Origin of the sequence: Streptomyces sp. NPDC032472, from assembly GCF_040636955.1 — a bacterium.
Taxonomy (GTDB): Bacteria; Actinomycetota; Actinomycetes; order Streptomycetales; family Streptomycetaceae; genus Streptomyces.
The window spans coordinates 57,672-113,831 of the sequence record NZ_JBEZVK010000021.1 but is presented as its reverse complement, the minus strand read 5'-3'; the positions used below and the strand labels follow the sequence as shown (position 1 = coordinate 113,831).

Genomic DNA, 56,160 nt, shown 5'->3' with positions numbered 1-56,160 from the left:
TGAGAGTAAACGGGGAGCGGAACATGGGCGACAAGGCGATGACGGTCGGGGCTTCGGAGGAGGTGAAGCCGCGCAGCGTACGCGTCGTCCTGATGGCACTGATGATCGCGATGCTGCTGGCCATGCTCGACAACATGATCATCGGTACGGCGATGCCGACGATCGTGGGCGAGCTCGGCGGGCTGGAGCACCTCAGCTGGGTGGTCACCGCGTACACGCTCGCCACCGCCGCCTCCACCCCGATCTGGGGCAAGCTCGGCGACATGTACGGGCGGAAGGGCTCCTTCCTCACCTCCATCGTGATCTTCCTGATCGGCTCCGCGCTCAGCGGCATGGCCCAGGACATGGGCCAGCTGATCGGCTTCCGCGCGATCCAGGGCCTGGGCGCCGGCGGGCTGATGGTCGGCGTCATGGCGATCATCGGCGACCTGATCCCGCCGCGTGAGCGCGGCAAGTACCAGGGCATGATGGCCGGCGTGATGGCCCTCGCCATGATCGGCGGCCCGCTCGTCGGCGGCACCATCACCGACCACATGGGCTGGCGCTGGTCCTTCTACATCAACCTGCCGCTCGGCGCCGTCGCGCTCGCCATGGTCTCCGCCGTCCTGCACCTGCCGAAGAAGAAGGCCCAGGGCAAGATCGACTACCTGGGTGCGGCCCTGCTGACCCTGGCCATCACCTCGACCGTCCTCGTCACCACCTGGGGCGGTACCGAGTACGCCTGGGGCTCGGCCGAGGTCCTCGGCCTGATCGTCGTCGGCGTGCTCGCCATCGGCGCGTTCCTCTTCGTCGAGACCAAGGCCGCCGAGCCGGTCATGCCGCTGCACATCTTCCGCAGCCGCAACTTCACGCTCATGTCGGTGATCGGCTTCCTCGTCGGCTTCGCGATGTTCGGCGGCGTGCTGTACCTGCCGCTGTTCCAGCAGTCCGTCCAGGGCGCCTCCGCCACCAACTCCGGGCTGCTGCTCCTGCCGATGCTGCTGTCGATGATGGTCGTCTCGCTGATCGCGGGCCGGATCACCACCAGCACCGGCAAGTACAAGGTCTTCCCGATCGCGGGCGGCGCGCTCATGGTCGTCGGGATGTTCCTGCTCGCGCAGATGGACACCGGCACGACCCGCCTGGTCTCGGGGCTCTACATGGCGATCCTCGGCGCCGGCCTCGGCTTCCTGATGCAGATCACCATGCTGGTCGCGCAGAACAGCGTGGAGATGAAGGACATGGGCGTCGCGTCCTCCTCCGCCACCCTGTTCCGTACGCTCGGCGGCTCCTTCGGCGTCGCGCTGATGGGCTCGCTGTTCACCAGCCGGGTCACCGACACCATGACCGAGCGGCTGGGCCCGCAGGCGGGCGTTGCGGCGGGCTCCGCCCAGCTCGACGCGGCCAGCCTGAAGAAGCTGCCGGAGGCCGTCCGCGAGGCCTACCAGTACGCCGTCGCCGCCGGCACGCACTCCGCGTTCCTGCTCGGCGCGCTCGTCGCCGTCCTGGGCTTCGCGGCCGCCTGGTTCGTCAAGGAGGTCCCGCTGCGGGGCGCGGGCCCGGCCCAGGCCGGCGCCGAGGGCCGACAGTCGGCCCCGTCCGCCCAGGAGTCCCTGGCCCACTAGCGGCTCCGCCCGAGCGGCCTCCCCGGCCCGCGTACGCAGCCCCCGGCCCCGGCGTCTCGACGCCGGGGCCGGCGCTGTCCCGCCCCGCGTTCGCACGCGAGTGGTGGATTCGTGCATACCCGCATGGTCCCGATGCCCACCTGTCCTCAGCCCTCTTGCCAAGCGTGTTGCGGTCAAGGAGCTTTGGCATGAGCCCGGTTCGGAGTCCGGCAGGGAAGCCCAGAGCCGGCGTTGCGAGCCCGTCGGGAAAGAGGACAGCGGATGGCAGACAGTCCCAAGTCGCGCACGATCCGCCGTGCTCTTGCATGGAGCGGTGCGCTTCTCGTCTTCATATGCGGTGTTGCGGCGACACCGTTCGCCTTGAACCTCGTTGCGCCCAAGGCCCTGGACTGGGATCGCCTGAGCGACATAAGCCAGTCGTACGGTGCCGTATCGGTGGTGATCTCCGCTGCAGCTCTGCTCGGAGTCGTCACGTCCATAGCATTCCAGGCGAAGCAGGCTCGGCTGGACGGTGAGCAGACGTTTCGTGCAGCCCATCGCGAGCTGACGATGCTGACCTTGGGGGACTCGGCACTGCTGCGTTGCTGGGAACCGCCGAGGACTCCGATGACCGAGGCGCGGTGGAGGCAGGTCATCGTCACGAACCTGATCGTGAGCATGTGGGCCAGTGACCATCACCTGGGACGCCTGAACGACAGCGCACTGCGCGTGGTGCTGGGAGCTCATTTCCGGGGAGAGGTGGCACGAGCACACTGGGAGAACAGTGGTCCCATGTGGCGTGACCATATGGCTGCGCTGGACGACCCGCGTCGCCTTCGGTTCGTGGAGATAGTGGACGAGCAGTATCACCACGCCAGGGAAGCGGGGCCGCCGGTCTCGGACGGTGAGTTCTTCAGTCCCGGTGACTGAAGTCGGGGTCAGCCGGCGAAGTCCTGCGTGATGTAGACGGTGCCGTCGGCGGCTTGGGCCATGCCGACTCCGACCAGCCTGTAGCTCGCCGTGGGCGGCGGCTTGTAGTTCGCGATGGCGCCGTTGCTGTACGGGTTGGCGGGATCGTCGGGGTCGCAGCCCATGATGTTGTACTTGTGGCCCCACTTCGACCCCTCGTCGTGGTTCATCCAGTCGTCCATCGCCTTGTCGAAGGTGTCCCCCTTGCCCCAGTGGACGTTCTCGCCCTGGGCCCGGTCAGCGGATGAACCCAGATCCCGGTGGATCCGTCCCACGGTCGCGCCGTTGTCCCAGGGCAGCGTGCCGTCGCTGCCCACGTGGCCGCGGTTCGCGATGCCCTCGGCCGTGAGGTCCGGGTTCTTGGCCAGGTCCTCACTGTGGGCGCGAGCGGTTTCGGTGAGTTTCGGGTCGGTCTTCAAGGGGGCGCACCCGTACTTCTGGCGTGCGCTGTTGATCTGGTCGAGGAACCGCTGCTCCTGCGAGGGTGCCGGCGGATTCTGCGGATTCGGCTGGGGCGGGGCGCTTCCGCCGGGCAGGGCGGCGCTGTTGGGCGGGGTGATGTTGAACTGGCCGTGAGTGCCCCAGGCGCCGTTTGCTGCGCTGTCCCACCAGTGGGACCTGATGGTTCCGTCGGGGCCCGCCCAGAAGACGTCCAGGTGGCCGTTCCGCTGGGAGACGGACGTGATGCCCGTGTTCAGGGCGGCGCTGTTGGGTGGGGTGATGTTGAACTGGCCGTGGGTCGACCAGGCGCCGTTCGCGCCGCCGTCCCACCAGTGGGACCTGACCGTTCCGTCGGGTCCGATCCAGAAGACGTCCAGGTGGCCGTTCCGCTGGGAGACCGAAGTGATGCCGGCGTTCGGGGCGGCGCTGTTGGGCGGGGTGATGTTGAACTGGCCGTGAGTGCCCCAGGCGCCGCTTGCTGCGCTGTCCCACCAGTGGGACCTGATGGTTCCGTCGGGTCCGATCCAGAAGACGTCCAGGTGTCCGTCCCGCTGGGAGACGGCGGTGATGGCCGAGTTGGGGGCGGCGCTGTTGGGCGGGGTGATGTTGAACTGGCCGTGGGTGGACCACGCGCCGTTCGCGCCGCCGTCCCACCAGTGGGACCTGATCGTGGCGTCGGGTCCGACCCAGAAGACGTCCAGGTGTCCGTTGCGCTGCGAGACCGCGGAAATGCCCGCGTTCAGCGCCGCGCTGTTGGGCGGGGTGATGCTGAACGGCTGGTGCTTGGCCCAGGCCCCGTTCGGGTCGCTGTCCCACCAGTTCGACCTGATCGAGCCGTCAGGGCCTATCCAGAACACGTCCAGGTGTCCGTCCCGCTGGGAGACGGCGGTGATGGCCGAGTTCGGGGCGGCGCTGTTCGGCGGTGCGATGTTGAACTGGCCGTGAGTGGACCAGGCGCCGTTCGCGCCGCCGTCCCACCAGTGGGACCTGACCGAGCCGTCGGGTCCGATCCAGAAGACGTCCAGGTGTCCGTTGCGCTGCGAGACCGCGGACACGCCCGACCTGAGGGCCGCACTGTTGGGCGGGGTGATGCTGAACGGCTGGTGCTTGGCCCAGGCCCCGTTCGGGTCGCTGTCCCACCAGTTCGACCTGATCGAGCCGTCGGGCCCGACCCAGAAGACGTCCAGGTGGCCGTCCCGCTGGGAGACGGTGCTGATGCCCGTCGCTCCGCCGGTGTCCGGTGCCATCGTCTGCCCGGTGCCCGGCTGGAGGTTCGGTACCGCCCGTGCGGAGGGGCTTCCCGCCAGAAGGAGCAGCCAGACCGCCGCGATCGCGATGACCCAGCGCGTGCTGGGGTGACTCCGGGGCATGGACATATCGCCCCTCCTCACGGTTGGCGAATGAACTGGAGGGGACGTCCCCGCGTCGTTCCCCTCGCCGGGTCCGCGGCATTTCAGAGAGCCGCTGCCCCCACGAACCACGATGCCGCATCCCGGTTGGACGCGCCCCCCAGGCCGGAGGCTGTTGCCGTTCCGTCACGGATCTGCGCGGGTCGGTGCGGGTGTCGGCGGGTACGGAAACAGGGCGGCCGCGGCTCGGGGTTGAGGTGCGGCGGCCCGGGGGCGGCACGGTCATCCGGTTCCACCTGGTTCACATTGTTCTCTCCCGTTTCACTTCGGGACTTATTTCGGGACGATCAAGGGTCAAGACCCCCTTCTCCGGAAATTGCGGGGGAATGGGTGGGAACCCCTTCGCTTGGATGCACGTCCTGAAGCACAGAGCGTCCGGCCACCGCGGATGGGGGAGTGGGAAGTTCATGGATTTCAAGGCGCGCACGCAGAAGCTGGGTACCCGGTCCCGGATCGCCGTCGCCGCATCGGCCGTTGCCGTCGCCGCCACCGTCTGGGGCGCCGTGACGCTCGTGGCACCGGACCACACCCCGCGCCCGGACGTGTCGCAGGAGCTGGGCGCGGGTGCCGGTGCGGCTGCCGGTGCCGGCGGCAGCGGGGGCAGCACCGCAAGCCCCGGCACCGCAAGCCCCGGCACCGGCAGCTCGGGCACCGGCAGCAGCAGTGGTGGCAGCAGCGACGACGGAGCCAAGGGCGGCGGGGCCAAAGGCAGTGGAGCCCAGGGCGGTGGAGCCCAGGGCGGTGGCGGCGGTGCGGCGCAGGGGCGGATACCGGACTCCATAGCCCACGCCTCCGAAAGCGGGGGCAACACCGTCAACATCACCATCGACGACGGCCCCGACCCGCAGTGGACCCCGAAGATCCTCGAAGTGCTCGCGCGGCACGACGTCAAGGCGACGTTCTGCATGATCGGCCCGCAGGCCAAGGCCCACCCCGACCTGGTCAGGCGCGTGGTCCAGGGCGGCCACCGGCTCTGCGACCACACCATGAACCACGACACCTCCATGGACAAGAAGCCCGTCGCCTACCAGGAGCACCAGATCCTGGACGCGAAGAGGCTGATAGAGGAGGCGGCGGGCGGCGGCGCCAAGGTGGAGTACTACCGGGCGCCCGGCGGGGCGTTCACCCCCGACAGCCGGCGCATCGCCGCCGCGAACGGCATGCGCCCGCTCGGCTGGAACGTCGACACGAAGGACTTCCAGAAGCCCGGCACAGCCGCCATCGTCGAGGCGGTCAAGCGGGAGATATCCAACGGCCCGACCGTCCTGTTCCACGACGGCGGCGGCGACCGCCGCCAGAGCGTCGAGGCACTCGACCAGGTCCTGGCCTGGCTGAAGGACCAGGGCCGCCCCACCGGCTTCCCGGTCCGGACGGCCCCCGACGCGCCCTAGGCAGGAGCATGCGTGCGCGGATCGTCCCGCCGCCGTCCGCGGCCGCCGTACTCGGGATGCGCCGCACTTGCCCCGGTGGGACTCTGGCGATATGGGGGATGCACGGCGCGCTCTCGCCGAGCCGCGGTGCCATGGCCAGGCGGGGAGAACCACGAGGTGCGAGATGAAGCCGGGATATGCCGCGGGGGCTGCCGTGCTGCTGACCCCCGTTCTCTTCGTGGGCATGACGGAGCCCGCTGCGGCACGCAACACCCACACCTTGCTGATCCAAGGAGTGCTCAACGTGCGGGACGCCGGCGGGGAGGTGACCGGAGGCAGTTTCACCCAAGCGGTCGACCTCACGCACGACGCCACGACAGGTACCTTCCGCTTTTCCCGGTGCGCGGCCGGGGAGTCCACGGGCGTCCTCGTCATCACGTTCTACCTCCACCGCGACGAGACCGTCACTCCCAACGGCACGCTGTCCCTCTACGAAGGGTCGCGCTGCAACGACCCCGACCTCGAGGGATCGATACGGGTCTCTGAAAGACCGATCGCCATGGGCAAGGTCCGCAATGAGAACCTGATCGTGCGCAACAGAGAGTTCCTGTCGAACGATTCGACCTCGGCGGAGTTCTCGATCACCCATCGGGCCGGAGCGGACGTCGGACGGCCGAACGAGCCTTCGAACGTCGTCGCCACGGCGGTCCCGGTCGGCAGCGAAAAGAGCGTCCGGGTCGACTGGGAAGACAACGCGAGCAACGAAACGGGCTACGAGGTCCGCAACACCACCCTCAACCAGAACTTCGGCGTCGGTGCCAACACCAGGACCTTCTCGGTCCCGCACCTCGACCCGAAGGTCCGGTACTGCTTCCAGGTCCGGGCCGTCGGCGCCAAGGGCCCGTCTGACTGGACACCGGTGGGCGAGAAGGTGGAGTGCGCGTGAGGCGGTCGGCGCGCCACCGCCTGACACGCCGACCGGCGGGTGTTCCCTGATCGTGCGCATTGCGCACCCCACCGATCAGGAGGAGGGTCCCCTTGACCATCGCCCACGGCAAGCTGTCCGACCCGGTCGTCAGCCGCCTCGTCGCCGCCGTCAACGCGCACGACAAGGACGCCTTCCTCGGGCTCCTCACCCCGGACGCGACCATGTCCGACGACGGCTCGGACCGCGACCTGCAGGAGTGGATCGACAAGGAGATCTTCGACTCCGGCGGCCACATGGACGTGGTCTCCGAGTCCGACGGCGGCCGCTCCCTCCTCGTCAACTACCGCAACGACACCTGGGGCGAGATGCGCACCGCCTGGCGGTTCACCGTCGACGGCGACCGCATCAGCCGCTTCGAAACCGGCCAGGCGTAGCCGAACCGAGCACCCGTCGGCCGGCCGTCGCCGGGGCTACCGCTCGCGCCGCGCGCTCTGCAGCACCGCCGCCGTCAGGCGCCCGTTCTCCGGGGCCGCACCGCCCGGGAAGCCGAACCGGCGGCGCGTGTACCCGTACGCGACCCCCGTCGCCGGGTCGGCCCAGCCCAGGCCGCCCGCCGCGCCGCTGTGCCCGAAGGCCCGCGGCCCCACCGCGTGCTGCCGCTCGAAGCCCAGCCCGAAGTGGTCCGCCTCCGGCGTGACCCGGTCCGGGCCCGGGGTGTGCGGGCGGGCCACCTCGGCCACCGTCCGCGGGTCCAGCAGCGCCGGCCGGCCGTCCATCTCCCCGATCGCCGCCGCGTACAGTCCGGCGACCCCGCGCGCCGTGCCGATGCCGCCGGCCGAGGCCGGGCCCAGCGCCTTGACCCGCGGGTGGTTCGCGTACGCCACCAGGTCCATCGGCGGCTCCCGGTGCGCGTTGAACGCGACGGGCAGCAGCTCGGGCATCGCCGTGGTGTCCGCGGCCTGCGCCGCCAGCTGCTCCGGCGTGGGCAGCATGTCCAGCACCGGCTTCCAGCGCCCCTCCAGCTGCTCCGGCAGCCCCATGTACAGGTCCAGGCCGTACGGGGCGCGGATCCGCTCCTCGTACACCTCCTGCAGGGACCGGCCCGTGGCGCGGCGCACCACCTCGCCGGTCAGCGCGCCGATGACGAACGCGTGGTAGCCGTACGCCGTCCCCGGCTCCCAGTACGGCTTCTGCCGGGCCAGCCGGGCCGCGACCAGCGCGTCGTCGGCGATCTCGGGGTAGTCGAAGCCCTCGGGGGTGTTGATCAGGCCCGCCTGGTGCGAGACCAGCTGCCGCAGCGTGAGCCGCTCCTTGCCGTCCCCGGTGAACTCCGGCCAGTACGCCGACACCGGGCGCTCCAGGTCCAGTACGCCGTCCTGCACGAGCAGCGCCACCACCAGGTGTGCCGCGCCCTTGGTGACGGAGTAGACCCCGGTGAGGGTGTCGGCGCCGGTGTCCTCGCCGGCCCACAGGTCGACCACGCGGCGCCCGTCATGGCAGACCGCCAGCTGGGCCTCGGGGGAGTGCCGCTCGGCGGCGACGAAGGCCGCGAACTCCTCCCGTACCGGCTCCCAGCCCGCCGCCACCGTCCCGTTCACCGTCACGTCCTGCCGTGCGCCGCCCATGCCCGGGCCCCCTGTCCGCTCCGCGTCGTCGTCTCGGCTCGGGGAACAGAAGATGATCACGTGGTATTCCGCCGGGGGTCTCCCGTACGGGTGAAAGCGCACCCGGCGTCGTTCCGGCCCGCCGAGGGCCCCCGTTGGACCGGGCATGAAGCGCACCCGTACCGCCGCTCTCAGCCTCGCCGCCGCCACGGCGGCCGCCCTGGCGCCCGCCCTCGGCCAGGTCGCCACCGCCGCGGAGGGCTCGTACCTCCAGGACCCGGCCGGCGGCGACAAGGCGATGAAGTCGATGTGGACCAAGGACGAGATGCACAAGGTCGAGGCGCAGGTGCGCTTCCACCCCGGCATCCTCTACAAGACGATCACGCGGCCCGGCCACCCGGCCGCCCCGGACTACGGGCGCCGGGTCGGCGACCCGAAGACGCTGGTCTGGCAGCCTTCGTTCGACTTCGGCTGGGCGGTGTCGGACTCGACGGTGGTGAAGAAGGCCGTGACCGTCAAGGAGGGCCGGCACCCGATCGTGGTGCACGCGGTCCTGCGCTCCGCGGACGGGGCCAAGGCCATCGAGGTGCACAAGGAGCTGACGGACCAGCCGGCGACCGGGCGCGCCAAGGTGCCGGGCAACAAGCGGATCGCCTGCGACACCGGTGAGTACACGGTGGAGTGGTCCGTCACGCGCAAGGGCTACGGGACGCTCAGGGGGTCGATGCCCTGGAACGCGAGCTGCGAGAACCACCGGACGGCCTTCTCGGCGGAGAACGGCAGGGGCCACGGCGGCTGACGGGCAGCGGAAGAGGGAAGAGGGAGGCCTGCCGTCCCGCGCACCTTGTGGGTGCGCCGCGGGCGGCCGGCCGCGGCCTTGGATCAAGGGCCGTAGCAGCCATTCTGTCGCACCGGGTGGGCAGCGACAGGGGCGAAAGTCCCTTCCGCGAAGGGACGTTGGGCGTGGGGGGGCGCCTGTACGGAGGGCGCGGGGGTCAGCTCTTCTTCTTCGCGGCCTCGTTGGCCTTGGAGGCGATGTCCTCCAGGACGGCCTTGGGGTCGCCGTTCGGTTCCACGGCGCGGCCGATGCTGCGCTTGATGGTGTCGCTGACCGTCACCCAGGTCGGGTCGTTGACGGGGTAGAGCTGGGCGCCGCGCAGGGCGGTCAGGAACTGCTGGTCGTTGCCGTCGACGCCGCCGCCCGCAGGGGTGCGGGTGGCCGTGACGGTCGAGGGCAGCAGGTGGTAGCGGCCCGCGAACTCCTTCAGGTTCTTGTCCTGGTAGATGAACTCCAGGAACTTGCCGATCTGCGTCCGCTTGCCGTTCTGCTTGAACGCCATCATCCAGTCGGCCACGCCCACGGTCGGCGGGGTCTCCCCGGAGCCGAGCGTGTCCGAGACCGGCATGGTCACGGCGCCGACGCCGATGCCCTTCGCGCGCGCCTCGTGCAGGAGCGAGGGGTAGCCGTTGACCATGCCGACCTCGCCGCGCAGGAACGCCGCGAAGGCGTCGGCGCGGTTGAGCTGGGACGGCGGGACGGGGCCGGTCAGCCCGGGGGTGACCAGGTTGTTCTTGATCCAGGTGAAGGTCTGGATGTTCTGGTCGGAGGCCAGGTTGTAGTTGCCGCTGCTGTCCGCGTAGCCGCCGCCGTTGCTGAGCTCCCAGATCAGCGCCTCGGCGTGCGCCTCCTCCGGGCCCAGGGGCAGCGCGACCGGCGTCGCGACACCGGTGCCCTTGAGCTTCTTGGCGGCGGCCTGGAGGTCGCTCCAGCTCTTGGGCTGCCAGCCGCCCGCGGCGCCGCGGCTGATGACGCCGGCGTCGGCGAGGAGCTTCTCGTTGTAGAAGAGCAGGCGGCTGCTCGCCACCCACGGCAGGCCGTAGAGGGTGTTGCCGACCGAGCCGGCCTCGACGAGCGGCTGGAGGAAGGTCGCCTCGGTGCTCACCGAGAGGAGCTCGTCCGCCGAATACAGCTTGCCCTGGGCCGCGAAGTCCGAGTACGAACCCATGAGGGCGATGTCGGGCGCGTTTCCGGCCTTCACCATGCGGGAGACCTCGCGGTCGATGTCCGCCCACGGCAGGAGTTGGACCTGGACCTTGATGTCCGGGTTGGCCTTCGTGAAATCGGCCGACACCTTGTCCCAGAAAGCCTTGGAACTGGCGGCCTGGCTGTCACCGTATTCCGCGGCCACCAGACGCAGGGTGCCGCTGTCGCTCGCGCCGCCGTCGGAACCGCATCCGGCCAGCGGGATAAGCAGTCCGAGCACAGCCGCGGCCGCGGTCGTGCCGAAGATTCTTCGTTGCACGGGTGTAGTCCCCTGAATTTCTTTCGATTCCCGTCACTACTTATGAGTCACTCCGGGCCGGGGTGTCCGTCCATGGCCCGTTGGCCGGAATTCTCTCCTGCGCGGGGGCAGTTCGTTCCATTGGGGCGGAACTTGTGGGCATTGCTCCAACCGGTGCTTTTCCGGCTGGTGTTTTCCGATATGTGATCGACAATTCTGACGCGCGTAGACATGCCGAAAAGCCCGTTTCCGGCGGATGCGGGCCGGGAAACGGGCTGAAGGGGTGGTTCAGGTCAGGGAGGGTGCGCCTGTCAGTCGGCGAACTCGCCCGCGTACGGGTCCGGGTCGCCGGTCTCGGGGTTGCGGCCCTCCTGCCAGCGCCGCTGGGCCTTGCGCCAGTGCACGAAGCTGAGCCGGCCGCCGTCCCAGAAGGTGAGGCCGACCGGGCTCACGTCGAACTCGTCCGAGCACAGCCGCAGCAGGAACTCCGCCATGCCGTACGGGTACACGGCGAAGGCGTCGGCGGTGTGCCGGCCGATGACCAGGACCGGCCAGCGGTCCGGGTCGGGGTCGGAGGCCAGCCAGCACAGGATGTCCGCGCCGCCCGTGACGCCCCACGCGATGATCGACTCGGGGTCGGCGTCGAAGGCGGCGCGGCCTCCCTGTGAGGCCCACAGCTGGCGGGCGTTGTCGGTCTCCTCGGCCATCTCGGCCGGATCCCACTGGAGTCCGGGCTTGGGCAGCGGCAGCAGGATGCTGGCCTCGCCGTTGATGGAGCCCGCGCCGAAACGGCCCATGAAGGCGACGTAGTCGGCGGGGAACCGGGTGTTCCAGGCGGCCTCGGCCGCCTGCCAGTCGATGTCCTCGTCGGCGCCGTGCGTCGCGGGCATGAGCTGCTCCAGCTGCTCCAGCGCCGCCACCCGCGTGTTCTCCGTCATGCCGCCGCCCGCTCCCCTGACACCACCCCAGCCCAACCGCACCAACCTATCGCCGGGGGCGCGTGCCGCCTAGCGCGAGGTGAGACGGTTCGGGTCGCCGGGCGGGGGGTCCACGGTGACCGTGAGCAGGGTGCCGGTGCGCAGGCCCCAGGCGGCCATCGCTCCGGCCTCCGCCTCCAGGACGTGGCGGGCGCGGAGGCGGGGCCGACCCAGGCGGTTCGGGGGCATCGTGGTCACGGCGATGACGCGGAGCGTGCGGTCCAGGTGGGCCACGTCGATGGGGAAGCGCATGCCGAAGGTGTGGACGGAGGTGGCCGGGGTGAGGAGCAGGGCTCCGGTGAGGCCGTTGCGGCCGAGGAGGCCGCGGGTGCGGGCGCGGTAGGAGGCGGCCACCTCGAGGGGGACCGCGGCCCCCTCGCCGCCGCCCGCCTGCAGCGTCCCTGTGCCGTCCCGCCACCGTCGTCGCATGCGCGCCACCCTAAGGCTGCGCCGGCGGGGCCGAAGCGGTTCCGGCCACCGCCCCGCCGCTGCCGCTGCCGCTGCGCGGAGCAGTCCCCTCCCCTCCCCGCCCCTTCCCGCTGTGTCCGGTAGCGGCTTCGCCGCGGGCGGGTCCTGCGGCCCCGGACCCGGCGCCTCAATCACCGGCGGGGCTGGAACATCCAGCCCGCGCGGCGTTTGAGCGCACCGGGCGCGGAGCGCCCGGGTTTTCCAGCCTCGCCGGCGTTCGAGGCGAACGGGGTCCGGGGCGGAGCCCCCGGCTTAGGGAAGGGGCGGGGTGGGGGAAGCGGCCCGCAGGGCAGTGGGTGCGCAGCCGGGCCGGCGGGTGGGTTGGGTCCGGGGGCCCGTGACCCGCCGGGGCGGGGTGTTTACCTTCGTGCGATGGGTGTGGTGCTGATCGTTCTTGCCGGGGGGTACGGGGCCGTCGCCGGGATGTCGGTGCCGCGCATCGCCTACCGGCTCTCCGTCGCGGCCGGCGAGCCATGGCGGGGCGGGTGTCCGCGGGGGCATCCCGTGGCGGGGTGGTGGGGCGCCGCCCGGTGTGCGGGGGGTGCAGCCGGGCAGGTGCATTGGTACGGGCCGGACACCCTCCGCACCGCGCCGGCGAGCGCCGCCGTGTGCGCGGCCCTCGCCGCCGCCGTGGGGGCGCGGCCCGAGGCCGCGGTGTTCGTCGGGCTCGCGCCCGTGCTCGTCGTCCTCGCGCTCGTCGACCTGGCCGTGCACCGGCTGCCGGACGTGCTGACCCTCCCCCTGGCCGCCGCCACCGCCCTCGGGCTCGGGGCGGCCGCCCTTGCCCCCGGGGCCGCCGGCTCCTGGCGGCTCGCGCTCCTCGGCGGCGCCGGGCTCGGCGGCGCGTACCTGCTGCTGTTCCTGATCAACCCCGCCGGGCTCGGCTTCGGCGACGTCAAGCTGGCGCTCGCGCTGGGGGTCGCTCTTGGGTGGTACGGGTGGGGGGTATGGGCCCTCGGGGCCTTCGCCGGCTTCCTCTACGGGTCCCTCTACGGCCTCGGCCTGGTGCTTCAGGGCCCGGCAGGGCGGAGGCGGGCGTTCCCCTTCGGCCCCTTCATGGCAACCGGAGCCCTCACCGGAGTGCTGCTGGGCGGTTTCGGAGCGTAATCATTCCGCGCTGATGCACGCATCACGCTTTACGAAGGGTTATGGTGGAACCCCCCCCTCGGGCCGGTCCGTATCCCCCCCACGGACCGGCCCGTTTTCCTTTTCACCCGGTCCCCCCTCGCCCGCGCAGCAAAAACGCAGGTCAGCCGCGCTGCCCGCGCTGCGCCCAGAGGTTGGTGCCCGGGGTGGACACGGCGAAGGAGTCGATCTCCTTCAGCTCCTCCTCCGACAGCGGCGCACCCGCCAGCGCGGCCACGTTCTCCTCCAGCTGCTTCACGCTCGACGCGCCGATCAGCGCCGACGTCATCCGCTCGTCCCGCAGCACCCACGTCAGCGCCAGCTGCGCCAGCGACTGCCCGCGCCGCGCCGCGATCTCGTTCAGGCCGGTCAGGCGGCGCAGCACCTCGTCGGAGAGCAGGTCGGGGTCGAGGGACTTGCCCTGGCTGGCCCGGGAGCCCTCGGGGATGCCCCGGAGGTACTTCCCGGTCAGCAGGCCCTGCGCGAGCGGCGCGAAGGAGATGCAGCCCATGCCGGCCTCCTCCAGGGTGTCGAGCAGCCCGTCCTCCTCCGTCCAGCGGTTGATCATGGAGTACGAGGGCTGGTGGATCAGCGGCCGCACGCCCATCTCGCGCAGGATCCGCGCCGCCTCGGCGGACTGCTCCGCGGTGTACGAGGAGATGCCGACGTAGAGCGCCTTGCCCTGCTGCACCGCGGACGCCAGGGCGCCCATCGTCTCCTCGAGCGGGGTCTCCGGGTCGAAGCGGTGCGAGTAGAAGATGTCGACGTAGTCCAGCCCCATCCGCTTGAGGGAGGCGTCGAGCGAGCTCATCAGGTACTTGCGGCTGCCCCACTCGCCGTACGGGCCGGGGTGCATCAGGTAGCCGGCCTTGCTGGAGATGATCAGCTCGTCGCGGTACGGGGCGAAGTCCTGCGCGAGCAGCTTGCCGAAGTTCAGCTCGGCCGAGCCGGGGGGCGGGCCGTAGTTGTTCGCCAGGTCGAAGTGGGTCACGCCGAGGTCGAAGGCGCGGCGCAGGATCGCCCGCTGGGTCTCCAGGGACTTGTCGTCGCCGAAGTTGTGCCAGAGGCCCAGGGAGACGGCGGGGAGCTTGAGGCCGCTGCGGCCCGTGCGGCGGTACTCCATGGAGTCGTAACGTGCAGGCTCTGCCCGATAGGGATTGTTATCAGTCACGATGTCCTCCCTATCACGGACTTGTGACGGACCGAGTTGGGTACCCGATCCCGCCGCGCAGTAATGTGGCGCCCTCGGGGGAGGGACCGCATTTCGCACGGGGGCATTGCACGGAGGGGCTGGAAGATCGTGAAGCTGCGCGACCTGGTGTACAAGCTCTATGCACGCCGGGTGGAAGGCCGCCTCGACCATGCTGCGTCGCCCAAGCACATCGGTGTGATCCTGGACGGCAACAGGCGCTGGGCGAAGGCGTCCGGAGGCACCACCGAACAGGGCCACCAGGCCGGTGCCGACAAGATCTCCGAGATGCTGGGCTGGTGCACCGAGACGGACGTCGAGGTGGTCACCCTGTGGATGCTGTCCACGGACAACCTGGACCGGCCGGAGGACGAGCTCCGCCCGCTGCTCAACATCATCGAGAACACCGTCCGCGGCCTCGCCGCCGACGGCCGCTGGCGCGTCCACCACGTGGGCAACCTCGACATCCTGCCGGCGCGGACCCAGACGGTGCTCAAGGAGGCCGAGCAGGCCACCCACGACATCAAGGGAATACTGGTCAACGTCGCCGTGGGCTACGGCGGCCGCCAGGAGATCGCCGACGCCGTCCGCTCGCTGCTGCTGGAGCACGCCGAGAAGGGCACCTCCTTCGAGGAGCTCGCCGAGATCCTCGACATCGACCACATCGCCGAGCACCTCTACACGCGCGGCCAGCCCGACCCGGACCTGGTGATCCGCACCAGCGGCGAGCAGCGCCTGTCCGGATTCATGCTGTGGCAGAGCGCGCACTCCGAGTACTACTTCTGCGAGGTGTTCTGGCCGGCCTTCCGCAAGGTCGACTTCCTGCGGGCGCTGCGCGACTACGCCGCCCGCCACCGGCGCTACGGGACCTGAGACCGGGCAGGGGCGGCGGAGGGCGTTGGGGCGCGTCGGAGTTTCTGACGCCCCCTCGGTCCGCCCGTCCGCGACGCCCGTTCGGACGGCTCCTCGTCCCACTCGTCACCCCCGGCACACCCTTCACCGCCGCAAGCCCTTCACCTGGGCTTCACCGAGCGTCCGTCATATGCCATGGCATGGCCGTGCCTGATCGGGGAATACCCCTTTCAGGTCGATGCCCGATCCACGGGTGTCGAGTCTCAGCGGGCGGCATGGGGCCGTCCGCCCGGGAGGCCCTTTGCGCCAGGACGCACGTGCGGTTCGCACGGACGGAGTGGGAGGGCCGGAATCGGCCCCCGCAGGGGTGCCGATGACCGGTCCGGTCTTCATGGCCCGACCTCTTCCGAGGGGGTACGTCCTTCCGTGGTGACCAGCACAAAGCGCCGCCTGCCCGACAGGCGGACCTACGTCCTCGACACCAGCGTCCTGCTGGCAGACCCCAACGCGATCACCCGCTTCGACGAGCACGAGGTCGTGCTCCCGATCGTGGTGATCACCGAGCTGGAGGCCAAGCGCCACCATCCCGAGCTCGGCTACTTCGCCCGCCAGGCCCTGCGCCTGCTGGACGACTTCCGGGTCCGCAACGGCCGACTCGACGCCCCCATCCCGGTGGGCGACCTGGGCGGCAGCCTGCGTGTCGAGCTCAACCACTCCGACCCCGGCGTCCTGCCGGCGGGCTTCCGGCTCGGGGACAACGACTCGCGGATCCTCGCGGTCGCCCGCAACCTCCAGGCCGAGGGCTACGACGTCACGGTCGTCTCGAAGGATCTCCCGCTGCGCATCAAGGCCTCCTCCGTGGGTCTGCTCGCCGAGGAGTACCGCGCCGAACTCGCGATCACCGACGCCGGCTGGACCGGCATGACCGAGCTCGCCCTTTCCGGCGAGCAGGTCGACCTCCTCTACTCCGAGGAGCGGCTGTACGTGCCGGAGGCCGCCGAACTGCCCGTGCACACCGGGCTCGTCCTGCAGTCCGAGCGCGGCAAGGCGCTGGGCCGCGTCACCGCCGACGGCAACGTGCGCCTCGTACGGGGCGACCGCGAGGCCTTCGGGCTGCACGGCCGCAGCGCCGAGCAGCGCATCGCGCTGGACCTGCTGCTCGACCCGGAGGTCGGCATCATCTCCATGGGCGGCCGGGCCGGCACCGGCAAGTCGGCGCTGGCGCTGTGCGCGGGCCTGGAGGCGGTGCTGGAGCGCCGCCAGCACCAGAAGGTGATGGTCTTCCGGCCGCTGTACGCGGTGGGCGGGCAGGAGCTCGGATACCTGCCCGGCGACCAGTCGGAGAAGATGAGCCCCTGGGCGCAGGCGGTCTTCGACACCCTCTCGTCCGTGGCCGGGCGGGAGGTCATCGAGGAGGTGCTGAACCGCGGGATGCTGGAGGTCCTGCCGCTCACGCACATCCGCGGCCGCTCGCTGCACGACGCGTTCGTGATCGTCGACGAGGCGCAGTCGCTGGAGCGCAATGTCCTTCTGACCGTTCTGTCCCGAGTCGGGGCGAATTCGCGGGTCGTTCTGACCCACGATGTCGCCCAGCGGGACAACCTGCGGGTCGGCCGGTACGACGGAGTCGTCGCCGTCGTGGAGAAGCTGAAGGGGCATCCGCTCTTCGCCCACGTGACGCTGACGCGCTCCGAGCGCTCCCCGATCGCCGCCCTGGTGACGGAGATGCTGGAGACCCTGTAGTCACAAGCAGGACCAAAACGCACATAGCGGGATGGTGAGTTGGCGCCGCCCGGCAAAGGTCCGAGAGCCTAGCCGGGCGGCGCCGTGCTGCACAGGTCTTTGGCGGAACCAACCGCGACATGCCAGGTGTGACCTTTCCCACGCAACGCAGAATTGCCTTGCGGTGTCGGGGTCCGGCAGAGTCTGTTTTCCGTCAGGCCCCGCATACGGCACACCTGTATCTCCCGTTCGTTCCATGGGGGATACAAGCAGCACCACAACTCCACAGTCGTTCGCCGTATGCCGCCCGAGCACCACGCGGCAGTCCCCGCAAGGGGGTTGCCCACGGGCCAGCGCCTCCAGTGACCGCAGCTCAACGGAGGCCAGTGTCGAGGGGCACTCTTGCGCCCGCCCGGTCACTGCGGACGCTGCTGGAAGGACATCGTGTGAGCCGGATCTCGGTCCGGGGATTTGCAGTGGCCTCGGCCACTGCGGTCACCACCGTCGGCGCAGTCGTGGGCGTTGCCGCAGGCGACCCCTCCTCGAACGATCTCGAGACCACCGCGTCCGGGGCGACCCTCCTCACTGACATTCCGGTCGGCGAGCAGGCCCAGGTCCAGAGCGCGTCCCTGACGCAGCAGGCCGACTCCCTCGCCCAGGGCGCCGACACCGACGCCCGCCGCTCGGCCGAGGAGGCCGCGCGCGTCCAGGCCGCCGAGGAGGCCAAGGCCAAGAAGGCCGAGGCCCAGAAGGCGGCGGACGAGAAGGCGAAGAAGGAGCGCGAGGAGAAGGAGCAGATCGCGAGCCGCTCCGCGACCCGCGACGCCTCCGACTTCGCGGTCCAGGGCTCCTACACGGTCGCGCAGGTGAAGGACATCGCCCGCCAGATCGTCCCGTCCGGGCAGTTCCAGTGCTTCTCGAACATCGTGAACGAGGAGTCCACCTGGAACTACAAGGCCGTCAACTCGTCCTCGGGCGCGTACGGTCTGGTCCAGGCGCTCCCGGGCTCGAAGATGTCCTCGGTCGCCTCCGACTGGCGCACCAACCCGGCCACGCAGATCCAGTGGGGCCTGAACTACATGAACGACCGCTACGGCAGCCCGTGCGGCGCCTGGAGCTTCCACCAGGCCAACGGCTGGTACTAGAGGCCGGCCCGTACCGCTCAACCCCGGGGAGCCCCGCACCGTCCTACGGTGCGGGGCTCCTCGCGTGTACGGTCTGTCGAGGCGTGTCCACGGGCGGGGGGAAAGGATCGAGATGGGGAAGACCGCAGGCTGGCTCGGCCGGCTCGGGAACAAACTGAGCCGGATGGAGGCCAGGCTCGACGCACGGCGTGCCGTCGTCGAGGCCGAGACCGCCGGCGTCGGCCCGGCCCCCACGGTCCCACCCGCCCCGCCGGCCGCCCCCGTACCGCCGGCCCCGGCGCCCGGGGCCGCCGCAGGCACGCCCGGCCACCCGCCCGCGCAGCACCCCGGTCTGCCCGGGCGGCCGCACCCGGCCAGCGTGGTCCCGTGGGGCATGCGGGTCGCCGCCGAGGTCAGCTGGCGGCTGCTGATGCTCGCCGGGATGCTCTGGGTGCTGATGAAGGTGATCAGCGAAGTGCGCCTGGTCGTCCTCGCCTTCGCCGCGGCCCTGCTGGTGACCGCGCTGCTCCAGCCGTTCGTGGTCCGGCTGCGCCGGCTCGGCCTGCCGCGCGGGCTCGCGACCGCCGTGACCGCGGTCCTCGGCTTCGTGGTCATCGGACTGGTCGGCTGGTTCGTGGTCTGGCAGGTCATGGAGAACCTCGACGACCTCTCCGCCCGCGTCCGCGACGGCATCAACGAGCTCAAGCTCTGGGCACTGGACAGTCCGTTCCACGTGACCGAGAAGCAGATCAACGACATCGCGAAGAACCTCACCGAGACCATCGGCACCAACACCGAGCAGATCACCTCCGCCGGCCTCCAGGGCGTCACCGTCCTCGTCGAGGTGCTCACCGGCATGCTGCTGGCGATGTTCTCGACGCTGTTCCTGCTCTACGACGGCGCCCGCATCTGGAGCTGGGTGCTGGGCCTGGTCCCGGCCGCGGCCCGCGCGGGCGTCGCCGGCGCCGGTCCGCGCGCCTGGCGGACGCTGACCGCGTACGTGCGCGGCACCGTCCTCGTCGCACTCATCGACGCCATCTTCATCGGTCTGGGCCTGTACTTCCTCAAGGTGCCGATGGCGGTGCCGCTGGCCGTCTTCATCTTCCTGTTCGCCTTCATCCCGCTGGTCGGCGCGGTGGTCTCCGGGGCCCTGGCCGTGGTCGTCGCCCTGGTGACCCAGGGGCCGTGGACCGCGCTGCTGGTGCTGGGCGTGGTGCTGGCCGTGCAGCAGATCGAGGGCCACGTGCTGCAGCCGTTCATCCTGGGCCGGGCGGTACGGGTCCACCCGCTCGCGGTGGTGCTGGCGGTGGCCGCGGGCGGCATGGTCGCGGGCATCGGCGGGGCGGTGGTCGCCGTCCCGCTGGTCGCCGTCACCAACACCGTCGTCGGCTACCTGAAGGCGTACTCGCGCGACCAGCTCCTGCACGGGGCCGCGTCGATCGGACCGGGCCCGCACGGGGCGACCGCGATCGAGCAGGCCGCCCGGGAGGCCGGCAGTGATCAGCGAGCCTGAGCTGGAGGGGGAGTGGGACGGGGACCGGCCGCAGGAGCCGGAGCGTCCCGACCGGCCGGAGGCCGCGGTACGGGGGCAGCGCGCCCCGTGGCTGTGGGGGCTCGCCGGGGTGGTGCTGGCCTCGGCGGTGTGGACGACCGTACCGGCATTACAGGAACGTTCCTCTGCCGCGCCGCGCATCGAGTACCGGCACACCGAGAACCTGTGCAAGGACGGGCGGCTGAACATGCTCCTGAAGGTGACCGCGCCCTCCATGAGCGACCACCCGACCCACCGGGAGAGCCCGGCCCTGGACTGGTCGCACTGCGAGTACTTCACCGAATGGGTCGAGGGGGGCACCTCGTACCAGATGCAGACGATGGTCGAGCTGCACAAGAAGACCGACCCGCAGGCCGAGTTCGGGACCGGGCCGGGCAGCTTCATGGACGCGCTCCAGGCGCCCGCCGACGTGGAGCAGGTGCCGGGGCTGGGCGAGAAGGCGCTGCTGACCACCCACTTCGCGGGCGCAGGCGCCGGGCCGCGGCTGCAGGTGCTCGACGGCGGCGCGGTGTTCACGCTGTCGGTGGGGTGGCTCGGGGACACCGACGGAGCCCCGCAGCCGGACGAGGACGCGGTCAAGACCGCGATGATCGAGGACATGCGGGTCCTGATGGGCCGGCTGCGCAAGTAGCCGGCGGGGGCGCCTGCAGGTGCCGATGACGGGCTAGGGCCCCGCTGCCGGGAACGGCGGCGGGGCCCTTGTCGTGGGGCGCGTACGGGGGCGTGCCCGTACGGGGCGGTGCTACTCGGAGGCGAGGGCGTCCTCGGCGTCGAGGGTCACCGCGACGGCCTGGATCACCGAGGCGATCTTGAAGGCCTCCTGGACCGTCTCGCGGTCGACGCCGGCCTTGCGCAGGACCTGCTCGTGCGAGTCGAGGCACTGGCCGCAGCCGTTGATCGCGGAGACCGCGAGCGACCACAGCTCGAAGTCGACCTTCTCCACGCCCGGGTTGCCGATGACGTTCATCCGCAGGCCGGCCCGCAGCGTGCCGTACTCCGGGTCGGAGAGCAGGTGGCGGGTGCGGTAGAAGACGTTGTTCATCGCCATGACGGCGGCCGCGGACTTGGCGGCCGTGTACGCCTCGGGCGACAGGGCGGCCTTCGCCTCCGGCTCCAGCTCACGCAGGACGCGTCCGGAGCGGGCGGCGATCGCGCAGGACAGGACCGTGCCCCACAGCTGCTGCTGCGAGAGGGTGTTCTGGTTGCCGATGACCGAGCCGAGGTTCAGCTTCAGGTCCTTGGCGAAGTCCGGTATGGCGGCCTTGAGGGAGTCGAGGGACATCCGTCACTCACCGGCCAGCAGGGCGCCGGCGTCCAGGGTGTCCTCGCCCTTGTTCCAGTTGCAGGGGCACAGCTCGTCGGTCTGCAGGGCGTCGAGGACCCGCAGGACCTCCTTGGGGTTACGGCCCACGGAGCCGGCGGTCACCATCGAGAACTGGATCTCGTTGTTCTGGTCGACGATGAAGACGGCGCGCTGCGCGAAGCCGTCCTCGCCCTGCACGCCGCAGGCCTGCATCAGCTCGTGCTTGGAGTCGGCCAGCATCGGGAAGGGCAGGTCACGCAGGTCGGCGTGGTCCTTGCGCCAGGCGTGGTGGACGAACTCCGAGTCGCCGGAGACACCGAGGACCTGGGCGTCGCGGTCGGCGAACTCCTCGTTCAGCTTGCCGAAGGCGGCGATCTCGGTCGGGCAGACGAAGGTGAAGTCCTTCGGCCAGAAGAACACCACGCGCCACTTGCCCTCGTAGGTCTTGTGGTCGATCTGCGCGAACTCCTTGCCGGCCTCGAGCGAGACGCAGGCGGTCAGATCGTAGGTGGGGAACTTGTCACCGACAGTGAGCACGTGCTCTCCTTGCGGACAGGAAAATGCCCCTTTTGGGCAATTTCCATGAGGGTTGGACGGATCTCACATGCTGACACAGCTGCATTGATTGCGGAAATAGCTAGTCTTGTCACGGGTGATCGGAGGTACCTATCAGTGGCTGTCGGTAATAGGGGAGCGAAGCAGGCGACGCTCGCACAGCTGCGCGCGTTCGCGGCCGTCGCCGAGCACCTGCACTTCCGGGACGCCGCCGCGGCGATCGGAATGAGCCAGCCCGCCCTCTCGGGGGCCGTCTCCGCGCTGGAGGAGGCCCTCGGCGTGCAGCTGCTGGAGCGCACCACCCGCAAGGTGCTGCTCTCCCCGGCGGGCGAGCGGATCGCCGGCCGGGCGCGGGCCGTGCTCGACTCCATGGGCGCCCTGCTGGAGGAGGCCGAGGCGGTCCGCGCCCCCTTCACCGGCGTCCTGCGGCTCGGCGTGATCCCCACGGTCGCCCCGTACCTGCTGCCGACCGTGCTCGGCCTCTTCCACCGGCGCTACCCGCGCATGGACCTCCAGGTCCACGAGGAGCAGACGTCCTCGCTGCTGGACGGGCTGGCCGCCGGCCGCCTCGACCTGCTGCTGCTCGCGGTGCCGCTCGGTGTGCCCGGGGTCACCGAACTCCCCGTTTTCGACGAGGACTTCGTGCTGCTCGCCCCCCGGGACCATCCGCTCGCCGGGCGCCGGGACGTCCCGCGCGAGGAACTGCGGGGCCTGCAGCTGCTGTTGCTCGACGAAGGGCACTGTCTGCGCGACCAGGCCCTGGACATCTGCCGCGAGGCGGGGCGCACCGACGGGGCCGACGTCACCACCACCGCCGCCGGGCTGTCCACCCTCGTACAACTGGTCGCAGGGGGACTGGGCGTCACCCTGTTGCCGCGCACCGCGCTGCGCCTGGAGACCGCCCGCAACGAGTACCTGGCCACCGGGTACTTCGCCGAGCCGGCGCCCTCCCGGCGGATCGCCCTCGCCATGCGGACGGGCACCGCCCGGCAGGAGGAGTTCCGGGCCATCGCCGGCGCCCTGCGCGAGGCGGTGCGCCCGCTCCCGGTCTGGCCCGCCGAGTAGGGCGGGGCCGCCGGGAACGGGCGTACCTGCGGGGCGTGTTCGCGCCGGGCTACTCCGTGCGCAGCCCGTCCGGGCGCATCATGCGCAGCAGCGGCGGCAGGCTGAGCAGGGTCACCACGGCGACCACGCCGCCGCCGATGCCGGTCATCGCCGCGACCGAGGCCCAGTCGATGCGGACGGGCACTCTGGTCATCCGCATCAGGACCGCGCCGAGCGTGAGACCGATGGCGGTGGCCAGGGCCAGGCCGAGCAGGACCGGCAGGGCCGTCTGCCACAGCACCGACAGGCTCAGCGTCGAGCGTTTGGTGCCGAACGCGACCAGGGCGGACAGCAGCTTGCGGCGCTCGCGCAGCTGCTCCAGCTGGGACACCAGCAGGCTGGCCCCGATCAGCACGAGCACCAGGGTGGCGCCGATGAACAGGCCGGTCCGGATCGAGCCGAACTCGGGCGCCGTCCGGGTGGACTGGAGGGTCATGGCGGTGGCCAGCGGGTCCGCCTTGTAGGCCGCCGTCCGGGCCAGCTCCAGTGCGTCCGGCGTGGCCGGGTCCAGCGTGACGTACACCTGGGCGGAGCCGTAGCGCTGCACCTTCGGGGCGGCGCCCTGGGTGACCAGCAGGCCGCTGCGCAGCATGCCGAGCGGGTCCTTGCGGGCCTGCGCCGGGCGGGTGGAGGCGGGCACGGTCCAGACGGTGGGCGCAGGGCCGTCGGGGTCGTGGAGGTTCCCCGTGAACAGCTTCTCGCCCGGAGCCGCGCCGGCGCTCTTGCCGCGCACGGCGGTGCCGCCCGTCAGGACGAAGGCGTCGCCGTCCCGGCAGGAGGGCAGCTCGGCGAGATCGCCGAGGGCCGCGCACGTACCGATGGTGAGCTCGATGGTGCCCGACTCCGCATCCGCAGGGTTGCGGACGGCCGAGGTGGAGGCCAGCGGCACGGCCTTGGTGATGCCCTTGGTGCCGGCGACCGCCCTGCCGAGGGCGTCGACCCGGTCCTCGGTGCCGGAACGGGTGAGGATCGACAGCGAGGCCCGGCTCGGGTCCTGTCCGGTCTCCTGGGAGTAGTCGCCCTCGACGCCCGCGAAGAGCATCTGCAGGGCGATGGCCCCGGCGACCGCGACCGCGATGCCGCCGACCAGTCGGGCGGCGGTGCCGCTGGTGAGCTGGAGCCGGCGCACGGCCAGCTGCCAGGAGACCGGTCCGGACCCGCCGAGCAGGCCGACGACCCGCTCCAGCAGCCAGGGCAGCAGGGCGGTGATGCCGATGAGGAGCAGCACCACACCGGCGGACACCTGCCACTGGTTGAACGGGCCGCCGTCCCTGCCGCGGCCCGCCAACGGGACGAGCAGGGCCAGTCCGGTCGGCGGCAGCAGCAGCCGCCACCAGATGCGGCGCCGGACCGGGGCGGCCGAGCGCACCACGCCGAGCGGCTCGATGACCGCGCCCCGCAGCGCGAACAGGGTCACGAGGACGGCCGCGGCCGGGACGGTGACCGCGACGGCCAGGGCGAGCGGCCAGGCGGGGGTGAGGTCCTCGGGGAAGAGGCTGCGGTCCTGGATGCTGACGTACGGCGTGAGCCGGCGGGCGGCCAGGAAGAACCCGGTGCCGAGGAGCAGGCCGATCAGCGAGCCGGCGAGTGCCTCCCCGGCGGCGATCCGGCGGGTCATCCGGCCGTCCGCGCCGACCAGGCGCAGGGCGGCGAGCCGCTGGTCGCGGCGGTCCCCGCCGAAGCGGACGGCGGCCGCGACGAAGACAGCCACCGGCACCAGCAGGGCGGTGAACATCACCAGTACGAGGAGGGTCAGGACCGGGTCGAGGGGCTGGGGCTCCACGGTGTTGCCGAAGCTGGTGATCCGCTCGACGTACGGGCTGTCCGCTTCCTTGGACAGCCGGTCGGTGCCCTTGTAGTAGGAGAGCTCGCCCGGTCCGACGAGTCCGGCGTCGCCGATGACGGCGGTGATCCGCCCGTCGAGGCGCTCGCGCAGCAGCTTGCCCGCGTCGCTCTTCAGCAGCCGGTCGAGGGCGGGGGAGACGGCCAGCTCGCCCGGGCCCGGGTACTTCTTCAGCCCGGGCGCGAGCGGCGCGTCGGGACCCTCGGGCTCGACGAGGCGCCCGTTCACGTCGGCCGAGCGGTAGGTCATGTTCGCGCGGGCGATCAGCAGGGTGTTGTGCCCCGGCCGGTCGGCGGTCTGGGAGGTGATGGTCTCGCGGGCGTCGCCGCGGGCGTCGCGGGCGGTCATCGCGGCGGGCACGGCGGTGGTGCCCAGCAGCAGGGCGACGCCGAGGCCGACCCCCACGCCGGTCAGGAGGGTGCGTGTCCAGCCCTCGCGGCCGCCGGCGACGGCGAACCGGACGCCCATGGCCAGGTCGCGGGCCCAGGTGCGCAGCAGGCTCATATCCGCTCCATGTCGCGGGACCTGCCGTCGCGTACGACGATCTCCCGGTCGGAGTACGCCGCCACCCGGGTCTCGTGGGTGACGAGGACGACGGCGGTGTTCGCGGAGCGGGCGGCCTCGGTCAGCAGTTGCATCACGAGCTCGCCGCTCAGGGAGTCCAGGGCGCCGGTGGGCTCGTCGGCGAAGATCACGCGGGGGGCGGTGACCAGCGCGCGGGCGATCGCGACGCGCTGGCCCTGGCCACCGCTGACCTCGCCGGGCCGCTTGCGGGCGAGGTCCTCGACCTGGAGCTGCTGCAGCCGGTGCAGGGCGCTGCGCTCGGCCTCCTTGCGCCTGACGCCGGTCAGGCGCAGCGGGAGCGCGACGTTCTCCACGCAGGTCAGCTCCGGCACGAGCCGCCCGAACTGGAAGACGAAGCCGAACTCGGTGCGGCGCAGGGCGCTGCGCTCGGCGTCGTTCATGGCGGACAGCTCGCGGCCCGCGTACGTGATGGTGCCGGCGTCCGGGGTGACGATGCCGGCCAGGCAGTGCAGCAGGGTGGACTTGCCCGAGCCGGAGGGGCCCATGACGGCGACGACCTCGCCGGGGTGGATGGAGAAGTCCGCGCCGTCGAGGGCGTTGGTGGGGCCGTACGCCTTGCGCAGGCCGGTGGCGGACAGCAGGGTGCCGGCCGGGGTCATCGGCGTACCTCCCGGGCGAGTTGGTCGAGGCGGGCGGCGGTCAGCTCCAGCCAGCGCAGGTCCGCCTCCAGGTGGAACAGGGCGTGGTCGCAGACGAGCTGGTCGGTGAGGTCGCCCTTGCGCTTGCGCTGGGTCAGGATGCGCATGAGCCGCAGGTGCTCGGCGCGCTGGGTGTCCAGCAGTTCGTCGGCGCTGCGGCCGGTGAGCAGGGCGAGGACGACCTTGGTGTACAGGGTCGACTGCAGGTAGGGCTCGGGCTTCTCGGGCTGGGCGAGCCAGGCGGAGACGTCGGTGATGCCGGCGTCGGTGATGGCGTACCGCTTGCGTTCGGGTCCGCCGCCGGCCTCGATCCCGTCGACCTCGACGAGGCCGTTCTTCAGGAGCCGGGACATGGTCGAGTAGACCTGCCCGTAGGCGAGGGGGCGGTCGTGGCCGAACTTCTCGTCGAAGGCGCGCTTGAGGTCGTAGCCGTGCCGCGGGCCGGCCTCCAGGAGGCCGAGGAGCGTGTGACCGATGGACATGCCGGCGACTATACATGCGGTGTATACGCACGGTGTATACACGCGGTGCAGAGAAGGGTGCGCAGGACGTCCGGCCCCTGCCTGGGCCATTCGAAGGGACTTTGGTCCCCCGCGCGGCGGCTCGGCGCCCGGCTGCGGGGCGGCTGGCAGTTTGAGGGGATCGGCCCTGCATTTCGAAAGGCGCGCCATGCACGCACCCCCCACCGGAACCACCGGTACGCCCGCGCTCCCGCCCCAGCAGTCCGGTACGCCGGCCCGCGCGGCCGCACAGGCCGCGGCGGCCGGCCCGCGCGCCCGGCGCCCCGCACCGCCGTGGTGGATGTGGGCGGTGGTCTGCGGGCTCTTTTTCGCCCACGCCACGCTATCGCTGCGCCTGCACGAGCGGCTGGACTCGAACGCCTTCGACCTGGGCATCTTCGAGCAGGCCGTCCGCTCCTACGCGGAGGGCCACCTGCCCGTCTCCGAGGTCAAAGGGCCGGACTTCCCCCTGCTCGGGGACCACTTCTCCCCGGTCCTGGCCCTGCTGGCGCCCTTCTACATGATCTGGCCCTCGCCGCGGACCCTGCTCGTCGCGCAGGCGGCGCTGGTCGCGGTGAGCCCGCTGCCGCTGATGCGGTGGGCGCACAAGGCGCTGGGAACCGTCGCGGCCCAGGTGATCGGGGTGTGCTACGGGCTCTCCTGGGGGATCGCGAGCGCGACCGGCTTCGACTTCCACGAGTGGGTCTTCGCCGTCCCGCTGCTGACGTGGTCGCTGTGCGCCCTGGGCCAGGGGCGGCTGCGCGCCGCCGTGCTGTGGGCGCTGCCCATGCTGCTGGTGAAGGAGGACATGGGGGCCACCGTGGCCGTGATCGCCCTGCTGGCCGCCTGGCGGGCCGGCCCGGGCCGGCGGCGGTGGCTCGGGATCGCCGTGGCCGCGGGCAGCGTGGTCTGCATGCTGCTGACGCTGATGGTGGTGCTGCCGGCGTTCAACCCGGCCGGCTCCTATGCGTACACCGGCGATCTGGGCGCGGGCGGCGGCATCGGCCGCCTGCTGCAGAAGGCCACGGTCGGCCTCGTCACCCCCGAGACCAAGGTGGCGACCGTGGTCATGGTGCTGGCGCCGACCCTGTTCCTGGCGCTGCGCTCCCCGCTGGTGCTGGTGGCCGTTCCGACCGTGCTGTGGCGGGGGCTCTCGGAGGACTCCTCCCACTGGGGGACCGGCTACCACTACTCGCTCACGCTGATGCCGATCGTCTTCGCGGCCTTCCTCGACGCCCTCCTGCGGCGCGGTACCACCCCCGCCGGGCTGCGCCGCTACCTGGCGGGGGCGGTCGGCGTCTGCCTGATGCTGCTGCCGGCGTACCGGCTGGGGGAGTTGCTCAAGCCGGAGTTCTGGGAGACCAAGCCCCGGGTCGCGGTGGCGCACCGTGTGCTGGCCCGGATCCCGGACGGCGCCACGGTCCAGGCCTCGAACCAGCTCGTGCCGCACCTGTCCGACCGCACGAGCGTCAGCATGTTCGGCTGGGGCGACAGCCGGCCCGATCCGGAGTGGATCGTGGTCGACACCGCAGTTTCCCCGCAACTGCACTGGCCGCTCAACTCCGTGCAGGAGTGGGTCGCCCTCTCCGAACGGCGCGCCGCGGGCTACCGGACGGTGACCGAGGAGGACGGCTTCGTCCTGCTGACCCGGACCCGCTGACCCGCAGCGGTTTCAGGACCCGGGAGTGGAGCGCGGCCGGCCGCGCGGCGGGATGGGGGCGGCCCCGCCCGGGAGCCGGCCCGCCTCGGACAGGGCCCGGCGCAGCAGGAACTCGATCTGGGCGTTCGCGCTGCGCAGTTCCTCCCCCGCCCAGCGGGCGAGGGCGTCGTACACCTGCGGGTCCAGCCGGAGCAGGACCTGCTTGCGTGCCTGCCGGCCCGCCGCGCGCGCCGCCCGCTCCCGCGGTGCGCGCGGCGGGCCGTCGGGCTCCTCGGCGCCGGTCCCGGCGTCGGCGGGGCTCACTGGTAGAGGGTCCCGGTGTTGACGACGGGCTGGGCCGCGCGGTCGCCGCACAGGACGACCATCAGGTTCGAGACCATGGCGGCCTTGCGCTCCGGGTCCAGATCCACGATGTCCTCCTCCGTCAGCCGGTTCAGGGCCAGTTCGACCATGCCCACCGCGCCCTCGACGATCTGCTTGCGGGCCGCCACGACCGCACCGGCCTGCTGGCGCTGGAGCATCGCGGAGGCGATCTCCGGAGCGTACGCGAGATGCGTGAAGCGGGACTCGATGATCCGCACGCCGGCGGCCTCCACCCGCGCCTGGAGTTCGAGGGCGAGCTTCTCGGTGATCTCCTCGGCGTCGCCGCGCAGCGACAGGCCGCCCTCCTCGTGCGCGTCGTACGGGTACTCGATCGCGATGTGCCGGACCGCGGCCTCGGTCTGGGTCTCCACGAACTCGGTGAAGTCCTCCACCTCGAAGGAGGCCCGGGCGGTGTCCTCCACCCGCCACACCACGACCGCCGCCAGCTCGATCGGATTGCCGTAGGCGTCGTTGACCTTCAGCACCGCCGTCTCGTGGTTGCGCACGCGGGTGGAGATCTTCGCGCGGGAGGTCAGCGGGTTGACCCAGCGCAGCCCGTCGGTGCGGACCGTGCCGCGGTAGCGGCCGAAGAGCTGGACGACGCGGGCCTCGCCCGGCGCCACCATGTTCAGCCCGCTCATCGCCAGCGCCGAGACGGGGATCAGGAGGATGCCGGGAACGATCAGCGCCAGCTGGGCCGCGCCGCCGTTTGAGGAAGTGCCGACCGCTATGAGGGCCGCCCCGGCGACGGCTCCCGCCAGGCCGAGCAGCAGGGCCAGGCCGCCCCCGACGCTGCGTGCCGGGAACTCCCGTACGCCGGTCACCATGTCTGCCGCATTTGCCATCTTCTGCCCCCGTTCCGGTCGGCACCCGCCGGTCGAGCGCCTAGCAAAGTGATATCACTTTTCGCGGTGACCGCAACCCTAAGGGCTCGACGTGCGTCGGTTCCCTTGATGTGGGTGCTGATTCTCACGTCCGAATTGACCGGTATTGGCCTTGGTTGGCCAACCTTTGCCACATCCTGCGGTGTTAGCTTTCTGAGCTGACGTCGGGGGGGAAACCGAGCGGAGCGGGAACGATGGGCCGAGCAGAAGCGCGTAAAGCGCAGCAGCAGCGCAGCGCGCGGCGGGCGCCGCGCGGGCGCGCGACGGGGAAGGGGCGCGCGGGCAAGCGGACCGGCATACGTCGCTTCTTCACCTGGAAGACGATCCTCGGGACGTTCTTCGGGATGTTCCTGCTCGGCATGGCCGCCCTCGTGGGCCTGTACTTCTACGTGGACCCGCCGGACCCGAACGCCGAGGCGATCCAGCAGAGCAACGTCTACAAGTACGCCGACGGCACGATCATGGCCCGCGACGGCAAGATGAACCGCGAGATCGTCCCGATCGACAAGGTTCCGAAGGAAGTCCAGACGGCCTTCATCGCCATCGAGAACAAGTCGTTCTACAAGGACCGCGGCGTCGACTTCCTCGGTGTCGCCCGCGGCCTGGTCAAGACCGCCACCGGCCAGGGCAAGGCCGGCGGTTCGACGATCACCCAGCAGTACGTCAAGAACTTCTACCTGACGCAGGACCAGACCCCCACGCGCAAGCTCAAGGAGCTGGTGATCTCCCTCAAGGTCGACCAGCGCATGGAGAAGGACGAGATCCTCGCGGGTTACCTCAACACCAGTTACTTCGGCCGTGGCGCGTACGGCATCCAGGCCGCCTCGCAGGCGTACTACGGCGTCGACTCCGAGAAGCTGACGCTGGAACAGGGCGCCTACATGGCAGCCCTCCTGCAGGCCCCCAGCGACTACGACTGGGCGACCGCGAGCGACCGCGGCAAGAAGCTCGCCATGATCCGCTTCAACGGCGTCCTCGACAACATGGTCGAGATGGGCGAGCTCGACAAGGCCAAGCGCGACACCCTGAAGTTCCAGGAGCCCATCAAGCCCAAGGCCGCCCCCGGCCTGGAGGGCCAGAAGGGCTACCTGAAGCAGGCCGCCGACGCCGAGCTGCGCCGCCAGACCGGCATGAAGGCCGCCGAACTCCAGGCCGGCGGCTGGGAGATCACGCTCAACATCGACCCGAAGAAGCAGCAGGCGCTGGAGAAGGCGGTCGAGGACGAGCTGGAGTCCCAGCTCGACCGCCAGAAGCGGCCCGTCGACGCCTCCGTGCAGGCCGGCGCCACCTCCGTCGACCCCAAGACCGGCGCGATCGTCGCCATGTACGGCGGCACCGGACTGTCCGACCACTGGGCCAGCAACGCCCTGCGCACGGACTTCCAGCCGGGCTCGACCTTCAAGCCGGTCGTGCTGGCCTCCGCACTGGAGAACGGTTCGAAAACGCAGGACGGCAAGCCCATCACGCCGAACGCGCTGTACGACGGCACCAGCAAGCGCCCCGTCGTCGGCAGCAAGGTCCCGTTCAACCCGCAGAACCAGGACAACCGCAACTTCGGCAACCCGATGATCACCGTGCAGGAGGCCACCGACTTCTCGGTGAACTCCGTCTACGCCCAGATGATCGTCGACGTGAAGCCGCAGAACGCCAAGAAGACGGCCCTGCAGCTCGGCATGAAGGACCGCGACGGCTGGCCCGATGACAAGCCGGCCATGTCGCTCGGCACCATGAGCGCCAACACCGTGGAGATGGCCGGGGTCTACGCCACCCTCGACGCCCACGGCAAGAAGATCACCCCGTCGATCATCAAGAGCGCCGAGCACCACGAGCGCGAGTTCAAGCCCGTGGAGGCCGTCGGCGGTCAGGCCATATCCCGCGAGACCGCCGACACCGTGACCAAGGTCCTCACCGGCGTGGTCAACGACGAGGGCGGCTCCGGCAACAAGGTCAAGAGCTCCGCCTACGAGGCCGCCGGCAAGACCGGCACCACCGAGTCCAACGTGGCCGGCTGGTTCACCGGCTACACCCCCGAACTCGTCACCGTCGTGGCGATCTTCGGTGAGGAGCCCGGTACCGCCAAGCAGGTCACCCTGACCGGTACCGCGGGCGGTGGCCGAGCCGGTGGCTCCAGCTTCCCCGCCAGCATCTGGAAGGCGTACACGCTGGCCGCGCTCAAGGGCGTCAAGACCGGCGAGTTCGACCTCTCCGAGGCCAACATGGGCCCGACGATGGCCCCGCCGCGCTCCGCCTCCCCGTCGAGCTCCGCGAGCCAGGTCAGCCCGTCGCCGAGCGGCAGCCAGATCTCGCCCAGCCCCGACCCGAGCAAGGTCTCGCCGAGTCCGGACGCGAGCAAGAGCTCCGGCAAGCCCGACCCGACGAAGACCCCGAAGCCCGACCCGACCAAGTCGGCGAGCCCGCCGTTCCCGCCGCCGTTCAACCCGTAGGCCGGCCGGAGCACCAAACGACACCGCCGCCCCGCAGCATCCGTGCTGCGGGGCGGCGGTGTCTTCTGCCTTCTTCCTTCTGCCTTCTTCCGGGTCAGCGCCGGTCGTGGGCCGGCGGCAGCGAGAGCTCGAACCAGACGACCTTGCCGCTGCTCAGCCGGGTCGCCCCCCAGCGGCGGGCCATCCGGTTGACCAGGAACAGCCCGCGGCCGCCCTCGTCGGTCTCCCGGGCCCGGCGCTGACGCGGCAGCTGCGGGGAGTCGTCGCCGACCTCGCAGCGCAGCACGTCCGTCCGCAGCAGGCGCAGTGTGACCGGCCGCTCCGCGTACCGGACGGCGTTGGTCACCACCTCGCTGACCAGCAGCTCCACCGAGTCCTCGAGCTCCTCCAGGCCCCAGCGGGTCAGCGCCCGCCGGGCGAAGCGGCGGGCCCGGCCGGGGGCCGTCTCCTCCGGGTCGAGGAACCAGTACGCCACGTCGCTGGGCGCGATCCCGTCGAAGCGGGCCGCGAGCAGCGCGATGTCGTCGTCCCGGTCACCCGGGCCCAGCATGTCGAGCACGTCGTCGCACAGGGCCTCCAGCGGCGGCGGGTGGTCCAGGCCGGTCAGCTGGGCGGTGGTGGCCAGCCGCTCGCGGAGCTGCTCGATGCCGGTCCACACGTCGCGCAGCCGTGACTCCACCAGGCCGTCGGTGTACAGCAGCAGCGTCGCCCCGGCCGGGGCGTCCAGCTCCACGGCCTCGAAGTCCACGCCGCCGACGCCGATGGGCGCGCCCGGCGGCACCCGCAGTACCTCGGCGCGGCCGCCCAGGTGCAGCAGCACCGGCGGAGGGTGGCCGGCGTTGGCGACGGTGATCCGGTGCGAGACGGGGTCGTAGACGGCGTACAGGCAGGTGGCCATGCGGTCGGAGCCCAGGCGCTGCGCCTGCTCGTCGAGGTGGTGCAGGACCTCGGCCGGCGGCAGGTCCAGCTGGGCCAGCGTCTGCGCGGTCGTGCGCAGCTGGCCCATGATGGCCGCGGAGGTCATGGAGTGGCCCATGACGTCGCCGACGACCAGGGCGACCCGGCTTCCGGGCAGGGGTATGGCGTCGTACCAGTCGCCGCCGACCCGGGCCGTCTCGGCGGCCGGCAGGTAGCGGGAGGCCAGCCGGACGCCGGTGGGCTGCGGGAGGCTGTCGGGGAGCATGGTGCGCTGCAGCTCGTCGGCGATGTACGCCTCGCGGCCGTACAGGACGGCCTTGTCGATGCCGAGCGCGGTGTGGGTGGCCAGCTGGGCGGCGACCAGGAGGTCGTTCTGCTCGAACGCGGGCCGCTCGGGGCTGCGCAGGAACACCGCGGCGCCGATCACGCGGCGGCGGCCGCGCAGCGGGGCGAGGATGGCCCGCCGGCCGCGCGGCAGCGGGTGCCCGTCGCCCAGCAGCTCCGGCAGCGCGTCCTGGGCCCCTGCGGCGGAGCCGAACACGGGCCGTACGCCGCGCAGCACCTCGGCGAGCGCCCCGCCGGGCAGGATCTCGCACAGCTCGGCCGCGGGCAGGTCGCCCTGCGGGCCGACCATCGGCAGCTGGCTGAAGTCGAGTTCGCCGGCGCCCCCCGCGGCCCCGGCGGACTCCGCTCCGGTCAGGTCGTCGATCGGCCGGAGACGGTCGGTGCGGCGCAGCCTTAAAACGACCGGGCCGACGGGGCGTTCGTCGCCCACCGGCAGGGGGTCGCGCAGGTAGACGAGGATCGCGTCCGAGAAGGTCGGCACGGTGGCCCGGCACAGGCCGAGCACGATCTCGTCGAGGTCGATGCCGCGGGCGATGCGGCGGGTCGCCGCCCCGACGAAGCGCAACCGGTCGCCCTCCCGGCGCGCGGCCGCTGCCCCCTCGCCGGCGCCGCCGGGCGCGGGCGGGCCGCCGCCCTCGGCCTCGGGTGCCGCGTCCTGGGCGTACTCCTCGCCGTCGTCGACCGGCCCCGGGGCCGGAGCCCCGCCGTCGGCCGGCGCGGCGACGGGGGAGCCCACGGCGGGTGCGGAGTCGGCGGTGGCCCCGGCGGAGGTGGCCAGGGCGGCCTCGGCCGTGGCATCCGGCGCGGCATCGGCAGTGCCTACGGCGGCTGCAGCCGTGGCGGCCCCGTCGGCGGCGTCTTCAGGGGCGCCCCGGCCCTCGTGGGTCCGGCCCGCGGGCAGCTCCGTGCCCCGGCCGGAGCCGCCGGCGGCGGTGCGGTGGCCTGCGCGGCGCGGGCGCCCCGCGGAGGCCGCGTTGCGGGCCGCCTCGGTGTCGCGCCCGCGGGCGGTGCGGCCGCGCCGGGGGCCGTCGTCCGGCGCCGCGGGGGCCGACTCGGTGCGGGGGCGCGGGAGTTCCGGGCCCGGGCCGCCGTCCGCGTGCGCGCGCGGCGGGTCCTCGCCTGACGCGGCCGTGCCGCGGACCGCCTCGGCGGCCGGCAGTGGAGCCTTCCCGTGGCCCAGCTCCTCCGCGCAGCGGCCGGAGGCGCCGGAGGCACCGGCCTTCCCGTGGCCCCGCTCGCGCGCGTCGCCGCCGGAGGCAGCGGGCAGCCCGGGGCCGCCGTGGGCCGGTGTCGCGGCGGCCGCGGCAGGCTGCGGGCCCTCCTGCGAGGTGGGGTACTCCGTCACGCGTGGCATTCCGTCCGTCTGCGCTCGATGTGCGCTGCACTCAACTCGGTCAGTCGCGGTATACCCGCTCAGCGGCGGGGGCACCATCGCCCCGCGTTCCGCGTCCCGCTCGTTACCTCTCCCCGCGCTGACCTCCGGTCAAGTCCCGCATATCGCACGACATTTACGGATGTGCGGTCGAGTGCGGCAGGCGCACCCCACCTTGCGGAGGGAGATATTACGGTTCAACCCCCGGGGCGCATCAAGGGTCTCATGAGGTCATATGCGCCGGGGTGCGGTCCCAGTCCTCGGGCAGGACCGGAACCTGCCATGCCGGATCGGGCCGCCAGTCCTGCCAGCCGTCGGAGTACGGAGTGCCCCAGGCCTTGATCACCTCCAGGGCGGCCCGCCCCGCCTCCTCCACGCGCCGCGCCTGCTCCGCGTCCATCAGGCCCGCGCGCTGGGCCTGCGCGAACTCGTCCTCGTCGCGCCACTTCCACGTACGGTCGGGGTACACGGAGATGTCCAGGAAGTGGTCGACCGAGTCGATGCCGCCCGCCCAGCGCGACCGCGGCTCCTCGAGGTTGACGTACCAGTTCTTGAACCGCCAGCCGTGCTGCCAGAACAGCCACACCGACCACGGGTCCCCGGGCCGGGCCAGCTTCAGCACCCCCGCGCCGAACCAGCGCGCGCGCACGGTGGTGCGCGGCGCGGTGTAGCGGGTCGCGAGCGGCTCCTCGTGCACGGGGGTGCCGTCGGCCAGGACCGGCTTGACACACTCGGTGCCGGGAGCCATCCACACGGCCAGCAGGTCCTCGGTGTCCTGCACCACGGTGACCGGGCGGCAGATGTGGACCGCGCCCGTCAGGTCCGGGGCGTGGTCGCGGTAGCGCCAGAGGATCTGCTCCCCCGGCCGCCAGCGAGTGCCCTGTCCTCCGCCGCCCCCGCGGCCTGCCGTACCTGTCATGCGCAGATACTAGGGCTGAGGCCCTTGTGCTCGCTGCGGTGCAGGTCACGGAGGGTGTCCGGGGGCGGGAAACGACCGGATCCGGCCCCTGTCCGGAACCCGCCGGGAACCGATTTCAAGGCCGCGTCATCCGCAGGACGTCCAGGGCCTCGTCGAGCTGTTCCAGGGTCAGGTCGCCGCGGTCGACGTAGCCGGACTCCAGGACGACCTCCCTGATCGTCTTCCGCTCCGCGAGGGACCGCTTGGCGACCTTGGCCGCCTCCTCGTAGCCGATGTACCGGTTCAGCGGGGTCACCACGGAGGGCGAGGACTCCGCGTACTCCCTGGCCCGCGCCGCATTGGCGGTGATCCCGTCGACCGTGCGGTCGGCCAGCAGGCGGCTCGCCGCGCTCAGCAGCCGGATCGACTCCAGCAGGTTCCGGGCCATCACCGGGAGCATCACATTGAGCTCGAAGTTGCCCGCCGCGCCCGCCACCGCGACCGTGGTGTCGTTCCCGGTCACCTGCGCCGCGATCATCAAGACGGCCTCCGGCACCACCGGATTGACCTTCCCGGGCATGATCGAGGAGCCCGGCTGCAGATCGGGCAGATTGATTTCGGCCAATCCTGTGCGCGGTCCCGAGGCCATCCAGCGCAGGTCGTTGCAGATCTTGGTGAACGAGACCGCGATCGTACGGAGCATCCCCGAGGTCTCCACCAGCGCGTCCCGCGCCCCCTGGGCCTCGAAGTGGTTGCGCGCCTCGGTCAGCGGCAGCCCGGTGGCGGCGGCCACCTCGGCGATCACATCGGCCGAGAACCCGGCCGGGGTGTTGATGCCGGTGCCGACCGCGGTGCCGCCCAGCGGGAGTTCGGCGAGGCGCGGCAGCACCGCCTCCAGCCGCTCGATCCCGTAGCGCACCTGGGCGGCGTACCCGCCGAACTCCTGGCCCAGGGTGACCGGGGTGGCGTCCATCAGGTGCGTCCGGCCGGCCTTGACCACCTCGGCGAACTCGGCGGACTTGCGCTCCAGGGCAAGTTCCAGGTGGCGCAGGGCCGGGACGAGGTCGCGGGTGACGGCGGCGGTCGCGGCGATGTGGATGGACGAGGGGAACACGTCGTTCGAGCTCTGCGAGGCGTTGACGTGGTCGTTGGGGTGCACCTCGCGGCCGAGCCGCTCGGCGGCCAGGGTGGCGATCACCTCGTTGGTGTTCATGTTGGACGAGGTCCCCGACCCGGTCTGGAACACGTCCACCGGGTAGTGCTCGTCCCAGCGCCCCGTGGCCACCTCGGCGGCGGCCGCGGCGATCGCCTCGGCCATGTCCGCGTCGAGGACGCCGAGGCGGGCGTTGACCCGCGCGGCCGCGGCCTTGACCTGGGCGAGCGCCTCGATGTGGGCGCGTTCCAGCCGCTGGCCCGAGAGCGGGAAGTTCTCCACCGCCCGCTGGGTCTGGGCCCGCCACTTGGCGTGGACGGGCACCTTGACCTCGCCCATCGAGTCGTGCTCGATGCGGTGCGCGCCGACGTCACCGCTGCTGTGCTGATCGTTCGTCATGTTCGTTGCCTCCTCAAAAAGTTGAGCAATTGTCTTGTTCGAAGTGTTCCCATCTCCCCTACCGATCAGTAAATACCCGGGGTAACACCGACATCGGGGAGGCGTGCATGACACGTGTGACCGGCAAACCCAGGCTCAGATGTACCGTCGCCGCGCTCGCGGCGATCGCGGCCGCCCTCGGGGGCGTCACCGCCGTCACCCCCATGGCCCAGGCGGCCACCGCCCCTGCCGCCGGCGCCGCCGTGGCCGAAACCGGCGCCTCGGCGGCGGCCGTGCCGCTGTCGCCGGAACTGGAGGCCGTCCGTGCTGCCGAGGCCACCCGGATCTACGGCGATCCGGCCGTGCGCCCGATGGCCGAGCGCAAGACCGGACTGATCTCCCTCGGCGACAGCGAGATCTCCGGCGAGGGCGTCGGGAACTACGACCCCGCCACCAACACTTCGTCCAACCAGTGCCACCGCTCGCCCGACACGGCGATCCACCGTACCGGCATCCCGGCCGACCTGACCTTCAACGTCGCCTGCTCGGGTGCGTACACCGGCAACATCCGCATCGGTGGCAGCAAGCAGTACGCCGACGAGCTGGTCCAGAGCGACAACCTCGCCGTCAAGGCCCGCAACACGCGCATCAAGATGGTGCTGCTCGTCGCCGGCGCCAACGACGACCTCCAGTTCGGCCCCGTCATGACCGACTGCGTCACCCGCTGGGTGCTCAGCCAGGGCACCTGCGAGCCCAAGTACGCCCCCGGCTGGCAGGCCCGCGTCGACGGCCTGAAGCCCAAGGTGGAGGCGACCGTCGGCGACCTGAAGAAGGTCATGCGCGACGCCGGGTACGCCGACACCGACTACAAGCTCGTCGTGATGGGCTACCCCAGCCCCATCGGCCCCGACTTCTACGACAACCCGAACTTCCCCGGCAAGCTCCCCGGCGGCTGCGCCGGCTACGACTCCGACGCCACCTGGGGCCGCAACCAGGCCGTGCCGGCCTTCGAGAAGGGCCTGCGGGAGGCCGCACGCAACTCCGGGGCCCTCTTCCTGGACAACTCTCGGCTCTTCCACGGCCACGAGGTCTGCATGGAGGACGCCTGGGCGCGCGGGCTCTACCTGGACCTCGGCGACCACTTCCCGTGGGACGAGAACACCGCCCGGCAGTCCTTCCACCCCAACTACCGCGGGCACGGGGCGTTCGCGTCCTGCCTGACCCAGCTCTACACCTCGGGCCTGCGCGAGGCCTCCTGCGCCGACCCGGCGAGCACCGGCACCCCCGTCCTGCAGGCCGGCGCCTGGGACGACCTCTACGCCCCGCTGAAGAACGAGGCCACCGGCACCTGCCTCGACGCCAAGGGCGGCGCGAGCGCGAACGACACCGCCGTACTGGGCTGGGACTGCCACGGCGGCCGCAACCAGGGCTGGTGGTACGACACGGCCCGCCGGTCCGTGCACATCGAGCTCACCCACGACCGCTGCCTGGACGTCCCCGGAGCCGACTACGGCGCCGGCACCGGACCGATCCTGTGGAACTGCCACGGCGGCGCCAACCAGAACTGGGTCCGCGACGGCGCCACCCTGCGGCCCGCCGCCGCCACGGGCATGTGCCTGACCGTGGCCTCCGCGCACGAGCCGGCGCGCCTGCAGCCCTGCAACGGCTCGCCGAACCAGCGTTTCGCGTAACCCCCCCGCCCCACCCCCGCTCCACCCACCCCCAGGGCCGCTCCGCCGCGGCCGAAGCCCCCACACCCGGCCGGTGATCCGGCCGGGTGTCCTGCTGTACGGGACCGGGGCGCCGGCTCAGTCGCGGCGCGCGGCAGCGATGGAGGTGCTCTGGCTCCCGAAGCCGTCCGGCAGCGGGGGCAGCGCGGCCGGGGTCACGGCGAATCCGCCCTTGACGACCGTGGTGAACGGCGCCGGCGCCATGCAGGTGCCCACCGTCGCCTGCGCGGCATCGCCCTCGGCGTCGGTGTGCGGGGGGTCGATGTTGGCGATGCCCCAGGAGAAGCCCAGCCGGTCCGGCTCGCCGTGGCGGCCGTCCTGCACGCTGATCCCGATGCGCTTGCCGACCTCCCCGACGTTGGACTTCGTCACGATCGCGGTGAGCGTCGCGGTCCGGCCGCCCGTCACCAGGCAGTCCACCTCGGCCTCGGAGGTGCCGGCGCCGCGGCCCGGGATGTAGTGGTACACGGTCACCTTGCCCCGGGCGTCGACGGGCGAGCCCTTCGCGCCCTGCCGCCCCGGGAAGGGCCGGGTGAACGGGGCCGCCTCGGCGTCGACCGTGAACCGGATCTCGTGGTCGGCGGGGGCGTAGTCGTAGCGGACGGTCGCGGCCCCGTGCACGGCCGCGGCGGCGGGCTTCGGCGCGGCGGGCGCGCCGGAGGCCCCCGCCACTACGGCCGACAGTGCGACGAGGGCGGCGCCCCCGGCAAGGAAGGCGGTGCGCTTCCCGGTGGCCTTTACGGTCATCGTGAACTCCCGTGGAGAGGTGGGCGGTTGCTGACACCCACCACCCTCGCCGGGCCCCCGCCCCCGGGACATCTGCCGATCGGCCGGAGCTGCGCGCCCCGCCTGCCCCGATCGGCAGACCGCCCCGCGGCCCTATGGCCCTACAGTCCGTTCAGGTACTCCCGTACCTCCCGCGGCCGGTTCGTGATCAGCGTGTCCACGCCGAGGCGCAGGCACAGCTCCACGTCCGCGATCTCGTCGACGGTCCAGACGCGGACCCGCAGCCCCTTGGCCTTCAGCCGCGCCACCAGCCCCGGATCCTTGCGGACGAGGTCGATGCCGGGCCCGGCGTGCCCCGCGAAGGGCGGCCGCGGCGGGCGCAGGCCCCGCTCGATCAGGTACACGGCGGGCAGCCCGGGCGCCAGCCGGTTCAGCCGGACCAGCGCGTTGCGCGAGAAGCTCATCACCTCGACGAGGCCGTCGGAGCCGTCGGCGAGCCCGTGGTCCTTGAGCACCCGCACCAGCTCGGCCTCCAGGCGGCCGCCGGCGCGGGTCGGGTGCTTGGTCTCCACGGCGAGCCCGACGGGCCGGTCCGCGGCCAGGGCCTCCTTGAGCAGGTCCTCGAACAGCAGCACCTGCGCGCCCCGGTGCTGCTCGCCCTTCCACCGCCCGAAGTCGAACGCGGCGAGCTGCTCGTAGGTCAGCGCGGAGACCACGCCGCGCCCGTCGGAGGTCCGCTCCACCGTCCGGTCGTGCACGCACACCAGCCGCCCGTCGGCGGTCAGCCGCACATCGCACTCCAGCGCGTCGGCGCCGTCGGCGATGGCCTGCCGGTAGGCGGCGAGGGTGTGCTCGGGGTGGTCGTGGGAGGCGCCGCGATGGGCGATCACCCGGATGTCCGTACGCGTGGGGCTCATGGGTCCGAACCTTAACGGGCGCGGACCACGGCCCGGTGACCTGCGCCCGTCGCCGCGGTGACGGGCGGACCGGCGGCGGCCGTCGGACAATGTGAAGCGGGCCTCGGGGACATCCGGCACCCCACGGGAGGCAGGACATGTTCCGCAGCTTCAGGAGGATCGGCGTGCTCGGCGCCTGCGCGGCCGCCGCAGTCGCCTTCGCCGCCGCCCCGGCGCCCGCCGCCGCCGACGACGGCGCCTACGACTTCACCCTGTACGCCAAGGAGCTGCCCGACGCGGGTGGCCACATGAGCGAGACGCCCAAGGTCGGGGAGAGCATCTCCTTCGCCGACGACCTGTACCGGACCAAGGGCGGCGAGAAGGTCGGCCGGGACGGTGCCACCTGCACCGTCGTGCGCGCCGGGGACCAGAGCGACACGCACTGCGTGGGCGTCTTCCTGCTGACCGGCCACCCCGGCGGGCTGATCACCGCCCAGACGCTCGCACCCATCAGCGCCTCGGCGCAGGAGCCCCTGCTCGACATCGCCGTGACCGGCGGAACCGGCGACTTCAAGGGCGCCCGCGGCTACATCCGCTCCTCGGCCGACGGCGACTACGAGAAGCTGGAGTTCTACCTCACCCGCTGAGGCCGCCGCCCCCCCCCGCACGGGCAGCGCCCCCCGGCCCGAACGGACCGGAGGGCGCAGCGGAGTGAAACGGGGTCAGCCGAGGCCGGGGCCGCGGACCGGGATGTGGGTGAAGGTCGGCTCGGGGGCCGGGTTCTGGAAGAAGTCGTTGCCCTTGTCGTCGACCACGATGAAGGCCGGGAAGTCCTCGACCTCGATCTTCCAGACGGCCTCCATGCCGAGCTCCTCGTACTCCAGGACCTCGACCTTCTTGATGCAGTCCTGGGCCAGGCGGGCCGCCGGGCCGCCGATCGAGCCCAGGTAGAAGCCGCCGTGCGTGCCGCAGGCGTCCGTCACCTGCTGCGAGCGGTTGCCCTTGGCCAGCATGACCTTGGAGCCGCCCGCCGCCTGGAACTGCTCGACGTACGAGTCCATGCGCCCCGCCGTGGTCGGGCCGAAGGAGCCCGAGGCGTAGCCCTCGGGGGTCTTCGCCGGGCCGGCGTAGTACACCGGGTGGTCCTTCAGGTACTGCGGCATGTCCTCGCCCGCGTCCAGCCGCTCCTTGATCTTGGCGTGCGCGATGTCGCGCGCCACGACCAGCGGACCGGTCAGCGACAGGCGGGTCTTGACCGGGTGCTTGGTCAGCGTCGCCAGGATCTCGTCCATCGGCTGGTTCAGGTCGATCGAGACCACGTCCGAGGACTCGGCCAGCTGCTCGTCGGTGGTGTCCGGCAGGAAGCGGGCCGGGTCGCGCTCCAGCTGCTCCAGGAAGACGCCCTCGGCGGTGATCTTCGCGACCGCCTGGCGGTCGGCGGAGCAGGACACCGCGATCGCGACCGGGAGGGACGCGCCGTGGCGGGGGAGGCGGACGACGCGGACGTCGTGGCAGAAGTACTTGCCGCCGAACTGCGCGCCGATGCCGATCTTCTGGGTCAGCTCGAAGACCTGCTGCTCCAGGGCCTCGTCGCGGAAGCCGTGGCCGAGGGCGGAGCCCTCGCGCGGCAGCTCGTCCAGGTAGTGCGCGGAGGCGTACTTCGCGGTCTTGAGCGCGTGCTCCGCCGAGGTGCCGCCGACCACGATCGCCAGGTGGTACGGCGGGCAGGCCGCCGTGCCGAGCGAGCGGATCTTCTCCTCCAGGAACTTCATCATGGAGGCCTCGTTGAGGACCGCCTTGGTCTCCTGGTACAGGAACGACTTGTTGGCCGAGCCGCCGCCCTTGGCCATGAAGAGGAACTTGTACGCGCCGCCGTCGGTCGCGTACAGCTCGATCTGCGCGGGCAGGTTCGAGCCGGTGTTCTTCTCCTCCCACATCGTCAGCGGGGCCATCTGCGAGTAGCGCAGGTTCAGCCTCGTGTACGCGTCGTAGATGCCGCGGGAGAGGGCCTCCTCGTCACCGCCCGAGGTGAGCACGTTCTGGCCGCGCTTGCCCATGACGATGGCCGTGCCCGTGTCCTGGCACATTGGCAGGACGCCGGCCGCCGCGATGTTCGCGTTCTTCAGCAGGTCCAGGGCGACGAACTTGTCGTTCGAGGAGGCCTCGGGGTCGTCGATGATGCGGCGCAGCTGCGCGAGGTGCGCCGGGCGCAGGAAGTGCTGGATGTCGTGGATGGCCTCTTCGGCGAGCTTGCGCAGCGCCTCCGGCTCGACCTTGAGGAACGTACGGCCGTCGGCCTCGAAGGTCGAGACGCCCTCGGAGGTCACCAGCCGGTACGGGGTGGTGTCCTCGCCCACGGGCAGCAGGTCGGTGTACGCAAACTCTGGCATGACGGCAGTCATCCTCTACTCGGGCAGACAGCGCTGACGACCAATTGGCAGCGCGGTCATCCAGCGTAGGACCTCGCCGGGGCGGTGTGTCTGTGAGGTAAGGCTCACCGGCGACTATCGCGATCTATCGTGTCTCGCTATGCTGGCGTGCGTGGACCTGGAAAAGCACCCCGCCGCCCCTGCCCCGGCCTCCGCAGCACCCGCGGCCCCGGCCCCGGGGCTGCGCGCCTCCGACGCCGACCGCGACCGCATCGCGCAGATCCTGGCCGATGCCCTCGCCGAGGGCCGGCTGACCGCCGAGGAGCACTCCGAGCGGCTGGACATGCTGTACGCCGCGAAGACGGTCGCCGAGCTGGACGTGCTGGTACGGGACCTGCCCGCGCCCGGCGGCCCCCACGCCGCGGCGGCGCCCCCGTACGCTCCCGGCCCCGCCCGGACCGGCCCCGCCGGCCTGCCCGCCGAGCCCGAGACGGTCGTCGCCGTGTGCAGCAGCTCCGCGCGCAAGGGCCGCTGGCGTCCCGGGCCGCTGACCCGCGCGGTCTCGGTCCTCGGCGACATCACCCTCGACCTCACCGAGGCCGTCTTCGAGCAGCAGGTCACCGAGATCAACGTGACGTGCGTGCTCGGAAACGTGGAGGTCCTCGTCCCGGAGAACGTCACCTTGCGCGGCCACGGCAGCGGCGTCCTCGGCAACTTCGAGGTGCACGGCGAGGGCCGGCCCGGCGTCGACCCCCACGCGCCGGTGGTGATCATCCGCGGCTTCGCCCTGCTCGGCAACATCGAGGCCCGGCCCAGGCTCGGGGCCCGCCTGGTCGACCTGGCGCTGAAGCTGCGCAAGCGACTGGACGGCTAGGGCGCCCCGCGAACAAGGGCCGGACGGCTGGATTCCGCGTCGGATTTCGGTCGACTTCTCCTGGGGCGGGCCAGCCGCAGCACGCAGTGCATAGGGGCGCGTACAGCGGGTAGGGACAGGTGCATCGTCTCTCGCTTGCGTATCCGTCGTCAGGAGTAGACCGTGCAGCATCCGCCGCATCAGTCCCTGCAGGTAGCCGCCGTACAGACCCTTCAGGCGCGTCCGGCCGCCACCGTGGCGAAGCCGCGGGTGCCCGCAAGGGAAGAGGACGGCCCATGGCACGCCGAGGCGGTGTGCCGCCGGGACGAGGCGGGGCTGTTCTTCGCCCCCTCCAAGGAGCCGACCGCGGCCAGGCTGTCGCGCGAGGAGGCCGCCAAGCGCGTGTGCGCCCGCTGCCCCGTGATGGTCGCCTGCCGCGAGCACGCCCTGCTCCAGCCAGAGCCGTACGGGGTGTGGGGCGGCCTGACCGCGGCCGAGCGCCGCGTGGTGCTGGCCCGCCGCCGGCGCCGGGCGGCGGAGCTGCGCCAGGCCCCCGCGGCCGGGACGATAGCCGCCGCGGGCTGAGACCCGTACGCAGGCCACGCGAGAGGGGCGGTCCCGCCGCACACGGGAACCGCCCCTCTCGCTGTGCCGGCGCGCGCCGGCACACGGATGCGCTCGTACCGGCTCCGCGCCTACTGCGCGCGGTCGAAGTCGATGGCGCTGTACGCGCGCAGCTTCGACAGGCGGTGCGTGGAGTCGATCCGTCGGATCGTGCCGGACTTCGAGCGCATGACCAGGGAGGACGTGGTCGCGGTCTCGGAGCGGTAGTGGACGCCGCGCAGCAGCTCGCCGTCCGTGATGCCGGTGGCGACGAAGAAGACGTTCTCGCCGGAGACCAGGTCGTTGGTGGTCAGGACGCGGTCGAGGTCGTGGCCCGCGTCGATGGCCTTCTGCCGCTCGGCCTCGTCCTTCGGCCACAGCTTGCCCTGGATGACACCGCCCAGGCACTTGATGGCGCAGGCCGAGATGATGCCCTCGGGGGTGCCGCCGATGCCCATGAGCAGGTCCACGCCGGTGCCCTCGCGCACCGCCATGACCGAGCCGGCGACGTCGCCGTCGGAGATGAACTTGATCCGGGCGCCGGTCTCGCGGATCTCCTTGACGATGCCCTCGTGGCGGGGGCGGTCCAGGATGACGACGGTGACGTCCTCGACGGCCATGTTCTTGGCCTTGGCGACGCGGCGGATGTTGACCGAGACCGGGGCGTTGATGTCGACGAAGTCGGCGGCCTCCGGGCCGGTGACCAGCTTCTCCATGTAGAAGACCGCGGACGGGTCGAACATGGTGCCGCGGTCTGCGGCGGCCAGCACGGCGATCGCGTTCGGCATGCCCTTGGCGTTCAGGGTGGTGCCGTCGATCGGGTCCACGGCGATGTCGACCTCGGCGCCGGTGCCGTCGCCGACCCGTTCGCCGTTGAAGAGCATGGGCGCTTCGTCCTTCTCGCCCTCGCCGATGACGACGACGCCGTTCATCGAGACGGTGGAGATCAGGGTGCGCATGGCGTTGACCGCGGCGCCGTCGGCGCCGAGCTTGTCACCGCGTCCGACCCAGCGGCCCGCGGCCATGGCTGCGGCCTCGGTCACCCGGACGAGCTCCAGGGCGAGGTTGCGGTCGGGGGCCTCGGGAGAGACTTCGAGCTGGGGCGGCAGGTTGTGCTCGGACATCGGAGCGCACCTTTCTGTACGACGACGGCCGGGAAGGTGAGGGTGCTGGAACTCTATCGCCACGTCGACAAACTGAGCAGGGCGGGTCACGTATGAGCGGATTATCGGTCAGGCGTTTGGCTTGAGCGGACGTCTTGCCCCTACCCCGCAGCGCCGCGCCCACCCCGGCGGTGATCGCGGTCGGCCATGGGGGACGATGGTGGCGTGGCAGGTATGAAGGGCAAGCAGACGGTCTGGGACATGGTCCGGTCGCTGGCGGTGATCGGTGTCGTCGTGGCGGGGATCTACATCTTCGTCCCACATGACGAGAAGGCCGATCCGACACACGTGGTCGACTACCGGGTCGAGACGCTCACGGCCCGGCGCGCGGCGCCGTACCCGGTGGCGGCCCCGGCGGGGCTGGACGCGCAGTGGCGGGCGACGTCGGTGACGTTCGACCGGAAGGCGGCCCACGCCTGGCACCTGGGCTTCCTCGACCCCGAGGGCCAGTACGTGGCGGTGGAGCAGTCCAGCGACGTCTCGCCCAAGTACCTGGAGAAGGTCACCCAGCGGGCGAAGGCCACCGGGCAGACGCAGCAGGTCGGCGACGCGTCCTGGGAGCGCTGGGAGGGCGAGAAGTACGACGCCCTGGTCCGGCAGGAGCAGGGCCACGTCACCGTGGTGACGGGCACGGCCCCGTTCGAGGACCTCGGCACGATGGCGGCGGCCCTGGAGTTCAAGCAGGGCCGGTGAGCCGGTGAGCCGGTGAGGCACTGAGCCGGTGCTTGCCGCTGCCGCGGCAGGACATGCAAGAAAGGCCGCGAGCCCCGGGATTCGGGGCGCGCGGCCTTCTGTGCGGGTGCGGGCTGTGCCGGCTCAGACGGTGGTGATGACCTCGTCGAAGCTCAGGCGCGGGCCGCGGGGGTGCCAGGCGTTCTCGCCCGGCTTGCCGATGTTGACGACCATCAGCGGGGTGTGGTCGTCGTCCAGGAACTCCTTCTGGACGCCGGCGAAGTCCACGCCGCCCATCGGACCGGCGGCCAGGCCGGCGGCGCGCACGCCGACGATGAAGTACGCGGCCTGCATGGCGGCGTTCATCAGCGCGGAGGCCTCGCGGACCGGGCGCTCGCTGAAGAAGACGTCCTTGGCCTGCGGGAAGTGCGGCAGCAGGGCGGGCAGCTCCTCGTGGAACTCGTTGTCCGCGGAGAGGATCGCGACGAGCGGAGCGGCGGCCGTCTTCTCCTGGTTGCCCTCCATCATCAGGCCCACGAGGCGCTCCCGGGCCTCGGCGGAGCGGACCAGGGTGATGCGCAGCGGAGTCGAGTTGAAGGCGGTGGGGCCGTACTTGACCAGGTCGTAGATCGCCTGGACCTGCTCCTCGGTCACCGGCTCGTCCGAGAACGTGTTGGCGGTGCGGGCCTCGCGGAACAGCAGGTCCTGAGCGGCGGAGTCAAGAACGAGGGACATCGGAAAAGCCTTCTTCCATGATGCGGAGAGGTGAAGCGTCGGCCCCGACTCTACGGCGGATTTAGTCGAATTTTCAACTAAATCTGGCCGCGAGTGGCGGGGATCACGATTCACGCCCGGCGCCCCTGTCTCAGGCGTCTCCCGAGCCCCGCTCGTCCCCCTCGCCGCGCTCGTCGGCTCCGGCCTCGCGGGCCGCGAGCGCCGAGTCCAGACGGGCCCGCGCCCCCTCCAGCCAGCGACGACAGACCTGCGCGAGCTCCTCGCCCCGCTCCCAGAGCGCGAGCGACTCCTCCAAGGAGGTGCCGCCGGCCTCCAGCCTGCGGACGACCTCGATGAGCTCGTCGCGTGCCTGCTCGTACCCCAACGAGGTATCGGTTTCAGTCATTCCCGTCTTCCCGTCTTCCCGTCCCGGCCTGTTGCCCGTGTCCGTCATGTGCCAAGCCTCTTGACCCGTACGGAGAACTCGCCCTCCGCCACCCGCGCGCGCAGCACCTCTTCGTCCGCCACGTCCTCGGGAGAGCGCACCACGTGCCCGTCCGCCCGCTGCAGCACCGCATAGCCGCGCTCCAGCGTCGCCGCCGGGGACAGCGCCACCACCCGGGCCAGGGTGTGCGCCAGTTCGGAGTCCGCCCGGTCCAGCAGGTGGCCCAGGGTGCGCCGGCTGCGCCCCAGCAGGGCGTCCAGCTCGTCCTCCCGGGTCTCCACCATCCGCTGCGGGTGGACGAACACCGGCCGGGCCAGGGCGTGGGCGAGCCCGCGCTCCTCCCGGTCGAGCAGCGCGCGCACGGCCCGCAGGCCCCGCCCCTGCAGCTGGCGCACCCGCTCCAGTTCCTCGCCGACGTCCGGGACGACCTTCTTCGCCGCGTCCGTGGGCGTGGAGGCCCGCAGGTCCGCCACCAGGTCCAGCAGCGGCGAGTCCGGCTCGTGCCCGATCGCCGAGACCACCGGGGTGCGCGCCGCCGCGACCGCCCGTACGACCTCCTCGTCGGAGAACGGCAGCAGGTCCTCCACGCTGCCGCCGCCGCGCGCGACGATGATCACGTCGACCTCGTCCATGGCGTCGAGCTCCTTGACCGCCTGGACCACCTGCGGCACCGCGTGCACGCCCTGCACCGCCACGTTGCGCACCTCGAAGCGGACCGCCGGCCAGCGGCGCCGCGCGTTCTCCAGTACGTCGCGCTCGGCCGCCGAGGCCCGCCCGACCACCAGCCCGACCAGCTGCGGCAGGAACGGCAGCGGCTTCTTGCGGTCCAGGGCGAACAGGCCCTCGGCGGCCAGCGAGCGCTTGAGCCGCTCCAGCCGGGCCAGCAGCTCGCCGATGCCGACCGGCCGTATCTCCGTGGCCCGCAGCGACAGCTGGCCGCGCGGGGCGTACCACTCCGGCTTGGCCAGGACCACGACGCGCGCACCCTCCGTCACCGCGTCCGCGACCTCGTCGTAGACCTGGCGGAAGCAGGTCACCCCGATCGAGATGTCGTGCGACGGGTCGCGCAGCGTCAGGAAGACCACCCCCGCCCCCGGCCGCCGCGAGAGCTGCGTGATCTGCCCCTCCACCCAAACCTGGCCGAGCCGGTCGATCCAGCCCCCGATGAGCCGGGACACCCGGCCGACCGGCAGCGGCGCGTCGGCCGATGTATTCAGACCCATGCAGGCAGGCTAACCGCCCGCACCGACACCGTCTCCGGGCCCGGCCCCGTGATCGTCGGCGCGTCGGCCGCGCTGGAGCACCAGCACCCCCAGGCCCACCGCGAGCCACACCGCCCCCACCGCCTGCGCCGTCGGAGCCGCCTCGAAGATCACCGCGACGGTCACCGCCGCGCCGAGCACCGGCACCAGCAGGTGCTTCCACCACACCGGCGGGCCGCCGCGGCGCCGTACGACGAACCAGCCGACGACCGAGGCGTGCAGCAGCGTGAACGCCACCAGCGCCCCGATGTCCACCACCGAGACCAGGTGGTCGAGCCCGTCGTCGCGCCGGGCCGCCCAGACCGCCGCGACCAGCGTGATCACCGCCGCCGCCAGCAGGGCCGGCCGCGGGGTCCCGCCCCAGGTGCGCGCCAGCGCCCGCGGCAGCCGCCCCTCCCGGGCCATCGCGAACACCAGCCGGCCGGCCGCCGCCTGCCCGGCCAGCGCCGCGAACGCCGCCCCGACCGCCTTGCCGGCCGCGACCAGGTCGTGCAGCCACGTCCCGACGGAGGCCTCCACCGCCGTGTAGAACGCCGGGCCCTGCTGCGCCGGATCCGCCGCCAGAGCGGCCGCCGGCACCGGCATCAGCAGCGCCGCCAGGTACGCCTGCACCACGAACAGCACCCCCGCCAGCCCCAGGCAGAACAGCACCGCCCGCGCCACCCGCGCCGAACCCCCGGACGCCTCCTCCGCGAAGGAGACGATCGCGTCGAAGCCCAGGTACGACAGCACCGCCACCGACACCGCGCCGAGGACCGCCGCCGCGGAGAAGCCGCCCAGCGAGCCGTCCCCCGTCAGCGGCGACAGCCAGCCGCGCCGCGCCCCGTCCTGCGCCAGCGCCGCCCCCGCGGCGGCCGTGAACACCAGCAGCACCGCGATCTCCAGCGCCAGCACCGCGAAGCCGGCGCGCGCGGCCGCCCGTACGCCCCACAGGTTCAGGGCGGTGGTCACGAGCACGGCCAGCGCCGTCCACACCCACTGCGAGACGGCCGGCACCAGCGCGTGCATCGCGATCCCGGAGAAGAGGTACGCCACCGCCGGGATCAGCAGGTAGTCCAGCATCGCCATCCAGCCCGCGACCAGCCCCGCACCCTCGCCGAGCCCCTTGCGGGCGTACGTGAACACCGACCCGGCCTGCGGGGCCACCCGGACCATGAGCGCGTAGCTGAACGCCGTGAAGGCCATCGCGACGGTCGCTGCCAGGTAGACCAGCGCCACCGCCCCGTGCGAGCGGGCGTCCAGGGTGCCGAAGACCCCGACCGGGGCCATGGGGGCGATGAACAGCAGCCCGTACACGACCAGGTCCCGGAAGCCCAGACTGCGCCGCAGACCGGCGCCGGAATCCCTCACGGAGGCCATCATTCCTCCGTGCGACGGCCGGGACGGAGATTCGACACGTCCGTCCCGTTCCGTGCCGAACGGCCGAGGCGTGGCCCGGCACGGACCCCCGTACGATGGACCGCATGAGTGCTGCCGCCCCTGCTCCCGCTTCCCGCCGCGTCCTGCTCGCCGCCCCCCGCGGCTACTGCGCGGGCGTCGACCGAGCCGTGATCGCTGTCGAGAAGGCCCTCGAGCAGTACGGTGCGCCGGTCTACGTGCGCCACGAGATCGTGCACAACAAGTACGTCGTCCAGACGCTGCAGAAGAAGGGCGCCATCTTCGTCGAGAAGACGGAGGAGGTCCCGCCGGGCTCCATCGTGATGTTCTCCGCACACGGCGTGGCGCCGGTGGTGCACGAGGAGGCGGCGCGCGGAAAGCTCGCGACGATCGACGCGACCTGCCCGCTGGTCACCAAGGTCCACAAGGAGGCCATCCGGTACGCGAAGGAGGACTTCGACATCCTCCTGATCGGCCACGAGGGCCACGAGGAGGTCATCGGCACCTCCGGCGAGGCTCCCGAGCACATCACGATCGTCGACGGCCCGGACGACGTGGACAAGGTCACCGTCCGCGACGAGTCCAAGGTCGTCTGGCTCTCCCAGACCACCCTCTCCGTCGACGAGACGATGGAGACGGTCGACGCGCTGAAGACGAAGTTCCCGCTGCTCGTCTCCCCGCCCAGCGACGACATCTGCTACGCCACCTCCAACCGGCAGGCCGCGGTCAAGGCCATGGGGGCCGACTCCGACCTGGTCATCGTGGTCGGCTCGAAGAACTCCTCGAACTCGATCCGGCTCGTCGAGGTCGCCCTCGACGCCGGTGCCCGCGCCGCCCACCTCGTCGACTTCGCGAGCGAGATCGACGAGGCCTGGCTCGACGGCGTCGCCACGGTCGGCCTGACCTCGGGCGCCTCGGTGCCGGAGGTCCTCGTCGAGCAGGTGCTCGAATGGCTGGCGGAGCGCGGCTTCGCCGACGTCGAGATCGTCAAGACCGCCGAGGAATCGATCACCTTCTCGCTCCCGAAGGAGCTGCGCCGCGACCTGCGCGCCGAGGCGGCCGCCCTGGTCGCCGACGAGTGACGGTTTCCGTACGGTGAGTCCATGCAGCTCTTCGGTGTGGACATCGGCGGTACCGGGATCAAGGGCGCTCCCGTGGACCTGGACCGCGGCGACCTGGCGCAGGAGCGCCACAAAGTACTGACACCGCAGCCGGCCACCCCTGACGGGGTGGCCGGCTGCGTCGTCGAGGTGGTCCGCCACTTCGACTGGGACGGACCCGTCGGGGTGACCTTCCCCGGCGTCGTCACGGGCGGCGTCACGCGCACCGCCGCCAACATGGACAAGGGGTGGATCGGCGTCGACACCGCCGCCCTGCTGTCCGAGCGGCTCGGCGGCCGGCCGGTCACCGTCCTCAACGACGCCGACGCGGCCGGCGTCGCGGAGATGACCTACGGGGCGGGCCGCGGCCGTACCGGCACCGTCATCCTGCTGACGCTGGGCACCGGCATCGGCAGCGCCGTCTTCACCGACGGGCGGCTCGTGCCGAACTCGGAGCTCGGGCACCTGGAGCTGAAGGGCCACGACGCGGAGAAGCGCGCGTCGGTCAAGGCCAAGGAGGACGAGGAGCTGACCTGGGAGCGTTGGGCGCGCCGGGTGCAGAAGTACCTGGCGCACGTGGAGATGCTGTTCTCGCCCGACCTGTTCATCCTGGGCGGCGGCGTCAGCCGCAAACCGGAGAAGTTCCTGCCGCTGATCGACGGGATCCGCGCCGAGATCGTCCCGGCGGCGCTGCAGAACAACGCCGGCATCGTGGGAGCGGCGATGGCGGCGAAGGCGACGAAGCCGGCCGCGGCGGCGGAGGAGGGGCCAAGGTAGCCGGCGGCCAGGGGCCGGGGTAGCCGGCGGCCGCTCGCGCCAGGCCGATCCCGCTAGGAGGCCCGGCGGGGGAGCCGGCCCCGCCTCCCCATCAGCACGGCCTTGCGCCCCACGGCGATCAGCGCGGCGACCAGCGTCCCGCCGTACAGCCAGCCGGCGTGCAGCGACAGGGCGGTCACGATCCCCATCAGCTGCGCGCCGAAGCCGCCGCCCGAGCCGCCGGAGATCGGCCAGACCCCGACGGCGAAGGCGATCGGCGCGGCGATCGGCGCGGTGATCAGGTCGGCGGGCCGCACCCAGAGCGCGGTGGCGGCCGCGACCGGCAGGAACAGCAGCCCGTAGCCGAACAGCGAACCGTCGAAGAACAGCCAGACGAACCCGGCGACGAGCGTCATCGACACGCATGCGAACAGGCCGCCGCCGAGCCCGGTCAGCATCGGGCGCGGCAGCCTGCGCCCCGCAGCCGGCCGCGGCCGCCCGCCCTGCGAGGGCACCCCGGCCATGCCCGGAGCCGCGGCCGCGCGGGGGCGGGGCTGCTGCTGTCGCTGCGGGCGGTATGCCGAACGCGTCCTGTGTCGCTCCACCCCACCAAACTAGGCGGGGCGGGGCCGCTATCCCCGCGGGGACACGCGTACAACGACTGCCGCTCATCGGAAAGTAAACTGTCCGGTGGCCCACTCCCGGGCCGCCGCCCCCCTCCAGCTACGGGAAGTCGCCAACGTGTCGCTCACGATCGGAATCGTCGGCCTGCCGAATGTCGGCAAGTCGACCCTGTTCAACGCCCTGACCAAGAACGACGTGCTGGCGGCCAACTACCCGTTCGCCACCATCGAGCCGAACGTCGGCGTCGTCGGCGTCCCGGACGCCCGCCTGGCCGTCCTCGCCGGCATCTTCGGCTCGCAGCGCATCCTCCCGGCGACCGTCGACTTCGTCGACATCGCGGGCATCGTCCGCGGCGCCTCCGAGGGCGAGGGCCTGGGCAACAAGTTCCTGGCGAACATCCGTGAGTCGGACGCGATCTGCCAGGTCATCCGCGCCTTCAAGGACGAGAACGTCGTCCACGTCGACGGCAAGGTCTCGCCCAAGGACGACATCGAGACCATCAACACCGAGCTGATCCTCGCCGACCTGCAGTCCATCGAGAAGGCCGTCCCGCGCCTGACGAAGGAGGCCCGCCTCCAGAAGGACAAGGTCGCGGTGCTGGCGGCCGTGGAGAAGGCCCAGAAGATCCTCGAGGCCGGCGACACCCTGTTCTCCCAGGGCATCACCAAGGGCACCGAGCAGGGCGACCTCCTGCACGAGCTGCACCTGCTCACGACGAAGCCGTTCCTGTACGTCTTCAACGTCGACGAGGACGAGCTGACGGACGACGCCTTCAAGGCCGAGCAGTCCGCCCTGGTCGCCCCGGCGGAGGCGATCTTCCTCAACGCCAAGCTGGAGGCCGACCTCGCCGAGCTGGACGACGAGGAGGCCCTCGAGCTCCTCCAGTCCGTCGGCCAGGACGAGCCCGGCCTCGCCACCCTCGGCCGCGTCGGCTTCGCCACCCTGGGCCTGCAGACGTACCTGACGGCCGGCCCGAAGGAAACCCGCGCCTGGACCATCAAGCAGGGCGCCACCGCCCCGGAGGCCGCCGGCGTGATCCACACCGACTTCCAGCGCGGCTTCATCAAGGCCGAGGTCATCTCCTTCGCGGACCTGGTCGAATGCGGCTCGGTCGCCGAGGCCCGCGCCAAGGGCAAGGCCCGCATGGAGGGCAAGGACTACGTCATGCAGGACGGCGACGTGGTCGAATTCCGCTTCAACGTGTAGGCGCAATTCCACCACGTCTGTTTTGTCAAATGCGCAGGTCAGGAGGGTCCGGCTCTTCGGAGGCGGGCCCTCGGCTCGTTCCCGTGCTGGGATGGTGCTGGGATAGGTGATGCAGCATCACCTACGGAGGCAGAATCCTGTTTCTCTGTACTGAGCTGGAGCGCCGGAATGCTGCGGGAACCCGGCCCGGCAGTGTCCTCCGTGGCGGGTCGGGTGCACTGGGCGGGCCGAGGCCCGGCCTATCCGGAGTGGGCCGCCGCTGTCTGTGCCCGCCGCTACGATCGACAATGTGATTACGGGCGAACTCAAGAACAAGGTCGACCGCGTCTGGGACGCGTTCTGGACCGGCGGCATCTCCAATCCTCTCGAAGTGATGGAGCAGATCACGTACCTGCTCTTCGTCAAGCGTCTCGACGAACTCCAGACCGTCAAGGATCGCAAGGCGAACCGCATCGGAGAGCCCGACCCGGCCCCCTTCTTCGGGCCCGGCGAGCAGGACCTGCGCTGGCAGAATTTTAAGGACCGCGACCCTGAGACCGCGTACAAGCTGGTCGCCGAAGGCGTCTTCCCCTACCTTCGTCGCATGGGCGGCGACGATTCCACGTACGCCCATCACATGCGGGACGCCCGCTTCACGATCCCGTCGCCCAACCTCCTCACCAAGGTCGTCGACATCCTCGACGGCCTTCCGATGGACCGCAGCGACGTCAAGGGCGACGTCTACGAGTACCTTCTCGCCAAGATCGCCTCCGCCGGACAGAACGGCCAGTTCCGCACCCCTCGCCACATCATCGACCTCATGGTCGAGATGACCCAGCCCCGCCCGGGCGACGAGATCTGCGACCCGGCCTGCGGCACGGCTGGCTTCCTCGTCCAGTCGGCTTCTTACGTCCAGCGCGAGCACCGTGAGGAGCTGTACGAGTCCGCCCAGCGCAAGCACTTCAACGAGTCGATGTTCCACGGCTTCGACTTCGACTCCACAATGCTGCGCATCGGCTCGATGAACATGCTCCTGCACGGCATCGAAAACCCGGACATCCGCTACCGGGACTCTCTGTCAGAGTCCGCCTCCCCGGAATCTGAGCGTTACTCGCTGATCCTCGCAAACCCGCCCTTCGCGGGCAGCCTCGACTACGAGCAGACCGCGGCAGATCTTCTCCGAGTCGTCAAAACCAAGAAGACCGAGCTTCTCTTCCTCGCTCTCTTCCTGAAGCTCCTGAGGCCTGGTGGCCGCGCCGCCGTCATTGTCCCCGACGGTGTTCTCTTTGGCTCCACCAAGGCTCACAAGGAACTTCGCCGCATGCTGGTCGAGGACCAGAAGCTGGACGCCGTGGTCAAGCTCCCCTCTGGAGTCTTCAAGCCCTATGCCGGCGTCTCCGCCGCCATCCTCTTCTTCACCCGCACTGACTCCGGTGGCACGGACGACGTCTGGTTCTACGACGTCCAGGCCGACGGCATGTCTCTGGACGACAAGCGCAACCTCCTCCTGCCGGAGGGCAAGTTTGGTGTCCGCCCCGCAGAGCCCTTGACCGAGGCCGACCACGCCAAGAACAACCTCCCGGACGCCCTCACTCGCTGGTTCGCTCGCAACACCACTGAACGTGGCCGCCCTCGTACGGCCCAGTCCTTTATGGTCCCGAAGGCAGACATTGAGGCCCAAGGCTACGATCTCTCCCTCAATCGCTACAAGGAAATCGTCCACGAGGAGATTGAGACGCGGGCACCGCTAGAGATCTTGGCCGACCTTCAGCGTCTCGATGAGAAGATTGCCGCCGGTACAGAAGCGCTGAAGGGGATGCTCGCGTGACTGATGTTGACTTTGGGGAACTTTTTGAGATCATCCGAAATGGCCTAGCGGTCAAGCAAGATGATTCCTCGGGTGGCGTTCCCATCACTCGCATCGAGACGATTGCAAGCTCGGCGATTAATCCAGTACGAGTGGGATTCGCGGGGTTGCGAAGTTCGGATTACGCTCATTGGCTCCTCAAGGAGGGGGATATTCTATTCAGTCATATTAATAGCGTTGAGCATGTTGGTAAATGTGCACTTTACCTCGGAAATCCCGAGAAGATCATCCATGGAATGAATCTACTGTGTCTGCGGCCGAAGCGTGAGGTGTTGGATCCTGCATTTGCGGTTAGGTTGATGCGGACTCCTCGCTTTAGGTCTGAAGTGCGTCGATTCGCCAATCGGGCAGTGAATCAGGCTAGTATTTCGATCGGGAATCTGCGTGCTATTAAGGTCGAAATCCCTTCGATTGTCGAACAAGAGCGCATCGCTGCCCTCCTCGACCATCTTGACACCCTCCGCGCCCAGCGTCGCCAAGCCATCACTCTTCTGGGGGAGCTTTCTCAGTCCATCTTCCTCGACATGTTCGGTGATCCCCGAGTGAACCCGCGGGGATTCACGCTCCGAGCTCTCGAAGGGTTGGTGGATTCCGGGGATCGCATCAATTATGGAGTCGTGCAGCCGGGCGGGGAAGTTGAGGGGGGTGTGCGACTGATTCGTGCGGGGGATCTTAAGGGTGGCGTAGTCGACCGGAGTCGGCTGATGCGTATCGCACCTGCGGTGGAGGCGAAGTATACGCGGTCGAGAGTTAGAGGGAATGAGATCCTTATTGGCTGCGTCGGGGCCATCGGGGCAGTTTCGATTGTTGGTCCTGAGGATGTTGGATGCAATATCGCGCGTGCTGTCGCGCGTGTCCCTGTTGGCGAGAAGATCGCGCGTGGGTACTTGGCTTCCTACTTGCGTACGGGTGTAGTTCAGCAGTACTTCCAGAAGGAGCTGCGAACGGTTGCGCAGCCCACACTAAACATCAAACAGATCAAGGAAACCCCGGTCTTGGTTCCGCCGTCTGAGTTGCAGGAAATTTTCATGCGGCGTATGGAGGCTGTTGAGGACCGTCAACGGTTGCAGGAGGAGAGCCTCGCGACTCTCGATGAACTCTTCACCTCCCTCCAACAGCGTGCCTTTGCCGGCAAGCTTTGGGATCATGAAGCCGCGTAACTCGTCGCACATTGCAGCCCCGGTCTAGCTCACGACACCGGCGTCAAGACGGGACACCGCACTACCACCCGGCCGCACCCTTACGGGCAAGGGGAGTCCTAGGGCCGCCGCCGGGCATGC

50 protein-coding genes are annotated in these 56,160 nt (G+C 71.2%); 25 read left to right on the top strand and 25 right to left on the bottom strand.

The genetic code is table 11. The features are described 5' to 3' along the window. Positions 1 to 23: 23 nt before the first annotated feature. Positions 24 to 1,604, top strand: a complete 1,581-nt coding sequence (locus tag AB0F11_RS16920) for an MDR family MFS transporter (RefSeq protein ID WP_362173622.1) — start codon at positions 24 to 26, stop codon at positions 1,602 to 1,604. Positions 1,605 to 1,865: 261 nt separating this feature from the next. Next, positions 1,866 to 2,513, top strand: a complete 648-nt coding sequence (locus AB0F11_RS16915; RefSeq protein ID WP_362173619.1) for a DUF6082 family protein — start codon at positions 1,866 to 1,868, stop codon at positions 2,511 to 2,513. Positions 2,514 to 2,521: 8 nt separating this feature from the next. Here the strand turns inward: AB0F11_RS16915 and AB0F11_RS16910 are convergent, their stop codons facing one another. Further along, the gene (locus tag AB0F11_RS16910) at positions 2,522 to 4,369 is read right to left on the bottom strand and encodes a CAP domain-containing protein (RefSeq protein WP_362173616.1); all 1,848 of its coding nucleotides are present in this window, start codon (positions 4,367 to 4,369) and stop codon (positions 2,522 to 2,524) included. Between the two features lie 440 nt (positions 4,370 to 4,809). Here AB0F11_RS16910 and AB0F11_RS16905 point away from each other — a divergent pair, with 440 nt between their 5' ends. The 3 genes from AB0F11_RS16905 (at position 4,810) to AB0F11_RS16895 (ending at position 7,134) form a co-directional block, all read left to right on the top strand. Next, positions 4,810 to 5,793 carry a polysaccharide deacetylase family protein gene (locus tag AB0F11_RS16905; protein WP_362173613.1) on the top strand — a complete coding sequence of 328 codons (984 nt, stop codon included), beginning with the start codon at positions 4,810 to 4,812 and terminating at the stop codon, positions 5,791 to 5,793. 193 nt (positions 5,794 to 5,986) lie between these two features. After that, entirely contained in the window at positions 5,987 to 6,718 is a 732-nt protein-coding gene (locus tag AB0F11_RS16900; protein WP_362173610.1) for a fibronectin type III domain-containing protein, read from the top strand. A gap of 92 nt (positions 6,719 to 6,810) precedes the next feature. Then, positions 6,811 to 7,134, top strand: coding sequence for a nuclear transport factor 2 family protein (locus tag AB0F11_RS16895; RefSeq protein WP_362173608.1), 324 nt, complete (start codon positions 6,811 to 6,813; stop codon positions 7,132 to 7,134). A 36-nt stretch (positions 7,135 to 7,170) separates the two neighbouring features. Here AB0F11_RS16895 and AB0F11_RS16890 read toward each other — a convergent pair whose 3' ends face one another. After that, on the bottom strand, positions 7,171 to 8,325 hold the full coding sequence (locus tag AB0F11_RS16890; RefSeq protein WP_362173605.1) for a serine hydrolase domain-containing protein: 1,155 nt from the start codon (positions 8,323 to 8,325) through the stop codon (positions 7,171 to 7,173). Between the two features lie 145 nt (positions 8,326 to 8,470). Here AB0F11_RS16890 and AB0F11_RS16885 point away from each other — a divergent pair, with 145 nt between their 5' ends. After that, positions 8,471 to 9,103 (top strand): hypothetical protein, encoded by a 633-nt coding sequence (locus AB0F11_RS16885; RefSeq protein WP_362173602.1) that lies wholly within the window; start codon positions 8,471 to 8,473, stop codon positions 9,101 to 9,103. 196 nt (positions 9,104 to 9,299) lie between these two features. Here AB0F11_RS16885 and AB0F11_RS16880 read toward each other — a convergent pair whose 3' ends face one another. The 3 genes from AB0F11_RS16880 to AB0F11_RS16870 form a co-directional block, all read right to left on the bottom strand. Next, positions 9,300 to 10,607, bottom strand: a complete 1,308-nt coding sequence (locus tag AB0F11_RS16880; RefSeq protein ID WP_362173600.1) for an extracellular solute-binding protein — start codon at positions 10,605 to 10,607, stop codon at positions 9,300 to 9,302. Positions 10,608 to 10,897: 290 nt separating this feature from the next. Next, positions 10,898 to 11,524 (bottom strand): SMI1/KNR4 family protein, encoded by a 627-nt coding sequence (locus tag AB0F11_RS16875; protein WP_362173597.1) that lies wholly within the window; start codon positions 11,522 to 11,524, stop codon positions 10,898 to 10,900. A gap of 69 nt (positions 11,525 to 11,593) precedes the next feature. Beyond that, positions 11,594 to 11,992 carry a DUF192 domain-containing protein gene (locus AB0F11_RS16870; RefSeq protein ID WP_362173594.1) on the bottom strand — a complete coding sequence of 133 codons (399 nt, stop codon included), beginning with the start codon at positions 11,990 to 11,992 and terminating at the stop codon, positions 11,594 to 11,596. A 411-nt stretch (positions 11,993 to 12,403) separates the two neighbouring features. Between AB0F11_RS16870 and AB0F11_RS16865 the strand changes: the two genes are divergently transcribed. Continuing rightward, on the top strand, positions 12,404 to 13,138 hold the full coding sequence (locus AB0F11_RS16865; RefSeq protein WP_362173591.1) for an A24 family peptidase: 735 nt from the start codon (positions 12,404 to 12,406) through the stop codon (positions 13,136 to 13,138). 142 nt (positions 13,139 to 13,280) lie between these two features. Here AB0F11_RS16865 and mgrA read toward each other — a convergent pair whose 3' ends face one another. Next, positions 13,281 to 14,327, bottom strand: coding sequence for an L-glyceraldehyde 3-phosphate reductase (gene mgrA, locus AB0F11_RS16860; protein ID WP_362173588.1), 1,047 nt, complete (start codon positions 14,325 to 14,327; stop codon positions 13,281 to 13,283). Between the two features lie 129 nt (positions 14,328 to 14,456). Here mgrA and AB0F11_RS16855 point away from each other — a divergent pair, with 129 nt between their 5' ends. The 5 genes from AB0F11_RS16855 to AB0F11_RS16835 all read left to right on the top strand — a co-directional run bounded on the left by AB0F11_RS16855 (position 14,457) and on the right by AB0F11_RS16835 (position 20,226). After that, positions 14,457 to 15,218 carry an isoprenyl transferase gene (locus AB0F11_RS16855; protein ID WP_362173585.1) on the top strand — a complete coding sequence of 254 codons (762 nt, stop codon included), beginning with the start codon at positions 14,457 to 14,459 and terminating at the stop codon, positions 15,216 to 15,218. Between the two features lie 405 nt (positions 15,219 to 15,623). Further along, the gene (locus tag AB0F11_RS16850; RefSeq protein ID WP_362173582.1) at positions 15,624 to 16,940 is read left to right on the top strand and encodes a PhoH family protein; all 1,317 of its coding nucleotides are present in this window, start codon (positions 15,624 to 15,626) and stop codon (positions 16,938 to 16,940) included. Between the two features lie 407 nt (positions 16,941 to 17,347). Further along, the gene (locus AB0F11_RS16845) at positions 17,348 to 18,064 is read left to right on the top strand and encodes a transglycosylase SLT domain-containing protein (RefSeq protein ID WP_362173714.1); all 717 of its coding nucleotides are present in this window, start codon (positions 17,348 to 17,350) and stop codon (positions 18,062 to 18,064) included. Between the two features lie 112 nt (positions 18,065 to 18,176). After that, positions 18,177 to 19,556 (top strand): AI-2E family transporter, encoded by a 1,380-nt coding sequence (locus tag AB0F11_RS16840; protein ID WP_362173579.1) that lies wholly within the window; start codon positions 18,177 to 18,179, stop codon positions 19,554 to 19,556. Next, positions 19,540 to 20,226 carry a hypothetical protein gene (locus tag AB0F11_RS16835; RefSeq protein WP_362173577.1) on the top strand — a complete coding sequence of 229 codons (687 nt, stop codon included), beginning with the start codon at positions 19,540 to 19,542 and terminating at the stop codon, positions 20,224 to 20,226. Before AB0F11_RS16840 ends, AB0F11_RS16835 begins: the two co-directional genes overlap by 17 nt. A gap of 111 nt (positions 20,227 to 20,337) precedes the next feature. On the opposite strand, the gene AB0F11_RS16830 is transcribed toward AB0F11_RS16835, so the two are convergent. Next, positions 20,338 to 20,877, bottom strand: a complete 540-nt coding sequence (locus AB0F11_RS16830) for an alkyl hydroperoxide reductase (protein ID WP_362173575.1) — start codon at positions 20,875 to 20,877, stop codon at positions 20,338 to 20,340. A gap of 3 nt (positions 20,878 to 20,880) precedes the next feature. Beyond that, positions 20,881 to 21,435 carry a peroxiredoxin gene (locus tag AB0F11_RS16825; protein ID WP_361901881.1) on the bottom strand — a complete coding sequence of 185 codons (555 nt, stop codon included), beginning with the start codon at positions 21,433 to 21,435 and terminating at the stop codon, positions 20,881 to 20,883. 135 nt (positions 21,436 to 21,570) lie between these two features. Here AB0F11_RS16825 and AB0F11_RS16820 point away from each other — a divergent pair, with 135 nt between their 5' ends. Continuing rightward, positions 21,571 to 22,518, top strand: a complete 948-nt coding sequence (locus AB0F11_RS16820; RefSeq protein ID WP_362173572.1) for a LysR substrate-binding domain-containing protein — start codon at positions 21,571 to 21,573, stop codon at positions 22,516 to 22,518. Positions 22,519 to 22,567: 49 nt separating this feature from the next. Here AB0F11_RS16820 and AB0F11_RS16815 read toward each other — a convergent pair whose 3' ends face one another. The 3 genes from AB0F11_RS16815 to AB0F11_RS16805 are packed head-to-tail and all read right to left on the bottom strand — an operon-like array spanning position 22,568 to position 26,105. Next, positions 22,568 to 24,904 (bottom strand): FtsX-like permease family protein, encoded by a 2,337-nt coding sequence (locus AB0F11_RS16815; RefSeq protein WP_362173569.1) that lies wholly within the window; start codon positions 24,902 to 24,904, stop codon positions 22,568 to 22,570. Then, positions 24,901 to 25,584 carry an ABC transporter ATP-binding protein gene (locus AB0F11_RS16810; RefSeq protein WP_362173567.1) on the bottom strand — a complete coding sequence of 228 codons (684 nt, stop codon included), beginning with the start codon at positions 25,582 to 25,584 and terminating at the stop codon, positions 24,901 to 24,903. Before AB0F11_RS16810 ends, AB0F11_RS16815 begins: the two co-directional genes overlap by 4 nt. Further along, positions 25,581 to 26,105: a PadR family transcriptional regulator gene (locus AB0F11_RS16805; protein WP_362173564.1), complete on the bottom strand. Its 525-nt coding sequence runs from the start codon at positions 26,103 to 26,105 to the stop codon at positions 25,581 to 25,583. Before AB0F11_RS16805 ends, AB0F11_RS16810 begins: the two co-directional genes overlap by 4 nt. Before the next feature lie 187 nt (positions 26,106 to 26,292). On the opposite strand from AB0F11_RS16805, the gene AB0F11_RS16800 reads away from it, so the two are divergent. Further along, positions 26,293 to 27,783, top strand: a complete 1,491-nt coding sequence (locus AB0F11_RS16800) for a DUF2079 domain-containing protein (RefSeq protein ID WP_362173561.1) — start codon at positions 26,293 to 26,295, stop codon at positions 27,781 to 27,783. A 12-nt stretch (positions 27,784 to 27,795) separates the two neighbouring features. On the opposite strand, the gene AB0F11_RS16795 is transcribed toward AB0F11_RS16800, so the two are convergent. Next, the gene (locus AB0F11_RS16795; protein WP_362173558.1) at positions 27,796 to 28,137 is read right to left on the bottom strand and encodes an AT hook motif protein; all 342 of its coding nucleotides are present in this window, start codon (positions 28,135 to 28,137) and stop codon (positions 27,796 to 27,798) included. After that, positions 28,083 to 28,991: an SPFH domain-containing protein gene (locus tag AB0F11_RS16790; RefSeq protein ID WP_362173555.1), complete on the bottom strand. Its 909-nt coding sequence runs from the start codon at positions 28,989 to 28,991 to the stop codon at positions 28,083 to 28,085. The genes AB0F11_RS16795 and AB0F11_RS16790 overlap by 55 nt, the downstream gene beginning before the upstream one ends. A gap of 233 nt (positions 28,992 to 29,224) precedes the next feature. Between AB0F11_RS16790 and AB0F11_RS16785 the strand changes: the two genes are divergently transcribed. Beyond that, on the top strand, positions 29,225 to 31,474 hold the full coding sequence (locus AB0F11_RS16785; protein ID WP_362173552.1) for a transglycosylase domain-containing protein: 2,250 nt from the start codon (positions 29,225 to 29,227) through the stop codon (positions 31,472 to 31,474). 94 nt (positions 31,475 to 31,568) lie between these two features. Here the strand turns inward: AB0F11_RS16785 and AB0F11_RS16780 are convergent, their stop codons facing one another. From AB0F11_RS16780 to AB0F11_RS16770, 3 genes are all read right to left on the bottom strand, one after another. Beyond that, positions 31,569 to 33,515, bottom strand: coding sequence for a SpoIIE family protein phosphatase (locus tag AB0F11_RS16780; RefSeq protein ID WP_362173711.1), 1,947 nt, complete (start codon positions 33,513 to 33,515; stop codon positions 31,569 to 31,571). An 817-nt stretch (positions 33,516 to 34,332) separates the two neighbouring features. Beyond that, positions 34,333 to 35,028 carry a DUF402 domain-containing protein gene (locus tag AB0F11_RS16775; RefSeq protein WP_362173549.1) on the bottom strand — a complete coding sequence of 232 codons (696 nt, stop codon included), beginning with the start codon at positions 35,026 to 35,028 and terminating at the stop codon, positions 34,333 to 34,335. Positions 35,029 to 35,143: 115 nt separating this feature from the next. Continuing rightward, on the bottom strand, positions 35,144 to 36,559 hold the full coding sequence (locus AB0F11_RS16770; RefSeq protein ID WP_362173546.1) for a class II fumarate hydratase: 1,416 nt from the start codon (positions 36,557 to 36,559) through the stop codon (positions 35,144 to 35,146). A 107-nt stretch (positions 36,560 to 36,666) separates the two neighbouring features. Between AB0F11_RS16770 and AB0F11_RS16765 the strand changes: the two genes are divergently transcribed. Continuing rightward, on the top strand, positions 36,667 to 38,229 hold the full coding sequence (locus AB0F11_RS16765) for a ricin-type beta-trefoil lectin domain protein (protein WP_362173543.1): 1,563 nt from the start codon (positions 36,667 to 36,669) through the stop codon (positions 38,227 to 38,229). A 117-nt stretch (positions 38,230 to 38,346) separates the two neighbouring features. Here AB0F11_RS16765 and AB0F11_RS16760 read toward each other — a convergent pair whose 3' ends face one another. Beyond that, positions 38,347 to 39,015: a hypothetical protein gene (locus AB0F11_RS16760; RefSeq protein ID WP_362173540.1), complete on the bottom strand. Its 669-nt coding sequence runs from the start codon at positions 39,013 to 39,015 to the stop codon at positions 38,347 to 38,349. 140 nt (positions 39,016 to 39,155) lie between these two features. Further along, positions 39,156 to 39,911, bottom strand: a complete 756-nt coding sequence (locus AB0F11_RS16755; RefSeq protein WP_362173537.1) for a glycerophosphodiester phosphodiesterase family protein — start codon at positions 39,909 to 39,911, stop codon at positions 39,156 to 39,158. A gap of 137 nt (positions 39,912 to 40,048) precedes the next feature. On the opposite strand from AB0F11_RS16755, the gene AB0F11_RS16750 reads away from it, so the two are divergent. Next, the gene (locus AB0F11_RS16750; RefSeq protein ID WP_362173535.1) at positions 40,049 to 40,537 is read left to right on the top strand and encodes a hypothetical protein; all 489 of its coding nucleotides are present in this window, start codon (positions 40,049 to 40,051) and stop codon (positions 40,535 to 40,537) included. A gap of 75 nt (positions 40,538 to 40,612) precedes the next feature. Here AB0F11_RS16750 and AB0F11_RS16745 read toward each other — a convergent pair whose 3' ends face one another. Continuing rightward, the gene (locus tag AB0F11_RS16745) at positions 40,613 to 42,280 is read right to left on the bottom strand and encodes a fumarate hydratase (RefSeq protein WP_362173532.1); all 1,668 of its coding nucleotides are present in this window, start codon (positions 42,278 to 42,280) and stop codon (positions 40,613 to 40,615) included. 151 nt (positions 42,281 to 42,431) lie between these two features. Between AB0F11_RS16745 and AB0F11_RS16740 the strand changes: the two genes are divergently transcribed. Both AB0F11_RS16740 and AB0F11_RS16735 read left to right on the top strand, forming a co-directional pair. Continuing rightward, positions 42,432 to 43,133 carry a DUF1707 domain-containing protein gene (locus AB0F11_RS16740; RefSeq protein ID WP_362173529.1) on the top strand — a complete coding sequence of 234 codons (702 nt, stop codon included), beginning with the start codon at positions 42,432 to 42,434 and terminating at the stop codon, positions 43,131 to 43,133. Positions 43,134 to 43,367: 234 nt separating this feature from the next. Next, positions 43,368 to 43,697 (top strand): WhiB family transcriptional regulator, encoded by a 330-nt coding sequence (locus AB0F11_RS16735; RefSeq protein ID WP_361902363.1) that lies wholly within the window; start codon positions 43,368 to 43,370, stop codon positions 43,695 to 43,697. A gap of 110 nt (positions 43,698 to 43,807) precedes the next feature. Here the strand turns inward: AB0F11_RS16735 and glpX are convergent, their stop codons facing one another. Beyond that, on the bottom strand, positions 43,808 to 44,839 hold the full coding sequence (glpX, locus tag AB0F11_RS16730) for a class II fructose-bisphosphatase (RefSeq protein WP_362173526.1): 1,032 nt from the start codon (positions 44,837 to 44,839) through the stop codon (positions 43,808 to 43,810). 213 nt (positions 44,840 to 45,052) lie between these two features. On the opposite strand from glpX, the gene AB0F11_RS16725 reads away from it, so the two are divergent. Beyond that, positions 45,053 to 45,571, top strand: a complete 519-nt coding sequence (locus AB0F11_RS16725) for a DUF4245 domain-containing protein (protein ID WP_362173708.1) — start codon at positions 45,053 to 45,055, stop codon at positions 45,569 to 45,571. 123 nt (positions 45,572 to 45,694) lie between these two features. Here AB0F11_RS16725 and AB0F11_RS16720 read toward each other — a convergent pair whose 3' ends face one another. The 4 genes from AB0F11_RS16720 to AB0F11_RS16705 all read right to left on the bottom strand — a co-directional run bounded on the left by AB0F11_RS16720 (position 45,695) and on the right by AB0F11_RS16705 (position 49,321). Further along, positions 45,695 to 46,285: a malonic semialdehyde reductase gene (locus AB0F11_RS16720; RefSeq protein WP_361916331.1), complete on the bottom strand. Its 591-nt coding sequence runs from the start codon at positions 46,283 to 46,285 to the stop codon at positions 45,695 to 45,697. 130 nt (positions 46,286 to 46,415) lie between these two features. Beyond that, complete coding sequence (locus tag AB0F11_RS16715; RefSeq protein WP_362173524.1) at positions 46,416 to 46,670, bottom strand: exodeoxyribonuclease VII small subunit; 255 nt, start codon at positions 46,668 to 46,670, stop codon at positions 46,416 to 46,418. 44 nt (positions 46,671 to 46,714) lie between these two features. Next, complete coding sequence (gene xseA, locus AB0F11_RS16710) at positions 46,715 to 47,932, bottom strand: exodeoxyribonuclease VII large subunit (RefSeq protein ID WP_362173521.1); 1,218 nt, start codon at positions 47,930 to 47,932, stop codon at positions 46,715 to 46,717. A 9-nt stretch (positions 47,933 to 47,941) separates the two neighbouring features. Beyond that, complete coding sequence (locus AB0F11_RS16705) at positions 47,942 to 49,321, bottom strand: APC family permease (RefSeq protein ID WP_362173518.1); 1,380 nt, start codon at positions 49,319 to 49,321, stop codon at positions 47,942 to 47,944. 104 nt (positions 49,322 to 49,425) lie between these two features. Here AB0F11_RS16705 and AB0F11_RS16700 point away from each other — a divergent pair, with 104 nt between their 5' ends. Both AB0F11_RS16700 and ppgK read left to right on the top strand, forming a co-directional pair. Continuing rightward, positions 49,426 to 50,430: a 4-hydroxy-3-methylbut-2-enyl diphosphate reductase gene (locus AB0F11_RS16700; RefSeq protein WP_362173515.1), complete on the top strand. Its 1,005-nt coding sequence runs from the start codon at positions 49,426 to 49,428 to the stop codon at positions 50,428 to 50,430. A gap of 21 nt (positions 50,431 to 50,451) precedes the next feature. Beyond that, entirely contained in the window at positions 50,452 to 51,225 is a 774-nt protein-coding gene (gene ppgK / locus AB0F11_RS16695; RefSeq protein WP_362173512.1) for a polyphosphate--glucose phosphotransferase, read from the top strand. Between the two features lie 53 nt (positions 51,226 to 51,278). On the opposite strand, the gene AB0F11_RS16690 is transcribed toward ppgK, so the two are convergent. Further along, positions 51,279 to 51,728 (bottom strand): DUF6542 domain-containing protein, encoded by a 450-nt coding sequence (locus tag AB0F11_RS16690; protein ID WP_362173705.1) that lies wholly within the window; start codon positions 51,726 to 51,728, stop codon positions 51,279 to 51,281. A gap of 217 nt (positions 51,729 to 51,945) precedes the next feature. Here AB0F11_RS16690 and ychF point away from each other — a divergent pair, with 217 nt between their 5' ends. From ychF to AB0F11_RS16675, 3 genes are all read left to right on the top strand, one after another. Further along, positions 51,946 to 53,034: a redox-regulated ATPase YchF gene (gene ychF, locus AB0F11_RS16685; RefSeq protein WP_362173509.1), complete on the top strand. Its 1,089-nt coding sequence runs from the start codon at positions 51,946 to 51,948 to the stop codon at positions 53,032 to 53,034. Positions 53,035 to 53,323: 289 nt separating this feature from the next. Next, on the top strand, positions 53,324 to 54,841 hold the full coding sequence (locus AB0F11_RS16680; protein ID WP_362173506.1) for a class I SAM-dependent DNA methyltransferase: 1,518 nt from the start codon (positions 53,324 to 53,326) through the stop codon (positions 54,839 to 54,841). Further along, positions 54,838 to 56,040, top strand: a complete 1,203-nt coding sequence (locus tag AB0F11_RS16675; protein ID WP_362173503.1) for a restriction endonuclease subunit S — start codon at positions 54,838 to 54,840, stop codon at positions 56,038 to 56,040. The genes AB0F11_RS16680 and AB0F11_RS16675 overlap by 4 nt, the downstream gene beginning before the upstream one ends. Positions 56,041 to 56,160: the final 120 nt, after the last annotated feature.

Bases quoted from the DNA above. Each gene is read 5' to 3' on its own strand.
- AB0F11_RS16905 (WP_362173613.1), top strand. From the start codon at position 4,810: ATGGATTTCAAGGCGCGCACGCAGAAGCTGGGTACCCGGTCCCGGATC.
- AB0F11_RS16765 (WP_362173543.1), top strand. From the start codon at position 36,667: ATGACACGTGTGACCGGCAAACCCAGGCTCAGATGTACCGTCGCCGCG.
- AB0F11_RS16885 (WP_362173602.1), top strand. From the start codon at position 8,471: ATGAAGCGCACCCGTACCGCCGCTCTCAGCCTCGCCGCCGCCACGGCG.
- AB0F11_RS16690 (WP_362173705.1), bottom strand. From the start codon at position 51,728: ATGGCCGGGGTGCCCTCGCAGGGCGGGCGGCCGCGGCCGGCTGCGGGG.
- ppgK (WP_362173512.1), top strand. From the start codon at position 50,452: ATGCAGCTCTTCGGTGTGGACATCGGCGGTACCGGGATCAAGGGCGCT.
- AB0F11_RS16770 (WP_362173546.1), bottom strand. From the start codon at position 36,559: ATGACGAACGATCAGCACAGCAGCGGTGACGTCGGCGCGCACCGCATC.
- AB0F11_RS16800 (WP_362173561.1), top strand. From the start codon at position 26,293: ATGCACGCACCCCCCACCGGAACCACCGGTACGCCCGCGCTCCCGCCC.
- AB0F11_RS16745 (WP_362173532.1), bottom strand. From the start codon at position 42,280: ATGCCAGAGTTTGCGTACACCGACCTGCTGCCCGTGGGCGAGGACACC.
- AB0F11_RS16875 (WP_362173597.1), bottom strand. From the start codon at position 11,524: ATGACGGAGAACACGCGGGTGGCGGCGCTGGAGCAGCTGGAGCAGCTC.
- AB0F11_RS16915 (WP_362173619.1), top strand. From the start codon at position 1,866: ATGGCAGACAGTCCCAAGTCGCGCACGATCCGCCGTGCTCTTGCATGG.
- AB0F11_RS16840 (WP_362173579.1), top strand. From the start codon at position 18,177: ATGGGGAAGACCGCAGGCTGGCTCGGCCGGCTCGGGAACAAACTGAGC.
- AB0F11_RS16830 (WP_362173575.1), bottom strand. From the start codon at position 20,877: ATGTCCCTCGACTCCCTCAAGGCCGCCATACCGGACTTCGCCAAGGAC.
- AB0F11_RS16755 (WP_362173537.1), bottom strand. From the start codon at position 39,911: ATGAGCCCCACGCGTACGGACATCCGGGTGATCGCCCATCGCGGCGCC.
- AB0F11_RS16715 (WP_362173524.1), bottom strand. From the start codon at position 46,670: ATGACTGAAACCGATACCTCGTTGGGGTACGAGCAGGCACGCGACGAG.
- AB0F11_RS16775 (WP_362173549.1), bottom strand. From the start codon at position 35,028: ATGACAGGTACGGCAGGCCGCGGGGGCGGCGGAGGACAGGGCACTCGC.
- AB0F11_RS16865 (WP_362173591.1), top strand. From the start codon at position 12,404: ATGGGTGTGGTGCTGATCGTTCTTGCCGGGGGGTACGGGGCCGTCGCC.
- AB0F11_RS16920 (WP_362173622.1), top strand. From the start codon at position 24: ATGGGCGACAAGGCGATGACGGTCGGGGCTTCGGAGGAGGTGAAGCCG.
- AB0F11_RS16785 (WP_362173552.1), top strand. From the start codon at position 29,225: ATGGGCCGAGCAGAAGCGCGTAAAGCGCAGCAGCAGCGCAGCGCGCGG.
- AB0F11_RS16790 (WP_362173555.1), bottom strand. From the start codon at position 28,991: ATGGCAAATGCGGCAGACATGGTGACCGGCGTACGGGAGTTCCCGGCA.
- AB0F11_RS16890 (WP_362173605.1), bottom strand. From the start codon at position 8,325: ATGGGCGGCGCACGGCAGGACGTGACGGTGAACGGGACGGTGGCGGCG.
- AB0F11_RS16810 (WP_362173567.1), bottom strand. From the start codon at position 25,584: ATGACCCCGGCCGGCACCCTGCTGTCCGCCACCGGCCTGCGCAAGGCG.
- AB0F11_RS16700 (WP_362173515.1), top strand. From the start codon at position 49,426: ATGGACCGCATGAGTGCTGCCGCCCCTGCTCCCGCTTCCCGCCGCGTC.
- AB0F11_RS16760 (WP_362173540.1), bottom strand. From the start codon at position 39,015: ATGACCGTAAAGGCCACCGGGAAGCGCACCGCCTTCCTTGCCGGGGGC.
- AB0F11_RS16805 (WP_362173564.1), bottom strand. From the start codon at position 26,105: ATGTCCATCGGTCACACGCTCCTCGGCCTCCTGGAGGCCGGCCCGCGG.
- AB0F11_RS16725 (WP_362173708.1), top strand. From the start codon at position 45,053: ATGAAGGGCAAGCAGACGGTCTGGGACATGGTCCGGTCGCTGGCGGTG.
- AB0F11_RS16910 (WP_362173616.1), bottom strand. From the start codon at position 4,369: ATGTCCATGCCCCGGAGTCACCCCAGCACGCGCTGGGTCATCGCGATC.
- AB0F11_RS16750 (WP_362173535.1), top strand. From the start codon at position 40,049: ATGTTCCGCAGCTTCAGGAGGATCGGCGTGCTCGGCGCCTGCGCGGCC.
- AB0F11_RS16870 (WP_362173594.1), bottom strand. From the start codon at position 11,992: ATGCGACGACGGTGGCGGGACGGCACAGGGACGCTGCAGGCGGGCGGC.
- AB0F11_RS16720 (WP_361916331.1), bottom strand. From the start codon at position 46,285: ATGTCCCTCGTTCTTGACTCCGCCGCTCAGGACCTGCTGTTCCGCGAG.
- glpX (WP_362173526.1), bottom strand. From the start codon at position 44,839: ATGTCCGAGCACAACCTGCCGCCCCAGCTCGAAGTCTCTCCCGAGGCC.
- AB0F11_RS16815 (WP_362173569.1), bottom strand. From the start codon at position 24,904: ATGAGCCTGCTGCGCACCTGGGCCCGCGACCTGGCCATGGGCGTCCGG.
- xseA (WP_362173521.1), bottom strand. From the start codon at position 47,932: ATGGGTCTGAATACATCGGCCGACGCGCCGCTGCCGGTCGGCCGGGTG.